Source organism: Rhizobium sp. BK619, assembly GCF_014195245.1.
In the GTDB taxonomy this organism is placed as follows: Bacteria; Pseudomonadota; Alphaproteobacteria; order Rhizobiales; family Rhizobiaceae; genus Rhizobium; species Rhizobium acidisoli.
In genome coordinates this window covers 113,408-171,078 of the sequence record NZ_JACIBH010000009.1, presented here as the reverse complement: position 1 = coordinate 171,078, position 57,671 = coordinate 113,408, and the positions used below count along the sequence as shown (strand labels likewise).

The 57,671-nt window shown below is 61.5% G+C and carries 45 protein-coding genes (2 of these 45 running past the window's edge); 19 read left to right on the top strand and 26 right to left on the bottom strand.

Going from position 1 to position 57,671, the window contains the following annotated elements; translation table 11 throughout:
* On the bottom strand, nt 1-166 hold the 5' end (the start) of the coding sequence (locus FHX14_RS18520) for a mandelate racemase/muconate lactonizing enzyme family protein (protein ID WP_184378037.1). Its footprint begins 1,025 nt before the window's first position; 166 of the gene's 1,191 nt are visible here — the first part of the coding sequence; the start codon lies at nt 164-166; the stop codon falls past the left edge of the window.
* Nucleotides 167-175: 9 nt separating this feature from the next.
* Nucleotides 176-1,912, bottom strand: coding sequence for an L-arabinonate dehydratase (gene araD / locus FHX14_RS18515; protein ID WP_184378036.1), 1,737 nt, complete (start codon nt 1,910-1,912; stop codon nt 176-178).
* A gap of 143 nt (nt 1,913-2,055) precedes the next feature.
* Here araD and FHX14_RS18510 point away from each other — a divergent pair, with 143 nt between their 5' ends.
* Nucleotides 2,056-2,775 (top strand): GntR family transcriptional regulator, encoded by a 720-nt coding sequence (locus tag FHX14_RS18510; protein ID WP_003591308.1) that lies wholly within the window; start codon nt 2,056-2,058, stop codon nt 2,773-2,775.
* 29 nt (nt 2,776-2,804) lie between these two features.
* On the opposite strand, the gene FHX14_RS18505 is transcribed toward FHX14_RS18510, so the two are convergent.
* From FHX14_RS18505 to FHX14_RS18485, 5 genes are all read right to left on the bottom strand, one after another.
* Nucleotides 2,805-3,752, bottom strand: coding sequence for a 2-hydroxyacid dehydrogenase (locus FHX14_RS18505; protein WP_184378035.1), 948 nt, complete (start codon nt 3,750-3,752; stop codon nt 2,805-2,807).
* Complete coding sequence (locus FHX14_RS18500; RefSeq protein WP_184378034.1) at nt 3,749-5,383, bottom strand: ABC transporter ATP-binding protein; 1,635 nt, start codon at nt 5,381-5,383, stop codon at nt 3,749-3,751. Before FHX14_RS18500 ends, FHX14_RS18505 begins: the two co-directional genes overlap by 4 nt.
* Nucleotides 5,376-6,317: an ABC transporter permease gene (locus tag FHX14_RS18495; RefSeq protein ID WP_184378033.1), complete on the bottom strand. Its 942-nt coding sequence runs from the start codon at nt 6,315-6,317 to the stop codon at nt 5,376-5,378. Before FHX14_RS18495 ends, FHX14_RS18500 begins: the two co-directional genes overlap by 8 nt.
* Before the next feature lie 3 nt (nt 6,318-6,320).
* Nucleotides 6,321-7,235, bottom strand: coding sequence for an ABC transporter permease (locus FHX14_RS18490; RefSeq protein WP_003591301.1), 915 nt, complete (start codon nt 7,233-7,235; stop codon nt 6,321-6,323).
* A gap of 135 nt (nt 7,236-7,370) precedes the next feature.
* A complete protein-coding gene (locus FHX14_RS18485; RefSeq protein WP_184378032.1) occupies nt 7,371-8,246 on the bottom strand; it encodes a DMT family transporter in 876 nt (291 codons plus the stop codon).
* Nucleotides 8,247-8,697: 451 nt separating this feature from the next.
* Between FHX14_RS18485 and FHX14_RS18480 the strand changes: the two genes are divergently transcribed.
* Nucleotides 8,698-9,885, top strand: coding sequence for a hypothetical protein (locus tag FHX14_RS18480; RefSeq protein WP_184378031.1), 1,188 nt, complete (start codon nt 8,698-8,700; stop codon nt 9,883-9,885).
* Between the two features lie 87 nt (nt 9,886-9,972).
* On the opposite strand, the gene FHX14_RS18475 is transcribed toward FHX14_RS18480, so the two are convergent.
* The 3 genes from FHX14_RS18475 to treZ form a co-directional block, all read right to left on the bottom strand.
* The gene (locus FHX14_RS18475; RefSeq protein WP_003591297.1) at nt 9,973-10,134 is read right to left on the bottom strand and encodes a hypothetical protein; all 162 of its coding nucleotides are present in this window, start codon (nt 10,132-10,134) and stop codon (nt 9,973-9,975) included.
* 106 nt (nt 10,135-10,240) lie between these two features.
* Complete coding sequence (malQ, locus tag FHX14_RS18470) at nt 10,241-12,130, bottom strand: 4-alpha-glucanotransferase (RefSeq protein ID WP_184378162.1); 1,890 nt, start codon at nt 12,128-12,130, stop codon at nt 10,241-10,243.
* A 26-nt stretch (nt 12,131-12,156) separates the two neighbouring features.
* Nucleotides 12,157-13,914 (bottom strand): malto-oligosyltrehalose trehalohydrolase, encoded by a 1,758-nt coding sequence (gene treZ / locus FHX14_RS18465; protein ID WP_246713418.1) that lies wholly within the window; start codon nt 13,912-13,914, stop codon nt 12,157-12,159.
* A gap of 193 nt (nt 13,915-14,107) precedes the next feature.
* Between treZ and FHX14_RS18460 the strand changes: the two genes are divergently transcribed.
* Entirely contained in the window at nt 14,108-14,389 is a 282-nt protein-coding gene (locus tag FHX14_RS18460; RefSeq protein WP_184378029.1) for a type II toxin-antitoxin system ParD family antitoxin, read from the top strand.
* Nucleotides 14,390-14,493: 104 nt separating this feature from the next.
* Nucleotides 14,494-14,976, top strand: coding sequence for a hypothetical protein (locus FHX14_RS18455; RefSeq protein WP_184378028.1), 483 nt, complete (start codon nt 14,494-14,496; stop codon nt 14,974-14,976).
* 84 nt (nt 14,977-15,060) lie between these two features.
* Here FHX14_RS18455 and FHX14_RS18450 read toward each other — a convergent pair whose 3' ends face one another.
* Together FHX14_RS18450 and FHX14_RS18445 are read right to left on the bottom strand one after the other, a co-directional pair.
* Nucleotides 15,061-16,737, bottom strand: coding sequence for a response regulator (locus FHX14_RS18450; RefSeq protein WP_184378027.1), 1,677 nt, complete (start codon nt 16,735-16,737; stop codon nt 15,061-15,063).
* 10 nt (nt 16,738-16,747) lie between these two features.
* The gene (locus FHX14_RS18445; protein ID WP_184378026.1) at nt 16,748-23,047 is read right to left on the bottom strand and encodes a HAMP domain-containing protein; all 6,300 of its coding nucleotides are present in this window, start codon (nt 23,045-23,047) and stop codon (nt 16,748-16,750) included.
* A gap of 225 nt (nt 23,048-23,272) precedes the next feature.
* Between FHX14_RS18445 and FHX14_RS18440 the strand changes: the two genes are divergently transcribed.
* From FHX14_RS18440 to FHX14_RS18420, 5 genes are all read left to right on the top strand, one after another.
* Nucleotides 23,273-23,725 (top strand): hypothetical protein, encoded by a 453-nt coding sequence (locus tag FHX14_RS18440; RefSeq protein ID WP_246713413.1) that lies wholly within the window; start codon nt 23,273-23,275, stop codon nt 23,723-23,725.
* Between the two features lie 27 nt (nt 23,726-23,752).
* On the top strand, nt 23,753-24,034 hold the full coding sequence (locus tag FHX14_RS18435; RefSeq protein WP_183690434.1) for a hypothetical protein: 282 nt from the start codon (nt 23,753-23,755) through the stop codon (nt 24,032-24,034).
* Between the two features lie 170 nt (nt 24,035-24,204).
* Nucleotides 24,205-25,230, top strand: coding sequence for an ABC transporter substrate-binding protein (locus FHX14_RS18430; protein ID WP_184378024.1), 1,026 nt, complete (start codon nt 24,205-24,207; stop codon nt 25,228-25,230).
* The gene (locus FHX14_RS18425; RefSeq protein WP_184378023.1) at nt 25,227-26,267 is read left to right on the top strand and encodes an iron ABC transporter permease; all 1,041 of its coding nucleotides are present in this window, start codon (nt 25,227-25,229) and stop codon (nt 26,265-26,267) included. Before FHX14_RS18430 ends, FHX14_RS18425 begins: the two co-directional genes overlap by 4 nt.
* The gene (locus FHX14_RS18420; protein WP_184378022.1) at nt 26,264-27,025 is read left to right on the top strand and encodes an ABC transporter ATP-binding protein; all 762 of its coding nucleotides are present in this window, start codon (nt 26,264-26,266) and stop codon (nt 27,023-27,025) included. Before FHX14_RS18425 ends, FHX14_RS18420 begins: the two co-directional genes overlap by 4 nt.
* Nucleotides 27,026-27,152: 127 nt before the next feature.
* Here FHX14_RS18420 and FHX14_RS18415 read toward each other — a convergent pair whose 3' ends face one another.
* Nucleotides 27,153-27,620 (bottom strand): Lrp/AsnC family transcriptional regulator, encoded by a 468-nt coding sequence (locus FHX14_RS18415; protein WP_003591275.1) that lies wholly within the window; start codon nt 27,618-27,620, stop codon nt 27,153-27,155.
* A 150-nt stretch (nt 27,621-27,770) separates the two neighbouring features.
* Between FHX14_RS18415 and FHX14_RS18410 the strand changes: the two genes are divergently transcribed.
* Entirely contained in the window at nt 27,771-28,946 is a 1,176-nt protein-coding gene (locus FHX14_RS18410; RefSeq protein ID WP_184378021.1) for an amino acid aminotransferase, read from the top strand.
* A complete protein-coding gene (locus FHX14_RS18405; RefSeq protein WP_184378020.1) occupies nt 28,943-30,571 on the top strand; it encodes a thiamine pyrophosphate-dependent enzyme in 1,629 nt (542 codons plus the stop codon). Before FHX14_RS18410 ends, FHX14_RS18405 begins: the two co-directional genes overlap by 4 nt.
* Nucleotides 30,572-30,578: 7 nt before the next feature.
* Here the strand turns inward: FHX14_RS18405 and glgB are convergent, their stop codons facing one another.
* Genes glgB through FHX14_RS18390 form a run of 3 tightly spaced genes read right to left on the bottom strand, consistent with a single transcriptional unit; the run spans nt 30,579 to nt 39,295 of the window.
* A complete protein-coding gene (glgB, locus tag FHX14_RS18400; protein ID WP_184378019.1) occupies nt 30,579-32,789 on the bottom strand; it encodes a 1,4-alpha-glucan branching protein GlgB in 2,211 nt (736 codons plus the stop codon).
* Complete coding sequence (treS, locus tag FHX14_RS18395) at nt 32,786-36,067, bottom strand: maltose alpha-D-glucosyltransferase (RefSeq protein ID WP_184378018.1); 3,282 nt, start codon at nt 36,065-36,067, stop codon at nt 32,786-32,788. The genes glgB and treS overlap by 4 nt, the downstream gene beginning before the upstream one ends.
* Nucleotides 36,068-39,295 (bottom strand): alpha-1,4-glucan--maltose-1-phosphate maltosyltransferase, encoded by a 3,228-nt coding sequence (locus tag FHX14_RS18390; protein WP_184378017.1) that lies wholly within the window; start codon nt 39,293-39,295, stop codon nt 36,068-36,070.
* A 240-nt stretch (nt 39,296-39,535) separates the two neighbouring features.
* On the opposite strand from FHX14_RS18390, the gene FHX14_RS18385 reads away from it, so the two are divergent.
* The 5 genes from FHX14_RS18385 (at nt 39,536) to FHX14_RS18365 (ending at nt 42,437) form a co-directional block, all read left to right on the top strand.
* Nucleotides 39,536-39,898, top strand: coding sequence for a hypothetical protein (locus FHX14_RS18385; RefSeq protein WP_184378161.1), 363 nt, complete (start codon nt 39,536-39,538; stop codon nt 39,896-39,898).
* Nucleotides 39,899-39,975: 77 nt separating this feature from the next.
* Nucleotides 39,976-40,230, top strand: coding sequence for a hypothetical protein (locus FHX14_RS18380; RefSeq protein ID WP_054183924.1), 255 nt, complete (start codon nt 39,976-39,978; stop codon nt 40,228-40,230).
* Nucleotides 40,227-40,676, top strand: coding sequence for a type II toxin-antitoxin system PemK/MazF family toxin (locus tag FHX14_RS18375; protein ID WP_184378016.1), 450 nt, complete (start codon nt 40,227-40,229; stop codon nt 40,674-40,676). Before FHX14_RS18380 ends, FHX14_RS18375 begins: the two co-directional genes overlap by 4 nt.
* Before the next feature lie 81 nt (nt 40,677-40,757).
* Entirely contained in the window at nt 40,758-41,639 is an 882-nt protein-coding gene (locus FHX14_RS18370; RefSeq protein ID WP_184378015.1) for an MBL fold metallo-hydrolase, read from the top strand.
* A gap of 24 nt (nt 41,640-41,663) precedes the next feature.
* Nucleotides 41,664-42,437 carry an aminoglycoside phosphotransferase family protein gene (locus FHX14_RS18365; RefSeq protein ID WP_037074094.1) on the top strand — a complete coding sequence of 258 codons (774 nt, stop codon included), beginning with the start codon at nt 41,664-41,666 and terminating at the stop codon, nt 42,435-42,437.
* On the opposite strand, the gene FHX14_RS18360 is transcribed toward FHX14_RS18365, so the two are convergent.
* The 4 genes from FHX14_RS18360 to FHX14_RS18345 all read right to left on the bottom strand — a co-directional run bounded on the left by FHX14_RS18360 (nt 42,438) and on the right by FHX14_RS18345 (nt 45,257).
* Nucleotides 42,438-43,481, bottom strand: a complete 1,044-nt coding sequence (locus FHX14_RS18360) for a magnesium and cobalt transport protein CorA (protein WP_184378014.1) — start codon at nt 43,479-43,481, stop codon at nt 42,438-42,440.
* A 182-nt stretch (nt 43,482-43,663) separates the two neighbouring features.
* On the bottom strand, nt 43,664-44,170 hold the full coding sequence (locus FHX14_RS18355; protein WP_003591257.1) for a GNAT family N-acetyltransferase: 507 nt from the start codon (nt 44,168-44,170) through the stop codon (nt 43,664-43,666).
* A 6-nt stretch (nt 44,171-44,176) separates the two neighbouring features.
* The gene (locus FHX14_RS18350; protein WP_348649258.1) at nt 44,177-44,536 is read right to left on the bottom strand and encodes a DUF1778 domain-containing protein; all 360 of its coding nucleotides are present in this window, start codon (nt 44,534-44,536) and stop codon (nt 44,177-44,179) included.
* A gap of 10 nt (nt 44,537-44,546) precedes the next feature.
* The gene (locus tag FHX14_RS18345; RefSeq protein WP_184378013.1) at nt 44,547-45,257 is read right to left on the bottom strand and encodes a DUF4272 domain-containing protein; all 711 of its coding nucleotides are present in this window, start codon (nt 45,255-45,257) and stop codon (nt 44,547-44,549) included.
* Nucleotides 45,258-45,455: 198 nt separating this feature from the next.
* Between FHX14_RS18345 and FHX14_RS18340 the strand changes: the two genes are divergently transcribed.
* On the top strand, nt 45,456-47,339 hold the full coding sequence (locus FHX14_RS18340; RefSeq protein WP_184378012.1) for a HAMP domain-containing methyl-accepting chemotaxis protein: 1,884 nt from the start codon (nt 45,456-45,458) through the stop codon (nt 47,337-47,339).
* 70 nt (nt 47,340-47,409) lie between these two features.
* Here the strand turns inward: FHX14_RS18340 and FHX14_RS18335 are convergent, their stop codons facing one another.
* The 5 genes from FHX14_RS18335 to FHX14_RS18315 form a co-directional block, all read right to left on the bottom strand.
* Nucleotides 47,410-48,864 (bottom strand): NCS1 family nucleobase:cation symporter-1, encoded by a 1,455-nt coding sequence (locus tag FHX14_RS18335; RefSeq protein ID WP_184378011.1) that lies wholly within the window; start codon nt 48,862-48,864, stop codon nt 47,410-47,412.
* Between the two features lie 144 nt (nt 48,865-49,008).
* On the bottom strand, nt 49,009-50,151 hold the full coding sequence (locus FHX14_RS18330) for an alpha/beta fold hydrolase (protein ID WP_184378010.1): 1,143 nt from the start codon (nt 50,149-50,151) through the stop codon (nt 49,009-49,011).
* Nucleotides 50,152-50,222: 71 nt separating this feature from the next.
* Nucleotides 50,223-53,294 (bottom strand): efflux RND transporter permease subunit, encoded by a 3,072-nt coding sequence (locus FHX14_RS18325; RefSeq protein WP_184378009.1) that lies wholly within the window; start codon nt 53,292-53,294, stop codon nt 50,223-50,225.
* Nucleotides 53,291-54,379: an efflux RND transporter periplasmic adaptor subunit gene (locus FHX14_RS18320; RefSeq protein WP_184378008.1), complete on the bottom strand. Its 1,089-nt coding sequence runs from the start codon at nt 54,377-54,379 to the stop codon at nt 53,291-53,293. The genes FHX14_RS18325 and FHX14_RS18320 overlap by 4 nt, the downstream gene beginning before the upstream one ends.
* A complete protein-coding gene (locus FHX14_RS18315; protein WP_184378007.1) occupies nt 54,376-55,449 on the bottom strand; it encodes an efflux RND transporter periplasmic adaptor subunit in 1,074 nt (357 codons plus the stop codon). The genes FHX14_RS18320 and FHX14_RS18315 overlap by 4 nt, the downstream gene beginning before the upstream one ends.
* A gap of 110 nt (nt 55,450-55,559) precedes the next feature.
* Here FHX14_RS18315 and FHX14_RS18310 point away from each other — a divergent pair, with 110 nt between their 5' ends.
* Both FHX14_RS18310 and FHX14_RS18305 read left to right on the top strand, forming a co-directional pair.
* Complete coding sequence (locus tag FHX14_RS18310; protein ID WP_184378006.1) at nt 55,560-56,192, top strand: TetR/AcrR family transcriptional regulator; 633 nt, start codon at nt 55,560-55,562, stop codon at nt 56,190-56,192.
* Between the two features lie 178 nt (nt 56,193-56,370).
* On the top strand, nt 56,371-57,408 hold the full coding sequence (locus FHX14_RS18305; protein ID WP_184378005.1) for a LacI family DNA-binding transcriptional regulator: 1,038 nt from the start codon (nt 56,371-56,373) through the stop codon (nt 57,406-57,408).
* 45 nt (nt 57,409-57,453) lie between these two features.
* Here the strand turns inward: FHX14_RS18305 and FHX14_RS18300 are convergent, their stop codons facing one another.
* A protein-coding gene (locus FHX14_RS18300; RefSeq protein WP_003591238.1) for a helix-turn-helix domain-containing protein crosses the window boundary here: on the bottom strand, nt 57,454-57,671 show its 3' portion. Its footprint extends 802 nt past the window's final position; the window shows 218 of its 1,020 coding nt (coding positions 803-1,020); its start codon lies beyond the right edge, outside the window; its stop codon occupies nt 57,454-57,456.

Genomic DNA, 57,671 nt, shown 5'->3' with positions numbered 1-57,671 from the left:
GCTTCTGCCGGCCGGTCAAAACCTTGGCGTCGCTGATCGGCCGCGCCAACGGCAGATAAGCGAGCGACAGGGTGACCGATCGGATCGCGTCCAGCTTGGACGGGCCGGCGGCGAAGCCAGCCTTGGGCGGCTGTGCGGGGATCGTGCGGCGGTCGGGATCAAACATCGTGGTGCCTCAGTTGATAGCCGGTTCAGGCGTCTTGCCACCGAATTCCGTCGTCAGGAAGTCGAAGTCGCAGCCTTTGTCCGCCTGCTCGATATGCTTGGAGAACATAAAGCCGTAACCGCGCTCATAGTGCCTTGTCGGCGCCAACCAGGCGGCGCGGCGGGCTGCGATCTCCTCTTCCGAAACCAGCATATTGAGGCTGCGCGCCGGAATGTCGAGCTCGACCATATCGCCCGTTTTCAGCAATGCCAACGGCCCGCCGATGTAGGATTCCGGTGCGGCGTGCAGCACGCAGGCACCGAAACTGGTTCCGGACATGCGGGCATCGGAGATGCGCACCATGTCGCGCAGGCCGAGTTTCAACAGCGCCTTCGGCATCGGGATCATGCCCCATTCCGGCATGCCGGGCCCGCCCTGGGGGCCGGCATTGCGCAGCACCAGTACCGTGTCCGGCGTCAAGGGATAATCGGGATCGTCGATGATCTTCTTCATCTCCGCATAGCTGTCGGCGACCAGAGCCGGGCCGCAATGGCGGTGGAATTTCGGGTCGCAGGCCGCCGGCTTGATGACCGCGCCGTCGGGACACAGGTTTCCCTTGAGCACCGCCAGCGAGCCCTCATGATAGACCGGGTTCGACAGTGGCCGGATGACGTCGTCATTGTAGATCTTTACCTGGTCGAGGCCGTCCACCAGAGGTTTGCCCGTGACGGTGATCGCGGTTGGATCAAGCTTGTCGCCGAGCTGCTTCATCAGCGCCCGCAGGCCGCCGGCATAGAAGAAATCCTCCATCAGGTAGGTCGATCCGGAAGGCCGGATGTTGGCAAGAACCGGCGTCGTGCGACCGATGCGATCAAGGTCATCGAGCTCCAGCGGCACGCCGGCGCGCCGTGCCATGGCGATCAGGTGAATGATCGCATTGGTCGAGCAGCCGGTCGCCATGGCGACAGTGACGGCATTGTCGACGGCCGCCGGCGTTATGATCTGGTCGGGCGTCAGATCCTCCCACACCATATCGACGATGCGGCGGCCGCAGGCCGCCGACATGCGCTGGTGGTTGGCGTCGGCTGCCGGAATCGACGAAGCGCCCGGCAGCGTCAGTCCCATCGCCTCGGCGATCGCCGTCATGGTCGACGCCGTGCCCATGGTCATGCAATGGCCGTAGCTGCGGGCAATGCCGCCTTCGATGCCCTGCCATTCCTCCTTGGTAATCGTGCCGGCACGCCGCTCGTCCCAATATTTGAAACCGTCGGTCCCGGAGCCGAGCGTCTTGCCGGCATAGTTGCCGCGAAGCATCGGCCCCGCCGGCAGATAAACAAAGGGAATTCCCATGCTGACCGCACCCATGATAAGGCCGGGTGTCGTCTTGTCGCAGCCACCCATCAGAACGGCGCCGTCGACAGGATGGCTGCGCAACAGCTCCTCGGTCTCCATCGCTAGCATGTTGCGATAGAGCATGGTGGTCGGCTTGACGAAGTTTTCGGAAAGGGAAAGTGCAGGCAGTTCCATGGGAAACCCGCCCGACTGAAGAATTCCCCGCTTCACCCATTCCGCGCGTTCGCGGAAATGCATGTGGCACGGCTGGGCTTCCGACCAGGTGTTGATGACGGCGATGATCGGCTTTCCCTGCCAATCCTCCGGCGCATAGCCCATCTGCATGGTTCGCGACCGGTGACCGAACGAGCGCTGATCATCCGGCAGCATCCATCGGGCCGACCGCAATTGCTGGTAAGTTTTCCTCCCGGTCACGGCTTTCTCCCATCTTTTTGCGCACTCCACTGCGCAAGCTCTTCCAACTGATATTTTAGTTTCCCATATATATCAACGGCAACTTTGCATTCTTGTGCATTAGGTCGCGCAAAGCTATGAATGGAGTGAAAGGATTGCCTCACATGAATTCCCAGTTCGCTTCCACATTCGGCCTGACTGCCCCCGGTTTTCCAGCCGCGGCCGGCAGCACGGTCCAGCGCGTCTATGATGATCTCAGAAAGCGCATCATCACCATTCAGCTGCCCCCGGACACCACGCTGTCGCGCACTGAGCTTACCGAGACCTATGAAGTCAGCCAGACTCCCATTCGCGACGCGTTGCAGCTCCTCAAACAGGAAGGTCTGGTGCGGATTTATCCGCAGTCCCGCACTGTCGTGACCCGAATCGACGTCCTGCAGATTTACGAGGCGCATTTCCTTCGCGTCGCGCTGGAATCGGAAGTCTGCCGCCGCCTCGCGACCGATCCGGATCCGGATCCGAGCGTCATCACGCGTGCCCGCTCGATCATCAAAATGCAGTCGGCCGTCGCCGACGACATCGACCAGGTTGCTATCTTCCAGGAGCTCGACGAACTCTTTCACCAGACATTGTTCGCAGGCGCCAAGCGCAGCAGCCTGCATCAACTGGTTCGCGAGCGGTCCGGCCATCTCGAACGCATTCGCCGTCTGCATCTGCCCGAAAAGGGCAAGATCACGAGCATTCTCGAGGGTCATCACGCCATCATCGACGCGATTGCCGCTCGCGACGAACAGGGTGCCGTCGATGCGATCCGCGAGCATCTCAGCCGTACAGTCGCAAAGGTCGAAGACCTCAGGAAGGAGTTCCCGGACTACTTCGTCTGACCCCGCCGCTCCGCGGCTTTCGGCCGGGCTCAATTGACCGGCGTCAGCAGCGGCCTGCCTGTAAAAAAGGCCGCAAGGTTGTCGACCGTCAATTGCGCCATCCTGTCGCGCGTTTCCTCGGTGCCGCTGGCATGATGCGGATAGAGCACAACATTATCGAGCGCTGCGAAGCGCGGATCGGGATTGGGTTCGTTCAGGTAGACATCGATGCCGGCCGAGGCGATCCGCTTTTCCTGCAAGGCTCGGATCAAGGCCGGCTCATCGACCACGGTGCCGCGGGCAATGTTGATGAAGCTGCCCGTCGGGCCGAGTGCGTTTAGCACCTCAGCCGAAATCAACCCTTCGGTCGATGCCCCGCCCGGCGTCGCCGCGATCAGAATATCGGCCCAGTTCGCCAGTTTTACCGGCTCGTCGAAATAGGCAAAATCGTTGCCGGCTTTTTTCGTCCGCCCGGAATAGCCGACCGTCAGCCCGACAGCTTCGCATCGCCTGGCAATCGCCATACCGATGCGACCGAGACCAACGATCCCGGCCCGCTTTCCCGACGTCGACGTCGTCAGCGGCATCATGCCCTTGCGCCCCCAGTCGCCGGAACGAACATAAAGGTCCCCTTCCGGCAGGCGCCGTCGCGCCGCCAGCATCAGGAGCAGCGCCGTGTCGGCAACGTCGTCGCACAGCACCTCGGATGTGTTGGTGAGTTTGATGCCGCGTCGCGTCATCGCCTCGACATCCATCTGATCGTAGCCCGCCGAGGAACAGGCGGCCAGCTTCAGTGCCGGCAATTTCGCAAGCAGCGCCTCATCGATCGTCACATGGCCGTTGCAGACCAGAGCCGTGCAGGTCGGGCCGGCTTTCTGAAGCAGAGCATCCCGCTCCTCGCCTTCTGCAAGATCCAGCCGGTGCAGCGTATAGGTTTCCTCCAGCACTGCCATCTGACGGGGTCGGAGCGGATAGGCGACGATGACATCGGGCTTCATGCGGGAACAAGTCCTTCCTGTGTGCGGCGTGTGGCCCGCCTTGTGGCCTGGATTTCCGGATCGGGATCGAGGCCGGCGGCAAGCAGCGCCTGGGTGTAGGGGTGGGAGGGCGCGTTGAAGATCTGGGCCACCGGCCCTTCCTCGACAATCTCGCCGGCCTTCATGACGATGACGCGATCGGCGAAATCGCGAACCACCGGCAAATCGTGCGCAATGAAAAGGTAGGACAGGTTGAATTCGCGGCGCAGGCCGTCGAGCAAGGCAATCACCTGCGCCTGGATCGACACGTCGAGCGCCGAAACCGCCTCGTCGCAGATGATCAGTTTCGGCTCCATCGCCAGCGCCCGGGCAATGGCGATGCGCTGGCGCTGGCCGCCGGAAAATTGATGCGGATACCGGTCCGCCATCTCCGGTTTCAGGCCGACCTTGACCAGCAATTCGGCCACCCTCTCCTTCCATCTCGCTTTCGGCAGGATATCCGGGTGAATGACCCAGGCCTCGGAAATCAGCCGGAACACGGTCATCCGCGGGTTGAGCGACTGCGTCGGGTCCTGAAAGACCATCTGCAAATCGCGACGCAGTCCGAATATTTCCTTCGGGGTCATCACCAGCAGATCGCTGCCGCGGTAGAGCACCTGCCCCTCCTGCGGATCGTCGAGACGAACGATCGCCCGGGCAAGGGTCGACTTGCCGGAACCGCTTTCGCCGACAACCGCAACGGTCTCGCCTGGCATGATGACGACGTCCACGCCTTTCAGGGCCTGGAATGCGCCAAAACTCTTCTTCAAGCCGATGGCGCGCAGCAGCGGTTCACCCTGCCGGTCACGCTCTTGCGCCATCGCGCCCTTCCCGGGTGCGGCGGCAATCAGCTTTTTCGTATAGGCGTTTTGCGGGTTGCGATAAACTTCTGCCGCATTGCCGGTTTCGACGACGCAGCCTGAATTCATCACCACGACGCGGTCGGCGATCTCGGCGACGACGCCGAGATCATGCGTGATCAGCAGCAGACCCATTCCGGTTTCCTGCTGCAATTCCTGCAGAAGTTCGAGCACCTGTGCCTGCACCGTAACGTCAAGCGCCGTGGTGGGTTCATCGGCAATCAGGATGTCGGGCTTGCAGGCGATCGCCATGGCGATCATCAGGCGCTGCCGCTGCCCGCCGGAGAACTGGAACGGATATTTTCGCATTGCCGCCTGCGGATCGGTGATGCCCACCCGCTCCATGAGTTCGAGCGCCCGGGCCCGGGCCTGCTCCGCGGACTGACCGTGCGTGGTCATCATCTCGGTGATTTGCCAGCCGACCGTGTAGACCGGGTTGAGATGGGCCAGCGGGTCCTGAAAGATCATGGCGATCCGGGCGCCGTTGATCGAACGCCGCTCCTCAGGCGTCATTGTCAGCATGTCGCGCCCATTCAGGAGAATGGTGCCGCTGGTGATCCTGCCGGGCGGCATGTCGATCAGGTTCATGATCGCCGAGGCGGAGACAGACTTGCCAGAACCGCTTTCGCCGAGGATTGCCAGCGTCTCGCCGCGATCGAGATGCCAGTTCACGTCCTGCACCGCCTTGACGGTGCCGCTGAGCGTGTGGAACTCGACCGAGAGGTTACGAACGTCCAGAAGATGTTCAGCCATTTTTCTTACCTCTCATTTCCCGGCCTCTCATTTCAAGCCGCCAGCGTTGCGTCGGATCGAGCGCGATGCGCAGCCAGTTCGACAGAAGATTGAGCGACAGCGTCGTCAGGATGATTGCAAGGCCGGGCCAGAAGGATAGCCACCAGGCATTGGTGAGATAGGGCCGCCCTTGAGCAACCATGAGACCCCAGGTGATCTCAGGCGCCTGAATGCCGATCCCCAGGAACGACAGCGAGGATTCCGCCAGCATGACGAATGCGAAATCAAGCGTCGCGATGGTCACCAGCGTTGGAAAGATGACCGGCAGGATGTGTTGGAAGACGATGCGCCGGTCCGATGCCCCCATGACCTTCGCCGCCTGCACGAACATCCGCTCGCGCACCTCCAGCACTTCGGCGCGAGCGGTGCGCAGATAGATGGGTATCCGGGTAATCGCCAGGACGAGGACGATATTGGTGACCGAGGGTTCGAGCATATAGAGCACGATCACTGCCAAAAGCAGCGACGGAAAGGACATGATGACGTCGCCGAGGCGCATGATCCATTGAGCGGCGGACGAGCGGCTGTAACCAGCCACCAGACCGAGCGCCGTGCCGACGACAGAGGATGCAAGCACCGCCGCCGCGGCAACCAGCATGGTATTTTGCGCCGCCACGACGACGCGGGCCAGAAGCGGCCTGCCCAGCGCATCGGCGCCAAGGACGTAAAGCCATCCGCGGGTGATATCGAAGGGCGGCGCGTTTCGGCCCCGCAGGTTCTGCTTGGTGGCGATGCCCTCCAGCAGAAACGGGCCGAACAGCGCACAGAGAAGAACGATCAGCAGGAATAGAGCGGCAAAGAAAGCCAGCTTGTCCGCCCACAGCATGGTCAGCCAGCGCCCGATCGGGCCGCTCGGTTTTTTCTCGATGAGGATTTGTGTGTCGGTCATCGCCATCGCTCAATACCGGATGCGCGGATCGAGCAGCGCATAGGCAATGTCGATCAACAGGTTCATGATGAAGATCGCCAATGCCGAGACCATGATGACGGCCAACACGACGGCGAAATCGCGAAGCAGGATCGAATCGATCATCAGCTTGCCGATTCCCGGAAAACCGAACACCGTCTCGACGACGACGGCACCGTTCAAGATGGCGGCGGCCTGGTCGCCGATGACGGTGATCACCGGCAGCATGGCGTTGCGCAATCCGTGAACGAAGATGATCGAGTTGGAACGGACGCCCTTGGCGCGCGCCGTCTTCACGTAGGCGGAAGACAGAACGCTGATCATCGAGCCGCGCACCACCTGCAGGATCAGGCCGAAGGGCCGGATGAACAACACGCTGACCGGCAGGACCCAGTGCCAGAAGGTTCCCGTTCCGGATGTCGGCAGGACATGCAGTTTGACGGCGAAAATGACGATCGCCACGATGGCAAGCCAGAAATCCGGGGCCGCAGCACCGATCAGCGAGAAGAAGGTGGCAAAACGATCGAAGACACCGCCGACGCGAAACGCCGCGAGCGAACCAATGACGATCGCAGCAACCGTGACCAGCGTCATGGTGATGACAGCCAGCCAGAAGGTCCAGACGAAGGCCTCCAGCACGACGTCCATGGCAGGACGAGCCTGCCGCAGCGACTGACCGAAGTTGCCCTGCGCGAGATCCGCGACATAACGGCCGAACTGGATGATCAACGGGTCGTTGAACCCGTTCATTTCGCGGAATTGCTGGCGCATTTCCGTGGTCGCATCAATCGGCAGGTAGAGATCGGTCGGATCGCCGGTTAGCCGGGACAGGAAGAACACGATGACGATAAGCACCACGAGCGATACGCCGCTGGCGATCGCGCGTTTGCCGATGAAACTCTTCATGCCACTCCTCCCGAGTGAAACCCATAGGACCGTTCGCCTGGTCCTCGCGTGTCCGCCGTCATGTTCCCCGTCGACAAGCGTGAACTGAAATATTAGTGCATCTAGAATTTTTGTGAACCCCCTTTCTCAAATTCGTCAGCTCTTATCGACCGGCGGCTTCCGTCTCCACGCCATACCGCCCGTGCCGATGATGGTTGCGCCAATGATGACTGCCGCGCCGATCCACGTCTGGGGCGCAGGAATTTCCGAGAAAAACAAAAAGGCCATCAGCGCCACCACCGGCAGCCGGAGAAAGTCGAGCGGCGCCAGAACGCTTGCAGCCGCCATGCCGAAGGCGCGGGTGATCAGCGTCATGTTAAATGCCCCGAGTGCCCCTTGCATGGCGAGCAGCCCGAGTTGGCTCCAACTCGGCATCGACCAAACCGGCAGCATGACGATCAGGCCAAGCGGCACCGTCGTGATCAGGTTCCATGCAACCAGCCGGTCCGCGCTGTCCCTCAACGCCATTCGCCGCAGCATCAACTGGCTGGCCGCCGTCAAGACCGCTCCCGCCAGCGCAAAAAGCAGCCATTGGTCGAAACCGGACGCCCCAGGGCGAATGATGATCATGACGCCGATAAAGCCTGCCACGATGCCGGCGACGCTGGAAACGCCGACACGCTCCTTGAGCACCAGCCACGCACCGAGTACGAGAAACATCGGCATGGTGAAATTGATCGCTGTGGCATCGGCCAGTGGCGCATGCGCAAAGGCGATGAACAAAGCAACCAGCGAGGCAAGCTTCAGGCCCGCACGCACGACATGCAGGACCCGGTAGGGAGAGGCTCTCAGACCAACGCGAGACACGATCCACGGCGAGACGGCGAGGAGCCCGAAAAACGACCGGAAAAAACCGATCATCAATGGATGCACATCGCCGGCCAGCGAGCGCACGATGATTGCGTCGAGACTGTTCAAAAAGGCGGCCGCCACCATCATGCAGACGGCAAGGCCTGTGTGACCGGGCTGCATTCCACTTCTCCTGATCGATGAGTGCAGCCCAAGCCATATCGGTCGTTCGATACCGCAAGCGCGCTGACCAGCATCTGCAACCACGGTCCTATCGCGATCCGCCAGCGGCCGTCCACACTAAAATACAAATATATTAGTTTTAAAAATGCGGACTGAGCGGCTTCAGGTGGCAGCGGAATTTCAGGGTTGCAAGAATCGAGGGAATACACTCTACGTCTGAGAATGAGCCGCAAAACGACCCATGCTGGAGAAAATCACGCCGACCATCCGCTAGGGAAGGCCAGCTATATCTCCTCGGCCCGACAGCTCCGGCGGTGCCTGACCTCCTCACCACCGAATTAGCGGCCAGATGTAACCGCGACATCCCTCCCAGCTCTCGGGCCTTCAGAGCAGGCGGATAGGTCCGGGAATTTCACAACCCGACGTCTACTTACTCCATAAGGATATTTTCATGAAGCATATGCGCAATCTCCGCCTAATGATGGCAAGCACTGCCTTCCTGGCCCTCGCCGGCCCCTCCTTCGCGCTTGACGGCGCTGATATGATGAAAAAGCTCAATGCCGCTACCAGTGCCGGCGGCACGGTCATCACCTTCGAAAAGGCTGAAGTCGATGGCGATACGGTAACCGCGACGGGTATCCAGGTGGGATCTGCGAGCCTGCCCGGCGATACTTTGAAGATCGGCGAGCTGACCTTCGAGGGCGTCGAGGAAACCGAAGGCGGCGGCTATCACGCCAAAACCGTCTCTTTCCCGGATATCGACATGAGCCAGGAAGAAGGCCGCTTTTCCGCAAAGGACATCGAGATCGCCGGCCTGACGATTCCGGCCAATGCCACGGGCGAGACGCTAAACGACATCCTCCTTTATGAAACGGTCAGCACCGGGCCGATCGCTCTCAACGTCAAGGGCAAGGACGTGTTTGCCATCGAGGGCATCGAGTCGAACCTCGAGCGCCAGGATGGCGGCTTTACTTATGACGCCAATGTCGCCGGCCTTAGAGCCGACCTGTCGCAGGTCGAGGATGCGAGCGCGAAGGACGCGATCGAGAAACTCGGGCTGGCCACGATCGACGGCACGGTGACGATGACGGGCAGCTGGGAAGTCGATAGCGGCAAGATCGCTGTCGACGAATACGCTTTCGACTTCAAGAATATCGGCCGGCTGAATATCGCCGTCGACTTCTCCGGCTACACGCTGGCCTTCGTCAAGTCGCTGCAGGAGGCGGTGAAGACCGCCGAGGCCAATCCGAACAAGGAAGAGGCCAACCAGGCCGTCGGCCTTGCGATGTTGGCACTGATGCAGCAGCTGACGTTCAACAGCGCCTCGATCCGTTTCGACGATGCCTCGATCACCAAGAAGGCACTCGACTATGCCGGCGCCCAGCAGGGCGTCACAGGCGACCAGCTGACGCAATCGCTGAAAGGTCTTGTGCCGATCATGATGGCGCAGCTCAACCTGCCGGAGCTGCAGAACCAGGTAGCGGCTGCCGTCAACACCTATCTCGACGGGCCGAAGAACCTGACGGTCAGCGCAGCACCGGAAAAGCCCGTTCCATTTCCGATGATCATCGGCGCGGCCATGGGCGCGCCGAACACCATTCCGTCGGTCCTTGGCGTCAAGGTCACGGCGAACGACTAAGCTGACGCTCCAGCAGCTGGAGGCGGGTTCGGACCTGCCTCCAGCTCCGTTTCCCCAGCCGGGGTTCGGCGATTTCCTGGAATTGCTCTACAGCTCGTCGCTGCGACGCCTCACGGCGTGCTTCAGCGCGATCATGTGTCTTCGCCGCTCCAGCATATAATCGGCATAGCCGACGCAGAAAAACAGCAACGTCGGGCCGGCGTAGATGATGATCAGGGCCAATGCGATAAGGATGAATGCGGTCGTCATGATCTTGTTTCCATCATATTGGTCGTGCCGCATTTAAAGCGGCGACAGCGGATAGGCCCTCATCTCGGCTTTCCCTGTCCTTATTTGATGAAAATTCGCCGGCTTCCTATTCGTTCCGTCCCCGATCGATTTCCATTCGCGCCGCGGAGGCGAAGCGCGGCCTTTCCTCCCGCATCGCCGCCGTTACGCGCTTGAGCAGCGGGACCGACAGCAGATCCTCCAGCGAAACCGAAAGCTTCGGCTTCCAGTTCGGATAGCTGTCGCTGGTGCCCGGAATATTGGTCGGCGCTTTCTCGTCGGTGAGATCGGCAAGCCGCACCGATGTCAGAAGCGATGGAGTGCGCGCAATGAAACGATAGGCGCTCACCGTCAGATCTTGCAACGCTTCCTGGCTTGCCCGCGCCGCCATGAGCCGGGGCGGCACGTCGAGGCCAGCGGCGTTGAAGACCGCTTTCAGATATCTCCGCTCGCGCTTGCGGTGTTTGAGATGTTCTTCGGTGAGATCGGGCGGCACGATACCATGTTCACAGCGATCCTGAATGTCGGCGCCGCGCCACCAGCCGGCAAGCGTCTGGTGGTCATGCGTCGAAATGCAGGCGAGCGCGAGGACCGGATAGGCATTGGCGGGCTTGAAGCCCTTCTCATCCTGTTCATAGGAAAGGATCCGGTAGGAGAGAATGCCGGCAGTAGCCAGATCCTCTTGCAAGCCTTCGGGAATCATTCCGAGGGACTCCCCGATGACAAGGCATCGATGTCCGGCGGAAACCTCGGCGAGGATCTGCAGCAGCCGGTCCTCGGGATAGCGGACATAGGCGCCGCTGTCCGGTCTGCTGCCTAGCGGAACCAGGAAAAGGCGGCGGATCGCCGGGGCGTGGTCGATGCGAATGGCGCCCGCGTAGCGCATGGCGGTGCCGACCATGCGCCGGTAAGGCGACATCTTCCCTCCGGCAATTTCGGACGGAAGGTATCCGGCAAGGTGCCAGTCCTGCCCGTCGACGGCGAATGGATCGGGAGGACTGCCAATCGTTGCCTGCGAGACATAGATATCCGGCTCGCTCCACGTCGCCGAGCCGTCGACCGCCTCCCCGACGGCAAGATCGAGATAGAGCCCTATCCTGAGGCCGGCCTTGCGGGCCCGATCCGCCGCCTGCATCAGCTGGCGGTGGGCGAGCCATTGCAGCCACATGTGGAAGCGAACGTCATCTGCATGCTCGCGTTCGAAATCGCCGACAGCGGCGCTGTCGAAGCGCTGGAACTCGGCCGGCCAATGTTGCCAGCCGGCACCCGCCCCGCGCTCGACCATGGAAGAGGAGAGGCATTCGAACAGCGCATGCAGCCGCAGGCTGTCGCCGCCTTGCGCGACAAATGCGTCGAAATCGGCCTCGTCATCAACACGGCGTTGTCGCCGCGCCGACCAGAGATCACGAAGGGCTCCAAGTTTGGTCCGGGCGACCCCGATGTAATCGACGAGATCGGATTGGCGAAGGCGCTCCAATTCCTGTTCGAGTTCGGGATTGCCGGTAAACCCCGGCACCTCATCGACCGCAATATAGAGCGGGTTGAGATGCTGGCGGCTTGACGGTTCATAGGGGCTGCAGCGGTCGGGATCGGCGAGGAACGGCGCGTGAAGCGGATTGAGGCCGATGAAATCCGCCTCCAGCGATCCCGCCAGATCGGCCAAATCGGCCAGATCCTGGAAGTCTCCTATGCCCCAGTTGCGTGCCGAACGGAGCTCGTAAAGCTGCAGGCTCATGCCCCAGACGCGTGTGTCGGACAGGAAATCCGGCAGAAACGACACCGGGATCTTCCTGCCATCCGGCTTCGCCTTCCGCCGTAGCGCGCCGGGCTCTTGGTCCGTCGTCAGTTCAATATTCAATGCCGAGAGTATTTTGCGCTTAGTCACGGCCGAAATCGCCACTTCCCGGTTCTCCGGGCTGGGCCTGGTCGGGCTGATGCCGTGGCGGCGGGCGAGTTTGTCGAGCTCTGCGGATTTCATCATTCGACCCTTTCCTCCCAGCGTCGTCACGCCTGGCTCAGGCTCCAGATCACTGCCCAGGGCGCCAGATCGCCGCCGTCGCGTCCGCCGAGATGGAATATCGTCTCATCGTCCTGCTGTTGTGAATCGAGCGCCGCCGCCTCGTCGCCGAGGTTGGCGCGCAGATGAAGATGCCGGCCTTCCGCAAGAGTCCAATCCACTGCGATCGCATTTCCCGTCGAGCGGTGGACGGCGCTTCCCGCCGTCACACCTTTCAGCAAAGGAACGATCTTCCGGTGCCGGACATCGAGCAACGTTCTGTAGAAATCGAGGATCTCGGAGGAAGCGCGTTTCGACCAATCCAGTTTGGCCGCAGCAAAGGTCGATGGCGCCGTCGGGTCGAGAAGGTCTTCGGCGTCGAAGCCCGGCAAACGCGAAAGCTCCTCGCGACGGCCTTTCCTGACCTTCTCATTCAACTCCTCGTCGAAATCGCAGAAAAACGGGAAAGGCTCTACAGCGCCCCACTCCTCGCCCATGAACAGCATCGGGATCTCCGGCGCCAACAGGTAGATTGATATGATGGCTTTGACGGCGTCGGCCGGGCTCGACGCCATGACCCGGTCGCCCAGCGCCCGATTGCCGATCTGATCATGGTTCTGGATGAAGGAGATGAAAGCCGTCGGCGGCAGGTGACCGCTCGGCCTGCCGCGGCTTGCCCCCCGATAGGGCATCGGCTCGCCCTGGAACACGAAGCCTTCCGCCAGCGCCCGGCCGAGCTTGCCGGCGTCGCCGGCGTAATCGGCATAATAGCCGAAGGTTTCACCGGTGGCAGTGATATGCAGCACATGGTGGACGTCGTCGTTCCACTGGGCGGTGAACAGCTTCGCTTCGCCTTTTTCGTCTCGCTTCAGCAGATCGCTGTCATTCTCCTCGTTTTCGACGATCAGATGAACGTGCCGGTGGCCGGCCGCCGCCCTGACGCGGCGGGCAAGTTCGTGAAGCAGATGCTCGTCGCTGTCGTCCTTGATCGCGTGAACGGCATCGAAGCGGAAGCCGTCGAGCCTGAATTCGGTGATCCAGTAGATGGCGTTCTCAATGACAAATTCCCGGATCATCTGCGATCCGTCGCCGTCATAGTTGATGCCGTGGCCCCAGGGCGTCTTGTGATGGTCGGTAAAGAGCGGCGCATAGGAAGGGATATAATTCCCGTCAGGCCCGAAGTGGTTGTAGACCACATCGAGGAACACCGAGATGCCACGCTGATGCGCCGCATCGACCAGCGCCATGAAATCTTCCGGCCGGCCATAACTGCTGTCCGGAGCATAGGGTAACACGCCGTCATAACCCCAGCTGTAACGGCCGGGGAATTCGCTGACCGGCATGATCTGCAACGCCGTGACACCCAGTTCCCGCAGATGATCGAGCCGCTCGATCGCCGCCGTGAAAGTCCCCTCCGGCGTGAAGCAGCCGATATGCATCTCGTAGACGACCATCTCCTCCCATGGCCGGCCGGTCCAGTCACTCGTCTTCCAGCGATAGGACAGGTCGACCACTTCGCTCGGACCGTGCACATCCTGTGGCTGGAACCGCGACGCAGGATCGGGAATTTCAAGACCGTCCGGCAGAACGAAGCGATAGCGCGTGCCGGCATGGGCATTCGGAACCGTGCATCGATGCCAGCCATCTCCCACCGCCTGCATCGGCCGCGGATCGGCGCCTTCGATTTTCAACGACACGCTTTCATGCAGGGGTGCCCAGAGCCGAAACAGCATACCGTCTTCAGTGAATGCGGGACCGAACGTCATATTGGTCAAAGGAAAGCCTTCGTGAAGAGCATGGGATTTGAGTAACTTTTGCAGGAGCAAAAAGTTTCGTCCGCACGCGGACGCCATAATGGGCGCCTGAGCAAATACTGGAAAGAGTAGGACTCCATCCCATCGCGAGCAGGATTTTATCCTACTGCGTGCTATAATTATCCTGCAAAAGAGGAGTCAGCCGATGCGCTCGACGCAACAGATGAGCATCACACTCCCGGTGGAAATGGCGAAGCGCGTCAAGCAACGGGTGTCCGACGGGGATTACGCCTCGGAAAGCGAAGTCATACGCGAGGGCCTGCGAGCTTTGCAGGAACGCGAGAATGCTGTCGAGCATTGGCTGCGAACGGAAGTTGTGGCCACCTATGATGCCCACAAGGCCGACCCCACCAAGGCCAAGCCTCTCGAAGATGTCTGGAAACGGCTCAAAGCACGCATGGACGAAATCGATCGGGAAGAAAATTGATGAAGCGTTGCCGTTCAAAGGGCAAACAGTGGCATGGTGAAAGCTTCGGGCACTAAATTTGAAGGCAGCGTTTATGTTGCACAGCGATCAGCCGTGATGCGAAGATGAAGACGATGGTCCACACTTTCAGCTTTGCCTCGATGTTGCTTGTACTCGGGCTGTATACGCCTCATCTGCCAGAGAGTTTTTCTATAAAATCGCTCGACTCCGTCGAAATTAAGTGCCCCGGCTTTGGAAAAACGTCATCTGACGCGGCACTTGTTGTGGAGTGCGACGGAAGCAAGCGGACGTTAAGGCTTACAAAGAGCTTAAACTTTGACGGCAGTTCTTACATTAGAAATCCAGACATTCATGCAAAGGAAATTTTGTCGGACGTCGGCAAGATTATAAACGAGGATTTGAGGATAGAACGTCGCCATGTGACATTTTGCGACCCTACGGTAGACACTCTCGGCAGATGCAAGACAGTTTACATTCTGAGTGGCTCGAGGGATTTTGATGAGGCGGCTTTGGCGATAAACCCCAGAGATAATAAAATAGATAGCTTTTCATACTTTCTCATCGTCTCCTGGAAGGCAGGAAAATAACAGGTGGAAATGATCCACTTTCACCCATTCGGGTTCAACCTCATCCCAAGATTTCGACCGCACCCCGCCGCTGCGTTTCGACCGTCACGCGACCGCGACTTTGCCTGAGAGTGCCTTGTCCATGGCCGCCTGAAGCTGTTCCTGGGTGAAGGGCTTGGTCATCCGGAGCATCCGTCCGAGGCCGTGGTCTTCGGAAAATTCGGCATAGCCGGAGGCGAGGATGATGGGCAGGCCCGGGAAGGCCGAGCGGAGGTGGCGCGCAAGCTCGGCGCCTGTCATGCCGGGCATCGCATGATCGGTGATGACGAGATCGCAATCTCGTCCGTCGGCGAGGAATTCCAGGGCCTGCGAGGCGGAAGACGCCTCGCGCGGCAGGTGTCCGAGATCCTCCAGCATCGCTACAGTTCCCGTCCGGACAAGCGCATCGTCGTCGACGACGAGAATGGCGAGCGGCCGTGACACCGGGTTTAAGGCTTCCGTTGCAGGAGGCTCGACGGCCGGCTGCGTCTTGACGAAGGCTTCGGCGACGGGCAGCCAAAGGGATACGGTGGTGCCCTTGTCCCTCGCGCTCGATATCTGGATCGAGCCGCCGGATTGCGCGGCTAGGCCATGCACCATCGACAGGCCGAGGCCGGTACCCTTGCCGACCCCTTTGGTGGTGAAAAACGGTTCAGCGGCGCGAGCGACGGTTGCCTCATCCATGCCCTCGCCATCGTCCGACACCGATATCCTGATGTAATTGCCGCCGGCGAGACCGGCCGGCCGAGCCTCTTCGGCCGCTGCCGCGGCAACCGTCACGGCGCCGCCGCTTTCGAGCGCATCGCGGGCATTGACGAAGAGGTTGAGCAGTGCCAGCTCCAGCTGGTTGCTATCCACCAGAAGCGGCGCCAGATCCGCCGGAATGCGCTTGTGGATTTCGATGCGCGGCCCCACCGCCTTGGCGAGAAGATCCTCGACGTTTTCGAACAGTCTGAGGAAATCGACCGCCTGCGGCTTGAGCTCCTGGCGGCGGGCGAAGGCAAGCAGTCGCTGGGTCAGCGCCGTGCCGCGCTCGGCCGCCTGGATCGCATTCGTCAGCAGACGTTCGCTGCGTTCATCCGCCGGAAGCCGCTTCTTCAGCAGCCCAAGGCTGCCGAGCACCGCCATCAAAAGATTGTTGAAGTCGTGCGCCACCCCACCCGTCAGGTGACCGATCGTGTCGAGCTTCTGCGCCTCGAACAGTTGCGCCAGCGCCTCCTCGCGCTCCCGCGTCCTTTGATCGATCCGGTGCTCCAACTCCTCGTTAAGCTGCCGCAGCTGAGCGGCCGAGGCCTCGAGTTCGGCGGTGCGCTGGCGAACCCGAGCCTCCAGTTCCGCATTCAGCCGTTCGAGTTCTCGCGTCTTCCTATAGAGATCGGCAAAGACCCTGACCTTGGCTCTCAGCACCTCGGGCACGATCGGGACGGAGACGTAGTCGACGGCGCCCACCGCATAGCCGCGCAGCCGGTCGGGTTCGGCCAGCATCACCGCGGAAACGAAGATGATCGGCGTGTTCTGATAGCGCGGATGCTGCCGGATCATGCCGACAAGCTCGAAGCCATCCTGTTCCGGCATGCAAACATCGACGAGGATCACGGCGATTTCGGTGCGCAGCAGGTGCTCGAAAGCTTCGCGCGCCGATTGCGCCTTGATGAGGTTTTCCTCGAGTTCTTCGAGAATGACCTCGTAGCTCAGTAGTTTCGCAGGCTGATCGTCGACGAGAAGGATGTTGACGGGGTTCATGATCGGATCCTCAGCGGTGCAGCCACATGCGAAGCGCCGACAGAAGCTGCTCGGTATTGACCGGCTTCGCCAGGTAATCGGATGCGCCCGCTTCCAGGCATTTCTCCCGGTCGCCCTTCATCGCCTTGGCCGTCAGCGCCAGGATCGGCAGCCGCCGGAACCGTGGCTCCGAACGGATGACCTGCATCGTCTCGTAGCCGTCCATTCCCGGCATCATGATATCCATCAGCACGATCGCCACCGAAGGCTCGTTGTAGATGACGTCGATGGCTTCGCTGCCGGTCGTGGCCGTCAGCACCCGCATTCCCCGGCGTTCCAGCACGCTGCTCAGCGCAAAGATATTGCGGGCATCGTCGTCGACGAGCAGCACGGTTTCGCCGACGAGATCCTCATCCGAGCTGTGCAGTTCCTGCAGGGTGGCCTGTTTTGCCGCCGGCAGGTCGGCGACGACCCGGTGCAGGAACAGAGCCGTCTCATCGAGAAGACGTTCCGGAGACTCGACGCCCTTCACGACGACGCTTCGGGCCATGCTGTGCAGCGTCGCATCTTCCTCTGGGGAAAGCTCTCGGCCGGTGAAGACGACCACCGGCACCTCACCGATCTCGGCGTCGTCGCGTATCTGCTCCAGGACGTCGAAGCCTGACATGTCAGGCAGCGAAAGGTCGAGCACCACGCAATCCGGCGGATCCTGCCTGAGGGCGGCAAGCGCTTCCGATCCGGAACCGACACTTGTGATGTCGATGTCGTCATGTCCGAGAAGCGCGGTGACGCTCAGCCGCTCGGCCTCGTTGTCTTCCACCAGCAGCAGATGCTTGCGGCGTGGTTGCGCGTAGGCCTTCAAACGCGACAGCGCCTTGCCGAGGCCCTCTGGCGTCGTCGGCTTGCTCATGAAGGCGAAGGCGCCACGGGTCAGCCCATGCTGGCGATCCTCGTCGAGGCTGATGATCTGCACCGGGATATGCCGCGTCTGCGGATTCTGCTTGAGCTGGCTCAGCACCGTCCAGCCGAGCATATCGGGCAGGAAGATGTCGAGCGAGATCGCCGCCGGCCGGTAGTCCTGCGCGAGTGACAGCGCATCGCTGCCACGCATCGCCACCAGAACCTTGAATCCGCTGTCACGGGCAAGATCGACCAGGACACGGGCATAATGCGCATCGTCCTCGACGATGAGAAGCACCGAATCGCCGGCCGCGATCTGGTGGCGATCGTCTGCCACATGTTCGATGGTCTTCTCGGCGCGGCGACTCGCCGCCGCCTCGGCGAACTCCACGACATTGGCCGATGGAAGGGACTTCGGCGCGACCGCGCCGGCACCGACATAAGTGAGCGGCAGATAGAGGACGAAAGTGCTGCCGACGCCCGGGGTGCTGCGCAGCTGGATCTCGCCGCCCAGGAGGTTTGCCAGTTCGCGGCTGATCGCCAGCCCGAGACCGGTGCCGCCATATTTGCGGCTCGTCGAGGCATCCGCCTGCTGGAACGCCTCGAAAATGATGCGCTGCTTTTCCGGCGGGATGCCGATGCCGGTGTCGACGACTTCGAAGGCGATGACCGAAGGCGCGTGCCGGAGCGACGGATGATCCGGCGACCAGCCGCTCGCTGCCAACGCGACGCGAAGCGTCACACCGCCTTGCGCGGTGAATTTGAAGGCGTTCGACAGCAGGTTCTTGAGGATCTGCTGCAGCCGCTTCGAATCCGTGATGATGCTCTTCGTGACATCACCGCCGATCTCGACCGCAAACGACAGGCTGCGGTTTTCCGCCTCGTGCCGGAATGGCCGGGCCATCACCTCGAGCAGGTTGCTGACGAAAATCTCCTCGGCATCGACCGAAACCGTTCCGGATTCGATCTTCGACAGGTCGAGGATATCGCTGATCAGGTTCAAGAGGTCGGTTCCGGCGCCGTGGATCGTCTTGGCAAATTCGACCTGTTTGCCCGACAGATTGCCGTCGGGGTTTTCGCCGAGCTGCTGGCCGAGAATGAGAATCGAATTCAAAGGCGTGCGCAGCTCGTGCGACATGTTGGCGAGGAATTCGGATTTATACTTCGATGTCAGGGCCAGCTCGGTGGCCTTTTCCTCCAGCGCGCGCCGGGCCTGCTCGATCTCCTGGTTCTTCGCCTCGACTTCGACGTTGCGTTCCTCGAGCTGCTGCGCCTTCTGGCCGAGCTGCTCGTTGGTCTGCTGCAACTCGCGCTGCTGCGTCTGCAGCTCGGCGGCGAGTTTCTGCGACTGCTTGAGCAGGCCTTCGGTCTGCATGGTCGCCTCGATCGAATTGAGGACGATACCGATCGACGTCGTCAGCTGGTCGAGGAAGGACAGCTGCAACTCGGTGAATTCGCCGGCGGAGGCCAGCTCGATTACCGCTTTCACCTGCCCCTCGAAATGCACCGGCAGCACGATCGCGCTTCGCGGCAGGGTCGTGAACACGCCGGAACTGATCGGAACGACATTCTCGGGAAGGTCGGTGACAAGGATTCGGCGGGCATCACTGGCGCACTGGCCGACAAGTCCCTGGCCGAAATCGAGCCGCGGCGGATGCGCCGCCTCGACCCCTTGCGCATAGACCGACAGAAGCGACAGGAACGGCTGTTCCTCATCGGCGTCGACCTGGTAGATCACCCCCTGATGCGCGCTGACGAGCGGCGCCAGCTCCGACAGCAGCAACTTGCCGACCAGCGTCAGATCGCGCTGGCCCTGCAGCATGTTGGTGAAGCGGGCCAGGTTGGTCTTCAGCCAGTCCTGTTCGGTGTTGCGCTCCGTCGTCAGGCGCAGGTTGTCGATCATCGTGTTGATATTGTCTTTGAGCTCGGCGACTTCGCCGCGCGCATCGACCTTGATCGAGCGCGTCAGGTCGCCCTTGGTGACGGCGGTCGCCACCTCGGCAATGGCGCGCACCTGCGTCGTCAGGTTGGCGGCAAGCAGGTTGACGTTGCCGGTGAGATCCTTCCATGTGCCGGCCGTGCCCGGAACATTCGCCTGGCCGCCGAGACGGCCTTCCACGCCCACCTCTCGAGCCACCGTCGTCACCTGATCGGCGAAGGTCGCAAGCGTATTGGTCATGTTGTTGATGGTTTCGGCGAGCGCCGCCACCTCGCCCTTGGAGGCGACGGTGAGGTTCTGCTTGAGGTCGCCGTTCGCCACCGCCGTCACCACCTTGACGATGCCGCGCACCTGTTCGGTCAGGTTGGCAGCCATGACGTTGACGGTGTCGGTCAGGTCCTTCCAGGTACCGGCCACTCCAGGCACCTGCGCCTGGCCGCCAAGCTTGCCTTCGGTGCCGACTTCGCGGGCGACGCGCGTCACTTCGCCGGCAAAGGCGTTGAGCTGGTCCACCATGGTGTTGATGGTGTTCTTCAGTTCGAGGATTTCCCCCTTCACGTCGACGGTGATCTTGCGTGAGAGGTCGCCGCGCGCCACGGCGGTCGTGACTTCGGCGATGTTTCGAACCTGGGTCGTGAGGTTGGCGGCGAGCAGGTTGACGTTGTCGGTCAGGTCCTTCCAGGTGCCGGCAACGCCGGGAACGACGGCCTGACCGCCAAGCCTGCCATCGGTGCCGACTTCGCGCGCCACGCGCGTCACTTCACCGGCGAAGGAGCGAAGCTGGTCGACCATGGTATTCAACGTATCCTTCAGCAGCAGGATTTCGCCGCGCACGTCGACGGTGATTTTGCGCGACAGGTCGCCATTGGCGATTGCGGTCGCCACCTCGGCGATGTTGCGCACCTGCGCCGTCAGATTGCCGGCCATCGAGTTGACACTGTCGGTCAGATCCTTCCAGGTGCCGGCGACGCCGGAAACCTGCGCCTGGCCGCCGAGCTTGCCTTCGGTGCCGACTTCGCGGGCGACACGCGTCACCTCACCGGCAAAGGCGTTGAGCTGGTCCACCATCGTATTGATGGTGTTCTTCAGTTCGAGGATTTCCCCCTTCACGTCGACGGTGATCTTGCGCGACAGGTCGCCGCGCGCCACGGCGGTCGTCACTTCGGCGATGTTGCGCACCTGGCCCGTCAGGTTGGAAGCCATGGAATTGACGTTCTCGGTCAGATCCTTCCAGGTGCCGGCGACACCCGGCACCTGCGCCTGACCGCCGAGCTTGCCTTCGGTTCCGACTTCGCGCGCGACGCGCGTCACTTCGGAGGCGAAGCGGTTCAGCTGGTCGACCATGGTGTTCAGCGTTTCCTTGAGTTCAAGGATTTCCCCCGAGACCGAAACGGTGATCTTCTTCGACAGGTCGCCATTGGCAATCGCGGTCGAGACCTCGGCGATGTTGCGCACCTGCGCCGTCAGATTGCCCGCCATCGAATTGACGCTGTCGGTCAGATCCTTCCAGGTGCCGGCGACGCCGAGCACGTTGGCCTGGCCACCGAGCCGGCCTTCTGTGCCGACCTCGCGCGCCACACGCGTCACCTCGCCGGCAAAGCCGTTCAGCTGATCGACCATCGTGTTGATGGTCTCCTTCAGCTCGAGGATCTCGCCCGACACGGTGACGGTGATCTTCTTCGACAGGTCTCCCTGGGCGACGGCGGTGGCGACTTCGGCGATGTTGCGCACCTGCCCCGTCAGGTTGGAAGCCATGGAATTGACGCTATCGGTCAGATCCTTCCAGGTGCCGGCGACGCCGCGCACATTGGCCTGGCCGCCGAGCCGGCCCTCGGTTCCGACTTCGCGGGCGACACGGGTGACTTCCGAAGCGAAGGCGTTCAACTGGTCGACCATCGTGTTGATGGTTTCCTTCAGTTCCAGGATTTCGCCTTTCACGTCGACGGTGATCTTCTTCGACAAGTCGCCATTGGCAATGGCGGTCGAGACTTCGGCGATGTTGCGCACCTGTGCCGTCAGGTTTCCGCCCATCGAGTTGACGTTCTCGGTCAGATCCTTCCAGGTGCCGGCGACGCCGCGCACATTGGCCTGGCCGCCGAGCCGGCCCTCGGTGCCGACTTCGCGGGCGACGCGGGTGACTTCCGATGCAAAGGCATTCAGCTGATCGACCATCGTGTTGATAGTCTCCTTCAGCTCGAGGATTTCCCCCGATACCGTCACCGTGATCTTCTTCGACAGGTCGCCATTGGCGATGGCGGTCGACACCTCGGCGATGTTGCGCACCTGCGCGGTGAGGTTCGAGGCCATGGAATTGACGTTGTCGGTCAAGTCCTTCCAGGTGCCGGCGACACCCGGCACCTGCGCCTGACCGCCGAGCCGCCCTTCGGTGCCGACTTCACGCGCCACGCGCGTCACCTCGCCGGCAAAGCCGTTGAGCTGGTCGACCATCGTGTTGATGGTTTCCTTCAGTTCCAGGATTTCGCCCGAGACGTCCACGGTGATCTTGCGCGACAGGTCACCGCGCGCGACCGCCGTCGTCACCTGGGCAATGTTGCGCACCTGGGCCGTCAGATTGCCGCACATGGCGTTGACGGAGTCGGTCAGGTCCTTCCAAGTGCCGGCGACACCCGGCACCAGCGCCTGGCCGCCGAGCTTGCCTTCGGTGCCGACCTCTCGGGCAACACGCGTCACTTCTGAAGCGAAGGAGCGCAGCTGGTCGACCATGGTATTGATGGCCTCCTTGAGCTGCAGGATTTCGCCGCGCACGTCGACGGTGATCTTCTTGGAAAGGTCGCCGTTGGCAACCGCGATCGTCACTTCGGCGATGTTGCGGACCTGCGCGGTCAAGTTCGACGCCATCGAGTTGACGCTTTCGGTCAAGTCCTTCCAGACGCCGGTCACTGCAGGCACCTGCGCCTGTCCGCCGAGTTTTCCGTCCGTGCCGACCTCGCGGGCAACGCGCGTCACCTCGGAGGTGAAGACGCTCAGCTGTTTGATCATCGTGTTGACGATATCGGCCGATCGCAGGAACTCGCCCTTGAGAGCCCGTCCGTCGACGTCGAGCGGCACTGTCTGCAGCAGATCACCCTTGGCGACTGCGGTGATCGTGCGGGTGACGGCCGTCGTCGGCCACAGGAGATCGTCGATCAGGCCGTTGATCGATCCCTCCATCTCCGACCAGGACCCGTCGGACAGGCCGAAGCGTACCCGCGTGCTCGTGCGCCCATCCCGGCCGACGACCTGGCCGACATGTTCCAGCTGCTGGGCCATGCGCTGATTGCCGGCGATAATGTCGTTGAGGGCATCGGCGATCTTGCCGGTGACGCCGGTCAGATCCGATCGCATCCGCACGGAAAAGTCACCGCGCCGGACCGCAACAAGGACCTCCAGAAGCGCGCTGGCGTCATCGAATGCCATGGTTTTGTGGTCATGGCCATTGAGGCTGTCTGCCGCGACGCTGTCGCGCGCGCGTTCACTGGTTTGGTTGCTCACGAAAATCCCCCTCTTCGACGACTGGTAATTTAGTGCTCAACGCAGAAAATGGTATGGGGTGATCCCACACACAGCTTATCATCATTTGTCATTCAAAATGAACTTGCTAGCTGCATGAATCCACAGCGCCCATTTCAAACCCTCTCGAGGCGATCTGCGGTTTTTCGCGCAGACGGGAACAGTTCCGCGCCAGCCGTCGTTTCCGTCCTGATAATGGAGAGCGACATGTCGAACGTCTCAAGAACAGGCAAGGAAGAGATCAACAACGCAACCAGCCCGACCACCTTCGGAAGGTCGGCCGAGAGCCAGGCGCAAATGCAGGATGCGGCAGCGGAAGCCTCGCCCGAAACGGGCGGCGAGATGCTCAACATCTACCGGCTGGCACCGATCGCCGCTCCCGACGATCCGAGATGGGACAATGCCCCCGGCCACGGCATCGTCGTCGTGGCCGCCAGAACGCCGGGTGACGCCAGGATCGTCGCCGCCGCGCGCGAACTCGATTTCATGGAAGTGGATGCGGCTCCCGCCGAGGATGTGACGACCGCCAATGCCAGTGCCTTCCGCGACGACAAGCTCTATACTGTCATAGAGATCGACCGGAACAGACGCGATATCAAGCGCGGCATCGTCGAGGGCATGGTCTCGGTCGACACGATCCGCCCAGTCCAACCGGATTAGAGGCCACCCGTTTTTATTGGAGTTCTCATGAATACGGCCAATCTGCAGCTCAAAGGGCTGATCATGGCGATGACGTCGATCTGCGACGCAATCGTCGACAAGGACGTGCTCACGCGCGGGGAAATCAACGCCGCGCTGTCGAAAGCTCAAAGAGCAATCGAGGAGGACGACGATCATGAGCTGTCGGGCGCCAACCGCGCCGCGATCCTGTTTCCCATCCGGGTGTTGCAACTCGCCGGTGAGGCCGCCGGGAAAGGCGAACAGCCGACATTTTCGGATTATGCGAAGCTCGTGGGAAAACTGAGCTGACGTCTGAGGTTTTACCAAACGCCGCGGCGATTGGATGGATCCGGCACGTTGCCCGGCAACTTGTCGAGTCGTGTCGACTTTTCCAGATAAGTTGATTTATTTGGTCTTGTTTTCCGGTCGTTTCTGAGGCTATACCCCGGCCGCATACACTCACGCACCGGGATTTCTACGTGACCAGCCTCAAATCGCTTCTGGCCGCCTGCGGCCTTTCCGCCCTGATCGGTCTTGCCGCAACGCCGTCTCTGGCCGGTTCGACGACCTACCCGCTGACGCTGGAAAACTGCGGCGTTGAGGTGACCTTCAAGAAGGCGCCCGAGCGGGCGATCGGCCTCGGCCAGAACAGCGCGGAAATCCTGCTGCTGCTCGGCCTTCAGGACAAGATGGTCGGCACCGCCTTCTGGCCGAGTAAGGTGCTGCCGCAGTTGGCCGAAGCCAATGCCAAGGTCAAGCTTCTGACCGTGGAGATGCCGACCTTCGAGTCGATGCTCGCCGAAAATCCCGACTTCGTGGCGGTGGCGTTGCCAAGCCTGGTCGGCCCGAACAGCAAAATCGCCAAGCGCGAGGATTTCGACAAGGTCGGCGTCGCCACCTATCTTTCGCCGAGCACCTGCCTCAGCACCAAGGACGTCAAGGACCAATACGGCAGCCGCGCCGAATTGTGGAACATGGATCTTCTCTACAAGGAGATCGATGAGCTTTCTGAGATCTTCGACGTCGCCGATCGCGGCCAGGCGCTGATCGCCGATTTCAAGGCGCGTGAAGCCAAGCTTCGCGGGAGCGTTGCCAAGGACGGCAAGAACCTCTCCTACGTCTTCTGGTTCTCCAGCCCCAGCCCGTCGGCCGATGCCTATGTCGGCGGCAAGAACAGCGCCTCCGGCTTCATCGCCGACCTGCTCGGCGGCCACAATGCGATATCGGCGGAAGCAGAATGGCCGACCGTCGGCTGGGAAGGCGTCATCGCCGCGAACCCCGACGTCATCGTCGTCGCCAGCCTCGACCGTAACCGCTGGGAACTCGACAAGCCCGAGGCCAAGATCAACTTCCTGAACACCGATCCGGCCGTCAGCCAGACCCCGGCCGTGAAGAACAAGGCGCTCGTCGTCATGGACGGCCAGGCGATGAACCCGACCATTCGGACGATCTACGGCGCCGAACAGGTGGCCGAGCAGTTGAAGGCCCTCGGTCTGCTGAAGTGACCGACGCCGGCCGTCTGCTCCGGCAGTTGGGAGCGGTCGCCGCGCTGCTCCTGGCTTCCTTCTGTCTCATCGCTGTCGCCATCGGCGTCAGCGTCGGGATCGGCGACCTGCCGATTCCGCTGGCGACCACGTTTTCGGCCGTTACCAACCGGCTCGGCTGGACCGCGGTCGAGCTCAACCGGATCCACGAAACGGTGATCTGGGATTATCGCCTGAGCCGGGCGCTGGTCGCCGCCTTTTGCGGCGCGGGCCTGGCGCTGTCGGGCGCCATCATGCAGTCGCTGCTGCGCAATCCGCTTGCCGAACCCTATGTGCTCGGCATCTCCGCCGGTGCCTCCACCGGCGCCGTGGCGATCGTCATTCTGGGGCTCGGCGCGGGTGCGGTGTCGCTGTCATCAGGAGCCTTTGCCGGCGCCTTCGCCGCCTTCTTCTTCGTGGCGCTGCTCTCGAACGGCACCCGCGGCGGCGCGGACCGCACCATCCTTGCCGGCGTGGCTGCCTCGCAGCTCTTCAATGCCTCGACCTCCTATATCGTCACCACCTCGGCCAATGCGCAGCAGGCCCGCGACGTGATGTTCTGGCTGCTCGGCAGTTTCAGCGGCGTGCGCTGGCCGGAATTCGCGCTGGTCTCGGTTGTCGTCGGCCTCGGCCTTGCCGCCTGTCTGTTTTATGCCCGCGTGCTCGACGCCTTCGCTTTCGGCGACGAGGCGGCCTCCTCGCTCGGTGTCAATGTCGGCCGCGCCCGCATGGTGCTCTTCGCGCTGACTGCTATGATGACGGCGACGATCGTCAGCATGGTCGGCTCGATCGGCTTTGTCGGCCTCGTCGTGCCGCATGTCGCGCGCTTCGTCGTCGGGCCGTTGCATATCCGCCTGCTGCCGGCCTGCGCCATCGCTGGAGCGATCTTCATGGTGCTCGCCGACATTGCCGCGCGCGCCCTCATTCCCAACCAGATCCTGCCGATCGGCGTCGTCACGGCGCTGGTCGGCGTTCCCTTCTTCTCGATCATCCTCTACCGGTTCCAGCGCGCGTCATGAGCATCAAGGCCGACAACCTCACCTGGAAAATTGGCAAAAAAACCATTCTGGACGGCGTTTCCATGGAGGCGCGGCCGGGCCGGATGCTCGGCCTGCTTGGTCCGAACGGCTCCGGCAAGACTTCGCTGCTGCGGCTTCTCGCCGGGCTGAAGCGGCCGCATTCCGGCCGGGTTACGCTCGACCGAAGCGATATCAGCTCGATTAGCCGCCGCTCGATCGCCCGGCGCATCGCCTTCGTCGAGCAGCATGCGACGACCAATGCCAATCTGAAGGTTATCGATGTGGTCAAGCTCGGCCGCTTTCCGCATCGCTCGATGTTCTCCGGCTGGACGAGCGCCGACGAAGAGGCGGTCGAAGCGGCACTCACCCGCGCCGGCATGGCGGAGAAGCGCGACGATCGCTGGCAGAACCTGTCGGGCGGCGAAAAGCAGCGCACCCATATTGCCAGGGCGCTCGCCCAGTCACCTAGGGAATTGATCCTCGACGAACCCACCAACCATCTCGACATCCAGCACCAGATCGGCCTGATGCGGCTCGTCTCCGGCCTGCCGATCACCAGCATCGTCGCCCTGCACGATCTCAACCATGCCGCCATGTTCTGCGATGAGCTTGTTATCATGCAGCAGGGCAGGATCGTCGCCTCGGGCGCGCCTGAAGACGTGCTGAGCGAGAACCTTCTGCGCGACGTCTTTTCCGTCGAGGCCCGCATCGAGGCCTCGCCCCATCATTCGCGCCCGCATATCCACTACCTCAGATGAGAATGGCTAGAACAGGATTCAGATTTTAGGCCGGATCGGCCTAAAATCTGAATCTGTTCTAAATTAAAAAGTCAGAGCATGATGTCGCGCGAAAACCGCTCACACTTTTCGGCATCATGCTCCGTTCTCACGTCACGATCTGCAGCGGCAAAGCGGTCGTCTTTTTCAGCGTCTTGAGGACGATGCTTGACTTGACCGAGGCCAGATTGTCGGTGACCCGGATCATTCTTTCGAGAAATTGGCTGAGATGGTCGAGGTCGCGCGCCATCACCTTCATCAGAAAATCGGCATCCCCCGTCTGCGAATAACACTCCAGGATCTCCGGCGCGGTTTCGATGAAACGATGGAGCCGCTCGTTTCCGCCTTCCGTATGCGCACGCAAGCTGACGAGGGTATGAGCGACGACGGCAAAGCCCAGTTTTGCAGGATTGAGGATAGCAACGACGCTCTGGATGTACTGCTCATTGCGCAGCCTTTCCAAACGGCGGGCGCATTGGGTCGCGGAGAGATTGACCTTCTGCGACAGCTCACCCTGCGTCACTTCACTGTTTTGCTGGAGAGCGGCGAGCAATTTGATATCGAACTGGTCAAGCATGACTCACCCGAAAGAAGGAGAATTTCGGCATATTATAGCCAGATTACGCAGAATGTCTGCATCCAGATATCGCATTAGGCAGATAATCGCATAAAATCGCCGCGGAACTTCCGTTAATCTCCAGCCATTGGATAAAACGGAGGTGGACTTGTGTTTGAGAAACTGAACAACCGACCAGCCGACAGCCTGCTTGCCCTCATCAAGGCCTTTCAGGCCGACGAGCGCAACGGAAAGATCGACCTCGGCGTCGGCGTCTATCGCGACGCCATGGGCCGCACACCGGTGATGCGAGCCGTGAAGGCAGCGGAGCAGTTTCTTCTCGATACCCAGGACAGCAAGAAATATCTCGGCCCGGAAGGCGATCTGCAATTCGTCCGCCTGCTACAGCCCATTATTTTCGGCAAATCGCCGAAGTTCGATCACCGCCTTGTCGGCATTCAGACACCTGGCGGCAGCGGCGCGCTGCGTCTCGGCGCCGAGCTCATCCAGACGGCAAATCCGTCGGCGAAGGTTCTGTTGGGGACCCCGAGCTGGCCGAACCACGCGCCGATCTTTGCCTCGGCGCGCCTGGCTGTAAAGGACTACGCCTTCGTCGATCTGACGTCGCAACAGGTCAAATTCGAAAGCGTCGTCGACGCCCTGTCTTCCGCTGCGGAAGGCGATGTCGTCCTCCTTCACGGTTGCTGCCACAATCCGACCGGTATCGATTTCACCATGGAGCAGTGGCTAGAGATTACTGAACTCCTCGTTGCGCACAAATTGGTGCCGTTCATCGATCTTGCCTATCAGGGGCTTGGCGACGGTCTCGAACAGGACGCTGCACCGACCCGCATGATCCTCGACGCGGTCGACGAGGCGCTGATCGCCTATTCCTGCGACAAGAATTTCGGTCTCTATCGCGAGCGCGTCGGTGCGCTTTACGCCATGACCCGCAGTGCCGACGACATCGGCAAGGCCGAAAGCAATATGGCCGCACTTGCCCGTGTGAACTGGTCGATGCCGCCCGATCATGGCGCCGCGATCGTCAGAACCATTCTCGAAAGCCCCGAAATGTCGGCAATGTGGCGTACCGAACTCGAGGAGATGTGCGAGCGTGTCAACGGCAACCGCGCGGCGATCGCCGCCGCTGCGCCGGATCTCGCCTTCATCAGCCGGCAGCGCGGCTTGTTCTCCAATCTCTCCATGTCGAAAGAAACGGCTGCGGCGCTGCGCGCCAAACACGGCATCTACATGGCCGATTCCGGCCGTATGAACCTTGCGGGCATGCAGCCGGCCGATGCCGGCGCAATCGTGACCGCACTTCGCGCTGAAGGCTGCTTGAGATGAGCAAGAAGGAAACGACCGGCCAGGCGATGACCCGTTCGCTCGTCGCCCATGGGATCGACACGGTGTTCGGCATCCCGGGCGCCCACATGTACGATTTCAACGATGCCCTCTACGGCGCCCGTGACCAGGTTCGGTTCATTCACACAAGGCACGAACAGGGCGCCGGATATATGGCCTATGGCTATGCCAAATCCACCGGCCGGATCGGCGCCTATACCGTGGTCCCCGGCCCGGGTGTTCTCAATTCCGGGGCAGCGCTTTGCACCGCTTACGGCGCCAACGCGCCGGTGCTTTGCATCACCGGCAACATCATGTCCCACCTGATTGGCCAGGGCAGAGGGCAGTTGCACGAACTGCCCGATCAACTCGCGACAATGCGCGGGCTTACCAAGACGGCGGAACGCATCAATCATCCGTCCGAGGCCGGCCCTGTCATGGCCGAGGTTGTTAACAAAATGCTCTCCGGCCGCCAGGGGCCGGGAGCGGTCGAAGCCCCATGGGACGTGTTTGGTCAATCCGGCCCCGAAGTCGATCTTCCCTTAGGCAAGAGAGCCCCTCACCCGGCCGTCAACGCCGATCAGATCGCTGCCGCAGCAGCGCTGATAGCGGGCGCCAGCAATCCGATGATCATGGTCGGCGGCGGTGCGGTGGATGCCGGCGCCGAGATCGCCGCCCTTGCGGAACTGCTGCAATCGCCCGTCACCTCCCATCGTTCCGGCAAGGGCAACGTCGCCGACGACCACCCGAACTATCTGAACTTCGTCGCCGCCTATGAATATTGGAAGAAGACCGACGTTCTGATCGGCATCGGCAGCCGGCTCGAACTGCAGTTCATGCGTTGGAAATGGCTTCCGAAGGATCTCAAGATCATCCGCATCGATATCGATCCGACCGAAATGGTCCGCCTCAAGCCCCGTGTCGGCATCGTCGCCGATGCCAAGGCGGGAACGCAGGCTCTGATCGATGCATTGGCAGGCGCCCGACGCGATGATCGCACCCGCGAATTCGCCGACCTCAACAAAGACGCCAGATCCCGGTTCTCGGAAGTACAGCCGCAGCTTGCCTATCTCGATGCCATTCGTCAGGCTCTGCCGACAGACGGCTTCTTCGTCGAGGAAGTCAGCCAGATAGGCTTTACCGCCCGTTTTGCCTTCCCCGTCTACGGCCCGCGTCAGTACGTGACATGCGGTTATCAGGACAATCTGGGTTTTGGCTTCAACACCGCCTTGGGCGTGAAAGTCGCCAATCCCGATAAAGCGGTTGTTTCCGTTTCCGGCGATGGCGGCTTCATGTTCGGCGTTCAGGAGCTTGCCACCGCCGTCCAGCACAAGATCGCTGTCGTCGCTATCGTCTTCAACAATTCGGCCTATGGCAATGTTCTGCGCGATCAGAAGCAGGCGTATCAGGGCCGCTATCTCGGCTCGGATCTCACCAATCCGGATTTTGTCGCGCTTGCCGAGAGCTTCGGTATCCGCGCATTCAAGGTGACAAGCCCCGGCGAACTCAAAGCAATGATCGAGAAGGCCCTCTCTCTCGACGAACCCGTGCTCATCGAGGTCCCGATCGAAAAGGGATCCGAGGCAAGTCCCTGGCCTTTCATTCATCCAGCGCCGCACGCCGAATGAACCCCTATCAAGGCGGCGGGCTTTTGAGAAAGACCGTCGCCAGCGGCGGCAGCGTCAGCGACAGGGAAACCGGCCTGCCGTGGGCGGGGATGGGTTCGCTCGACAGCGCGCCGTTGACGAGGCCGGAGCCGCCATATTCGCGCGCATCCGTGGTGATCCGCTCGATCCACACGCCGTCATCAGGCACGCCGATCCTATAGCCGTAGCGCGGCACCGGCGTGAAATTTGATACGACAAGGACGGAGGAAGAGCGATCCTTGGCATAACGGAGCATACCGAGGACGGAATTGGCGGCGTCGTCGGCGGCCGCCCATTCGAAGCCCTGGGGATGAAAATCGCCGAACTGCAATGCCGGCTCGTCCCCGTAGAGGCTGTTCAGATCCTTGACCAGCCGCTGAATGCCGACATGCTGAGGCCGGTCCAGTACGTCCCAGCTCACCTGCGCATCGTGGTTCCATTCGCCCGGCTGGGCGATTTCGCTCCCCATGAACAACAGCTTCTTGCCGGGATGGCCCCACATGAAAGCGAGGTAGCTGCGCAGATTGGCAAATTTCTGCCATTCGTCGCCCGGCATCTTCGTCAGCAGCGAGCCCTTGCCGTAGACCACCTCGTCATGGGAAATCGGCAGCATGAACCGCTCGGAATAGGCGTAGATCATGCCGAAGGTCATCGTGCCATGATGATGGCTCCGATAGACCGGATCCTTCTCGATGTAGCTTAGGCTGTCATGCATCCAGCCCATGTTCCATTTGATGTCGAAGCCCAGCCCGCCTTCTTCCGGCGGCTTCGTCACACCCGGCCAGGCCGTCGATTCCTCGGCGATGGTCATTGCATGCGGGCAGCGCTCGTGGACGATGCTGTTCAGATGCTTGAAGAACTCAACCGCTTCGAGATTTTCGCGACCGCCATATTGGTTGGGAATCCACTCGCCTTCATTGCGGCTGTAATCGCGGTAGAGCATCGAGGCCACGGCATCGACGCGCAAGCCGTCGACATGATAGCGCTCCAGCCATTCGAGCGCGCTGGCGATCAGGAAGCCTTTCACCTCGTTGCGGCCGAGATTGTAGATCAGCGTATTCCAGTCGCGGTGAAAGCCCTCGCGCGGGTCCTCGTGTTCATACAGCGCGCTGCCGTCGAAACGGGCAAGACCCCAGACATCCGTGGGGAAGTGAGCCGGCACCCAGTCGAGGATGACGCCGAGCCCGGCGCCATGGCAGCGGTCGACGAAATAGGCGAAATCCTCGGGCGTTCCGTACCGCCCGGTCGGGGCAAACAGGCCGAGCGGCTGATAGCCCCAGGACCCGCCGAACGGGTGCTCCATGATCGGCAGCAGCTCGATATGGGTAAACCCCATGTCGCTGGCATAGGGAACAAGCCGCTGGCTGAGCTCGACCCAGTCGAGATATCTGTTGCCGTCCCGCCCGTCGCGCAGCCAGGAGCCGGCGTGCACCTCGTAAACTGAGATCGCGCCCTCCAGTCTCGCTTGCCGAGACCGGCCCTTCATCCAGCCGTCATCGGTCCATCGAAACGGCGTCGACGATGCGACGATGGAGGCGGTGGAGGGGGCGGCCTCGCTCGCCCTCGCCACCGGATCGGCCTTTTGCGGCAGGCATGTCCCCTCAGCATCGATGATCTCGAACTTGTATCTTTCGCCGGGGGCGAGCCTCGGAATGAACAGCTCCCAAACGCCCGCCGATTGCCTCAGCCGCATCGGATTTCGCCGCCCGTCCCAGGCATTGAAGTCGCCGACGACCGAGACGCGGCGTGCATTTGGCGCCCATACGGCGAAACGGACGCCTGATATGCCGTCGATCGACATCGCCACCGCGCCAAGCGTGCGGCTCAGACTGTAATGCGTGCCCTCCGATACCAAATGCAGGTCGAGCTCACCGAGCAGCAGGCCGAAACTATAGGGATCCTCGGTGATCTGCACCGCATCCGGCCATGTGATCTTCAGCCGGTATCCGCTCCGCAAACCGGTTGCCGCCGCAAACAGGCCGGCGGGATGGGCGATGCTGAAGGGCGTCACCACCCGTCCGCTCGCAGCCTCGATGAGATCGACCGCCTCCGCCCCGGGCAGGTAGACCCGCACGATCGTCATCCCGCCGCTTTCATGGGGGCCGAGGATCGAAAAAGGATCGCCGTGGCGCCCCTCGATCAGAGCCCAGAGGGCATCGTGCCCGATGCCGGCGAGAAGTTCTGAGCGCTCAACATTCATGCCGGAACTCCCGCCAGACGCGAGACGATTTCGGTGAGGCCGGCAAGCGGGATCGGAAGCCATTTCGGCCGGTTGCGGGCTTCATAGGCGATCTCATAGGCGGCCTTTTCGAGAAGAAAGGCATCGAGGACCCTCCGTCGTTGATCGGGTGGCATATCAAGCGCCTTCGATGCCGAAACCGCCTGCGAATAGGCGTCGAGAAACGCTTCTTCCGCCTGGCGCCCGAAGCGGGCGATGGCCTCGCGCCGGACTTCGTTCTCGTGTTCGATGACGGCGTCGTTATCAAGCTGGGCGGTGGCGACGAGATAACTCAGTGACCTCAAAAGCCCGGCGACATCGCGCAGCGGATTGGTCTTGGCGCGGCGCTCGGCCAGGTTTTTCGCCGGCTCGCCCTCGAAATCGATGATGACGGCATCGCCCTCGCTGACGAGGATCTGACCAAGGTGAAAATCGCCATGCGTGCGCGTCATCAGCGTATGGCGTGTGGCCTCAGTCAGCGTCGCGGCAAGCTCGACGAGTTCGGAACGGCGCTTGAGCAACGGAGCAGCGAGCAGATCGATCGCCGGATCGGCATTCTCCTCCCGTTCGGCAAGTTTCGACATGGCATAGGCGACTTCGCCGGCAACCGCCTTCTTCATCGCCTCGACTTCGCTGTCGCCGGCGATCACAGGGCTGAAGGCTTCGTCCGCAGTCTCCCCGGCGAGCACGACATGCAGTTCTCCGAGCCGCATGCCGACCATCGCGACGAAGCTGATCAGCGGCTGGAAGACGTCGTCGCCCGGCTGGACGGCCGGGTCGTTCAGCACGAGTTCGTCTGCCCCGCGGCGCAGGTTGTTCAGCATCCAGTTCCAGGCATCGCCCTGATTGCGGATCGCGCCTTGGACGATGATCAATGTCGAGCGGCGTCCACTGGAATCCGTGTGCGCGACCTCGCCGAGCAAGGGCGCCGTGTGATCGTAGCCGGCACGGGTGAGATAGCGCGTCATCTCGACCTCCGGATGAATGCCGGGAAAGATGTGCCTGATCAGCTTGATCATCGCGATATCGCCGACGATCAGCGAACTGTTGGATTGCTCGGCCGAGAGCCAATGGACCGGAAGGTCGTCGGTGACGGCAAGACGGTCGAGCCGCTCCGTGCCGAGAAATTCAAGCGTGCCGGTGCGCCCGGTGGTACGCGAGCGGTCGCCAAGCCCGCGCAGGATGCCGCGCGCCATCGCCTCCACGGCAAATCCGTCCGTCAGGAAGCCGACGCGCCGGCCCTGGCGGACCCGCCCGAGTGCAAGCTGCTGGGTCAGCACCGATGGCTGCGCATCGTCCCAGGCCACCGCCAGCGGCAGCTGGTAGGATTCGCTATGATTTGGCAGCACGGCCTCCAGTTCGCCGAGAACGATCCCGTCGGCAAAGGGGATCGGCGTTGCGGAAATCAGACGCGCCGCCTGCAGCGGCTGGTCCTTCGCCCCGAACCACCGCCGCTTCGCCAGATAGGCCGGCAGAATTTCATTGCTGAGAACGCGTGCAAGCTTGGGTTCATCGACAAGATCGAGCAGGCCGCGGCGGGTGACCATCGTCACCAGATCGGGAAGCTGCTCCGGCGGCGCGGTGCGCCATGCCGGCGGATCGGCATCGGCCTCCAGCTGGAACCAGAAAAATCCGTAGGGCGGCAGTGTCAGCAGATAGGTCAGCTGGCCGATCGGTGGAAAGGGCGACATGCCGGTCAATTCGATCGGCACGCGGCCCTCAAAGGCTGAGAGGTCGAGTTCGACTGCCTGGGGCAGCCGGGAGAGATTTGCGACACACATCAGGGTCTCGCCTTCATACTCCCTGAGATAGGCGAGGATCTTGCGGTTCTCCGGCGCGAGGAACCGCAACGAACCGCGGCCGAAGGCCGGATGCCGCCCGCGCAGCGCCAGCATCTTGCGCGTCCAGTTGAGCAGCGAATGCGCGTCCGTGCTCTGCGCCTCGACATTGACGGCCTCGAAACCGTAGAGCGGGTCGGCGACCGGCGGCAGGACGAGACGCGCCGGGTCTACTCTGGAGAAGCCGCCATTGCGGTCGGGAGACCATTGCATCGGCGTCCTCACCCCATCCCGGTCGCCGAGATAGATATTGTCGCCCATGCCGATCTCGTCGCCGTAATAGATGACCGGCGTTCCCGGCATCGAGAGCAGCAGCGCATTCATCAGCTCGATGCGCCGGCGGTCGCGCTCCATCAGCGGCGCCAGGCGCCGCCTGATGCCGAGATTGATGCGGGCGCGCTTGTCGGATGCGTAGGTTTCCCAGAGATAATCGCGCTCGGCGTCCGTCACCATTTCGAGCGTCAGTTCGTCGTGGTTGCGCAGGAAGATCGCCCATTGGCAATTCTCCGGGATCTCCGGCGTCTGGCGCAGGATATCGGTGATCGGAAACCGATCCTCCTTGGCGATCGCCATGTACATGCGCGGCATCAACGGGAAGTGGAAGGCCATGTGGCATTCGTCGCCGTCGCCGAAATATTCGCGCGTATCCTCCGGCCATTGATTGGCCTCGGCCAGCAACATCACGCCGGGATGGGTGGCATCGAGGGCTGCACGGATGCGCTTGAGGATCGCATGGGTCTCGGGCAGGTTCTCGTTGATCGTCCCCTCGCGCTCGACAAGGTAAGGGATCGCGTCGAGACGGAAGCCGTCGATGCCGGTTTCCAGCCAGAAGCGCATCACCTTCAGCAGTTCCTCCATGACCAGGGGACTGTCAAAGTTGAGGTCAGGCTGGTGCGAATAAAAGCGATGCCAGTAATAGGCGCCCGCCACGGCATCCCATGTCCAGTTGGACTTTTCCGTATCGATGAAAATGATGCGCGTTTCCGGGAATTTCTGATCGGTATCCGACCAGACGTAAAAATCGCGCTCCGGGGATCCGGCCGGTGCCTGACGGGCGCGCTGGAACCAGGGATGCTGATCGGAGGTGTGGTTGATGACGAGCTCGATGATGACGCGGATATTACGCTGGTGTGCGGCGTCGACGAAGGCGCGAAAATCCTCCAAGGTGCCGTAATCGGGGCTGACATTGCCGTAGTCGGCGATGTCGTAGCCGTCGTCGCGGCGGGGCGAGGGAAAGAAAGGCAGCAGCCAGATTGCATTGACGCCGAGCGCTGCGATGTGATCGAGCTTGGCGTGCAGGCCGGCAAAGTCGCCGACGCCGTCGCCATTGGCGTCGTAGAACGACTTGATGTGCAGTTGGTAGATGATCGCATCCTTGTACCAGAGGGGCTGCTCAATGCCATCGGGGTTCATCGTGTCCATTCATGCCTCCGCTGCTCGAACGCGCCAGATCGCAAAGGGCAGGATCTCAGGGTTCAGGCTGACGCTCTGCCGTTTGCCGGTCCATTTGAAACGATGCCCACCGACCAGATCCTCGGCATCCAGCGCACCGCCGTCGCCGAGCGACCAGTGCCAGAGCGGCAGTTCGACATCGCTTTGCTGAAAATTGTGAGGGTCGAGGCTGATTGCGATCAGCAGGACATTGTCGCGGGCCTTGCTTGCCTTCTCGAAGAACAGGATATTGTCATTCCAGGCATTCAAGAGCGTCAGCCCGAGATGCGAATGCAGCGCGGTGTTCTCGTTCCTGATACGGTTGAGCATCCTGATTTCGCCGACGATATTGCCCGGCCGGTCGTAGTCCCAGACGCGGATTTCGTATTTCTCGCTGTCGGCATATTCCTTGCGCTTGGCATCGGGTCGCCCCTCGCAAAGCTCGAAACCATTATAGACGCCCCACAGGCCCGAAAGCGTGGCGGCGAGAGCGGCGCGGATCAGGAAGGCCGGGCGCGGTGCGTTCTGCAGAAAATCCGGATTGATGTCATGGGTGTTGACGAAGAAGTGCGGACGGAAGAATTCCTTCGCCTCCGTCTGCGTCAGCTCGCGCATATATTGCTCGAGCTCCCATTTGGCATTGCGCCAGGTGAAATAGGTGTAGGACTGGGAGAAGCCGATCTTCGCCAGCCGGTACATGACCTTCGGCTTGGTGAAGGCTTCCGACAGGAAGACCACATCGGGATGACGCGCCCTAATATCGCCGATCAGCCATTCCCAGAATGGGAAAGGCTTGGTGTGCGGATTGTCGACGCGAAACAGCTTGACGCCCTGGTCGACCCATAGCTGGACGACATCCCTCAGCTCCACCCATAACGAGGGCAGCGCGTCCTTCGTGTAGAAATCGACGTTGACGATGTCCTCGTATTTCTTCGGCGGGTTTTCGGCATATTTAATCGTGCCGTCCGGGCGCCAGTCGAACCAGCCGGGATGTTCCTTCAGCCAGGGGTGATCCGGCGACGCCTGGATTGCAAGGTCGAGAGCGATCTCCAGCCCGTGCCGGCCCGCCTCCTCGACCAGCCGTCCGAAATCCTCGAAATCGCCGAGCTCGGGATGGATGGCATCGTGGCCGCCCTCCTCGGAACCGATCGCATAGGGGCTGCCGGGATCGCCAGGAGCGGCCTTCAGGCTGTTGTTGCGCCCCTTCCGGTTGGTCGAGCCGATCGGGTGAATGGGCGGGAAGTAGAGGACGTCGAAGCCCATGCCGCGGATATCGGCCAGCCTCGGGATGACGTCGTCGAAGGTGCCGTGGCGGTTGGGATCGCCGCTCTGCGAGCGCGGGAAGATCTGGTACCAGCTGGCAAAGGCCGCTTCCTTGCGTTCGGCATCGACGGCGCTTGCCGTGGAGCGGAGCCGGAACGGTCGTCTGTCAGCTTTGTTCATCAGCTCGGATGTCTGGGGATCGAGGAGGATCGCCGTCCGCTCGGCATCCGAGGCGGTTTCGAGACTGTCGCTCAGGGCCTGCAGTTTGGGGCCGAGCGCTGCAGGCGCCCCGGCCTGCGCGGCGCGGACGAGGTTCAATCCCTCCTGCAGCTCGAGCTTCAGGTCGAGCCGGGCGTCGTTCTTCTTGGTCAGCTCGTAGCGGAAGATCGCGAACGGATTTTTCCACGCCTCGACGGCGAACTCGTAGCGGCCGGTGCGCTCCAGAAGGAACTCGCCGCGCCAGCGGTCGTTTTCGACCAGATGCATCTCCGTCTCGTTCCAGTCCGCCATGGCATCGAGCGGCCGCCAGAGCAGGACGGCGGCGATCGGGTCGTGGCCGTCGGCGAATATGTCAGCCTCGACAGTGATGATGTCGCCAACCACCCGTTTGACCGGGAAACGTCCGTCATCGACGCGCGGCATGATGTTTTCGATGGCAAGCCGCGGCGACGCCGTCGCCTGCGCGATCTCCAGGGCGGGTCTAGAGGTAATCGGCATCGGCGCCTTGCCTTGGATGACCAGCGCCTCCCCTGCCCGCAGGCGCAGAACCCCAGCGTCGGCTGCGACGGGCAGAAATCCGGAGGCCGCTTCACGAAGTGCCGTCACCGGCGCGGGCGCGCTTTTCCGAAGGTCTCTGTTCAGCAGAATGAAGCGCACATTGTCGGCGCTGCGCAGATCCTGCACCTCGGATTGCAGGAGCGCCGAGACCGGCCCATTGGCGTTGCGGATCAAGCGCAGCGATGCGGCTGGCGCATGGTCGATCTTGCCGATTTCGGTGTTCGCACGCCGGATTTCGGACGAAAGATCGAAAGCCAGGTCGTGACGCAGTCCCTTAAGACCCGCCCTGTTCCCATGCGTCGGATCGAGCGGCGTGACTGCGCCATATTCAAAGCCCATCGGAACCATCAGGCCACCGCCGAGCGAAGCGGCAAGGCGCAGGGCTCTTACGGCGCGCCGTTCGAGGATCTCGCGGCTCTCGGTTCCGTGCGCGATACGCCGTGCGAATGGCGGTTCCGGAAACGCGACCTGCCAGCCGAGCGGCTGCTGCACACGATGCTCGTCGATGAACCATCTCTCGTCGAAATCCCACCAGGCCATCGACGAAAAACAGCCGTTGAAACCTGCCCCCTTGATCCCGTCCCTCACGGCAAAATCGGTGCCGGGCGTCCAGGCGAGGAATTGCGACTCGGTCTTTTCGCGCACCGCCGCAATCAGTGATTTGAAAAGCGCCGGCGTCGCCCGATCGATCCCGAGCACCCGATAGCCGGCGAGGCCGGCGTCGGACAGCCGCTGCAGCCGTTCCGTCCATTCCGCCAACAGCTGCGATTGTCGTTCCGCCCCCATCGCCGTCATCGGCTCCAGCGGGTCCAGTGGCGAGCGTCTCGGATCGACGGGGCGAAAGCCCGCCTCGGCATCTCTCGCCCTGCCGTCGAGCATCAGGTCCATCATCACGGCGACGCCGCTCTTTCGGCCAGCCTCCGCCAGTCGCGCCACCCCATCCCCGACATCGCTTCCGAGCGACAGTTCAGGATCGAGACGGTCGAAGTCCCGGGAGGCAAAGACGCTGCGCTCCCCGCCGCGGTCGAAGAGGGGTGCCGTCAGCACATGATCGAAACCGATATCCGCCGCATGGTCGAAAACCTCGCGCCATGCGTCGATGCCTTGGAGAAGGAGCGGATTGACATAATAGATCCGGGGCGGGGTGCTCAACACACCCCCGTTTGCACGAAATAACATCGGCCGCCGCCTCGAGTTGCTTTTCAGGCAAACTTCCTTTGGCGGTTGTTGTTCCACCGGCAAGGCCAATTCGCGGCTGTACGAACTCATCCGTCGCATCGGCGGCGGATCGAGGGGACGCATTTCGTTCGAGCATCCAAGCCCTTCCAGGAGACGAAGAAACCTTGAGAATTCCAACCGCATCCGGGTAGTCTTCCGTCATCTACAGAGATGAGTCAGTTGGCTGTTGAAAGCGCATCCATGCTTCGATCAATACTCGTCGCCGCAACCCTGCCGGCTTGCATCCTGTGCCTCACCGCCTGGAGCATCGAGACCGATCGTTCGACAGAGTACAAGCAAGGCCTGTTTGAAATTCGCCAGGAGGCCCGGCGCTTCATTGCGCAGGAGAACGTCAGCGAGCACGAGCAGTGGAACGTGCTGGAACCCAACGCGAAGGTGCTGGTTCCCCGATGCGCGGTCCCGCTTCAGGCGCAGTGGACGCCGAAGAGCCTCGGCCGCTCAAAACCCAGCGTGATGGTCGTGTGCCCAGCCGCGGTGCCGAATGCCGTGATGAAACGATGGGATGTGCCGGTGCCGGTGCGGCAGAAACTAACATCGAACTGAGCATTTCCGTCGATCCGCCGGCACATTGACAAATTGTGTAATTTACGTATTTTACACATTTTAGCGGAGAGGAGAAAATGGCCCAAATATTGAGAGTGCCGGCGACCACATTCTCTCGCAGCTTCGCACGATATCAGGACGAAGCGCTGAGCGAAAAGATTATCGAAGTCACAAGCCATGGGCGGGTCATTGGCGGATATCTTTCCGCAAGCGAGCTTGAACACTATAAGAGCCTGAAGCGCAGGGAACGTGAAGTTCTCATCGTCGGAGAGTTGGACGAGGACACGATTTCGGACATTGAAAACGCTCAATACGGCGTTGCGCCGAAGTGAAGTTTCCCGAACCCGCACCAGGCCTGGTGATCAGATATTCGTTTCTTTGGAAAGAGGACTACGACAAAGGAAAATATGAAGCGTCGAAGGACAGGCCTTGTGCGGTCGTTCTTGCAGCAAAGGTGAAAGACACAACGGCAATTCAAGTCGTTGTTGTACCCATCACGCACTCGCAACCCGACCAGACCGATCGCTCGGCATCGCTTGAAATACCTGCCGCAATCGCAAAATCACTTGGCCTTGATGGTGGGCGGCATTGGCTGCGACTAACTCAGCTGAACCGCTTTATCTGGCCTGGTTATGATCTGCGCGTACGGCCCGATGACCCTGGCCGCGTCGATTACGGCTTCATCCCCGAGGCGTTCTTCAACCAGATCAAAGCTGCGATCATTGCGGAAAACAACCGAAGGAGGCTCTCCTTTACACCGCGGGACGAGCAGCCTTGAAGTGCTTCCTGTGCTTCACTCCCGAGCAAGATTTCGACTATCTCGACGAAAGCAGTCCGACGGCAACAGAGGCGACCAGACGTGAACGCATCGGTAGAATTGTGCGCCTATCCCGAACTTGACGATCGGATCGTGATCGTTCGGGCGGGGGATGAAGTTGATGCCGTGTTTGTCCGGACCGACAGATTCAACGTTCTGATCGATACGCTTGGAACGCCCGAGCTATGCCGGATGGCGCTGGATCTGCTTGAGGGGAAGACTGCAGCTCGCCCGCTGATCGTCATCAATTCGCATATGGATTGGGATCACTTCTGGGGAAATGCAGCTATCGTGGGCCGCGCTCCGATTATCGCGCATGCCGCAGCACTCGATCGCTTGCGTGAACCCTCCGCGCAACAGGTTCTGAAAGACAAGGCCAGCCAGGAATCGCGGTTTCGCAATGTCGAGCTCATCGGCCCAGATATCACCTTCTCCGGCCCGATGGTTCTCAACGGCGGCGATCTGACGCTCGAACTCATCCATACGCCCGGGCACACGCCCGACCATATCGCCGTCTGGATTCCCGAGCTTCGCATCTGCCTGGCTGTCGATGCGGTGGAATATCCTATCCCCGAAGTCTGGAGCAAAAGCGCCGGAGACCTTCGCCTGATCCGTTCATCGCTGGAGCGGATCCGTGATCTCGACGCGAGGCTGGTCATCCCCGCGCATGGCCAGACATCGTCGCCTTCGACGGTGAAGGCGAACCTTGCCTATTTCGAAGCCCTGGCCGAGCGTGTCGACGGGTTGAGCGAAAGCCAGTTGGCGAATGGGCAGCTCAGCCGCTCAAGCGGCTTCCAGCTCGAAGACTTCATCGCCATCCCCGACGGGATGCCTGCGGATACGGTGACGTTCTACCGGAACTGCCACGAGACGAACCTTGGCGCCACCGTTCAGGCCCAGATGGAAAAACGGAAATCCGCGTAGATGGATCTGACGGGGGAGAATGACATGAAACCGTTGGAAGGTGGGCGAACCGGGCAGATCTGGCGCGACGGCGATACCGTCGTCAGGCCATCAGGCGCTTGGACGCCGACGATACATCGGTTTTTGCGCCATCTGAGGAGCAGAGGCTTCCTGGCGGCACCGGAGCCGATCGACATCACAGGAGAAAACCAGGAGATCGTCAGCTTCGTCGCCGGGCGCGTCTGCGAAGACTTGGGTGACCCGTTTGTCGGATCCGAGCGCATGCTGCTTTCGGCGGCCAGGCTTCTGCGCGATTTTCACACGGCATCGCAAGGTTTTCTGGAGAGGGATGACGAGACCCATACGTGGATGCTGCCGCCACAGGAACCGCGCGAAATCGTCTGCCACGGAGATTACGCGCCTTACAACGTCGCCACGACAGAGCATGAGGCTGTCGGGATCATCGATTTCGACACCGCGCATCCCGCACCGCGACTCTGGGATCTGGCCTATGCAGTCTATCGCTGGGCGCCCCTATCCGATCCCTCCCATCCTGGCGTGATGCCAGGCCTCAACGAACAGCTGCGGCGAGCGGAAATCTTCTGTACGGCCTATGGCACAACGGCAGAAGACCGGCGTCAGCTCCCGGCGATGATCTGCAGGCGGCTCCAGGCGCTTGTCAATTTCATGCAGGCAAGGGCTTCGGCCGGAGACGAGACCTTCGTGGAACACGTGGCCGCAGGGGACGCTCAGCTGTATCTAAGCGATATCGACTATGTGCAGAGACATCGAGGCCGACTGCTGAACGCGCTCCAGTAGTTAGAGCCACTTCCGCCGACGGAAAAAACCGAACAGGCCGAGGCACAGGACGCCGATGACACCGAGCACGACGAAATAGCCATACTGGGTTTTCAGTTCCGGCATGTCGCTGAAGTTCATCCCGTAAATGCCGGCGATCGCGGTGGGAACGGCGAGAATTGCCGCCCAGGCGGCGAGCTTGCGGGCAATCGCCGTCTGCTCGGTCTGGCCGATCATCACGCTGGCCTCGAAGGCGAAAGCCAACACCTCGCGCAAAGCGTCGATATCTTCCTGAACCCGGCGCACGTGATCGGTCACATCGCGAAAAAGCGACTGCAGCGTCGGATCCATGCCGGGAAGATCGATGTGCTCATATCGCCGACAGACGTCGACCAGCGGCACAACGGCATTGCGCAGCCGCAAGAGCTTGCGCCGCAGCAGATAAAGCCGCTCGATATCGGACTTCCCCAGCTGTTCGCGCAGCACCAGATCCTCGAGCTTCTCGACCTCTTCCTGCACGACCTCGATGACCGGCATGTAGTTGTCGACGATGAAATCGAGGATGGAATAGAGAATGTAATTTTCACCGTGAGCGAGCGCCGTCGGTGTCGCCTCGCACCGTTGCCGCACCGACAGGTAAGACGACGAGTCACCGTGGCGAACCGAGACGACATAACCGCGGCCGACGAACAAATGCGTTTCGCCGAAGATGATTTCGTCATTCTTCATATGGGCGGTCCGGGCGACGATGAACATCGCGTCCCCATAAATCTCCAGCTTCGGGCGCTGGTGGGGCTGTGCCGCGTCCTCGATCGCCAAGGCGTGGAGATTGAATTCGGCCTGGACCTGATGCAGCAGCACTTCATCCGGCTCGTGCAGGCCGATCCAGACGATGGCATTCTCCCGACTGCGCCATTCGCCGGCTTCTTCTATCCTGATGTCGCGAATGCGCTGCCCATGCTGATACACGGCGGCTGCCACGACGCCAGGCCGTTCATAGGGCAGCGATGCCGAATCGCCGCCAGCCTGCGCGGAAATTTCGTCCAGATCCTTCAGCCGTTCCAAATCCTGCCGTCCTCCCACTTCCGCACGGATCAAGCATCCGGCACCAACGCCCGGCCAGGCGTCGCGTCGATCATAATGCTATTTCGTAAAACATGCATCTGTCTCAGCGTGGGGTCTGCAGAGGCTGCCTCTGCCCAGCAAAACCGCAGAACGCGCGGCCGAAGGCTATCGTCTCCCCCTACTTATCCGCCACGACCTGATAGCCATGCTCGGATATCCTCCAAGGAGCGAATGAGGATCGAAGAATTATCACGCGACGGTATGAAACCCCAACTCTGCCAAAACTGTTCGGCCTCTTCATCGATCGCTCGGACGATGATGGCGCGTCCGCCGACGATATCCGCTCCCGCGACGCAGCGAAGAAAGGCGTCCTTCACGAGTGCCGATCCTATGCCTTTGCCCTTGTAGCGGCTATCCACGGCCAATTGCCCAATCAAGAGACAGGGAATTGGATCCGGCGGGCGACCGGTTCTAATTCTGCGAGGCACGGCATTGGGCTCGATGACGGTCGGGCCGAGGCCGTAATAGCCGACCACCTTGTCGTCGTCACAAACAACAAAAGTGCGGGTAAATTGACGCTGCTGGTTCGACGCTGCAAAGTTCTGCAGCCAGAAATCCAAAGGCGGGTTGCCGCAAGTGAACCCCTCTAGTCTATGACGTCCCTCGAGAAGTTCGACATTCGACAGCACTACCGGTCAGTTCTCCCACGGCGCCTTGCGCTGCAAGCGCTCTGCGACCTTCGGCGGAGGCGCGGAGGGAGCAGCCTCGATTGCCGCAACGAAGGCATCGAAGGCATCGGGAGAGAGGCGGATGACACTTTCATTCAGGATCGCAGTCTGCGCCTCATGTACAGCGGCACGGCGCATAAACTCCGTGCGGGAAAGGCCGGTGAGCGCGGCTCCGCGGTCAATGATTGCCAGATCATCGTCGCGAAAACGCATCGATACCGGTATTTCCTTGCGGGGAGCAGGGTTAGCCATGGTTTCCTCATGAAGTGTCAGGCAAGAACAATAACAAATGTAACGCAGAACGCAATACGAAGGAATGACCGACACCTCTAACCGATCATGTGTCCGTAGAAATATCGTCCCAATCCTGATCCGTGTAGCCGATCAGCCAATTGAGGGCGTAGTGCCATTCGTAGACGACGCCCTTGTCCAATCCGCCCGGTGGCTCTTCGCCCTTCAGCCTTGCGTTCACGGCCGCCCAATCATAGCGGTAGATCAGGTCGGCGGCGTCGAGCAGCTCTTTCTGCGGGCGCAGTTTGGCACGGCGCATCAGCCCGTCCGTTCCCAATTCGCGAAGTGTTTTCGCGATGAACGGGACATCGCAAATATGGTCGGGACGTTCGAGCTGCGGCGAAATCCCGAGCGCCCACAACATCACGTGCACGCCTTCGTAACGCCAGGCGAAGTTTGCGCGATCCTGATCGGAGGGATTGGGATCGTCCAGAAAGGCCTGCTCTTTCGGAGTGAAAAAACTTGCTGCGTCGAACTGCCGGATGAGAGCCTGACCCATGGCATGGTCGCCGGTCTCGCCTTTCACGGCAACGATCGCAAGCGCGATCGTGCGCTGCACGACCGCCTCGGTATTTCGGCGGGTGCTCTCGCTCTCGGGCTCGACGGTAGGCAGATGATCGATCGTCGGCACGCCTTCCGATTGAAGCTGAGCGATCGACCGGGCTTTGCGCGCCCCTGTCTCATCGGCGGGTTGCGAGACGGCTGCCTGAACCGGAAGGATCAATGCAAGAAGGGCAGAAAACAGGCGCTTCATCATGTATGGCTCCTCTCATCTCTTTGACGCATCGATAAACATTTCCAGCGCTATCGGGATATGTTTTGCGCAAAAGCGACGTCGGTTTCCGGAAGGGTGGTAAACGGCATTTTACATATTGAGCAAATCGTTAAATTTTTCTCGGTACAAAAGTCCCTAGCCAAGCCGGTATAGGCCGGACCGTTCGATCGAGGACTTTCTATGCGTCGTCCAAACATTAAAACGAGTTTGCTGTTGATTTTCAGCGGTGTAGCTCTTCTTTTCGGTCTTGTAGCCTATCTCGCGGTCGACGGTCTTCGCAAGACGAACGGCTCGACCGAGGAAATTGCCACCGACTGGCTGCCAAGCGTGCAGGCGTCGCAGGCAATCAATCTCGCCATGACGAATTTGCGCCTCACTTACCGCGATCACATCATCGCGCAGTCGGAGGCGGAAAAGAAAACACGCGAGGAGGCCATCAAGGTTGCCGAGGATGCGATACGCAAATCGGTCGACGCCTATCTTCCGCTGGCGTCGTCCGATCACGAGCGCGACCTGATCAAGACGATCAAGGAGAGCGTTGAAGGTTACATCTCAAGCAGCTCGCAACTCCTCGCCCTTTCCCGCGCCAACAAGACCGAGGAAGCCGGGCAATATCTTGGCGGAGGAATGCGCTCCTATTCCGACAAGCTTAAGGAAGCCACGGCGGCCCTGGTCGAATTGAACGTCACCGGCAGCAAGAAGGCCGCCGACCTCAGCACGGAGACCTTCGCCTCCATAGAATTCTACCTGGTTGCAACGATCGCTGTCGCCGGGTTGCTCGTTCTCGGTGCTGTCGCTTTCGTGCTGAAGGCAATCGCCAACCCGATTACCGGCATCACCGCCTCGATGCGGCGGCTGGCAGAGGGAGACACAAGTTCACAGATTCCATTTGCCGACCGCGCCGACGAAATCGGATCCATGGCAGGGGCGGTGGAGATCTTCCGCCAGGCCGCCATCGCGAACAAGCGGATGGCGACGGAAGCCGAGGAAAACCGCGTCCGGGCGGAGGCTGACCGCGTTGACACCCAGAAGCTGGCGGAAGCCGACGCATCCGAGCGGTTGCGCATCGCCACCTCGGGCCTTGCCGCAGGCTTGAAGCGGCTGGCTGCAGGCGACCTCGCCTTCCAACTCGACGAGGCTTTCGCGCCCGACTTCGAGGCACTGCGCCACGACTTCAACCAGTCCGTCACCCAGCTAGGCGCGACGCTCCGGGCGATCTCCGACAGCATCGGCACGATCGACGAAGGAACCCGGGAGATTTCTTCCGGTGCGAGCGATCTGTCGAAGCGCACGGAGCAGCAGGCGGCCTCGCTCGAAGAGACGGCAGCCGCACTGGAAGAGATCACCGCAAACGTTGCGAACTCCAGCAAGCGGACCGAGGAGACACGCACAGTGGCCACCGAGGCAAACCGCAGCGCCGGCATCTCCGCGGAAGTCGTTTCCCACGCCGAAGAGGCGATGGAACGCATCGAGACCTCGTCGCAGCAGATTTCCAACATCATCAGCGTCATCGACGAAATCGCGTTCCAGACCAACCTTCTCGCGCTCAATGCCGGCGTGGAAGCCGCCCGTGCCGGCGAGGCCGGCAAGGGCTTTGCCGTCGTCGCCCAGGAAGTGCGCGAACTCGCTCAGCGCTCGGCAAGTGCAGCCAAAGAAATCAAGGGCTTGATCCAGAACTCTTCGAAGGAAGTTGAAAGCGGCGTCAAGCTCGTCCGCGATACCGGCCAGGCTCTGAAGACCATCGGCGGCTTCATCACCCAGATCAATCACCATATGGACTCGATCGCCACTTCTGCGAAAGAGCAGTCCATCGGACTCAGCGAAGTCAATGTCGCGGTTAATCGGATGGACCAGACGACGCAGCAGAACGCGACCATGGTGCAGGAGTCGACGGCGGCATCCGATTCACTCGCGCAGCAAGCCCAGACACTTCGCGAGCTTATCGCCCAGTTCAGGCTCGACGATACGACGTCCAACCAGTCGTCAGCCCTTCGCTCAACGGCAAGAACGATGGCGCAGCCTACAGCCCGCGCCGCGATCCATGCGGTTGCCGCTCGCCGCTAGGACGGATGCGCCCTAACCATTTGGACAGACCAGATATGAAAGCGCCCGGCAATGCCGGGCGCCTCTCATTTTATCGTGCGGCGAAGGCCGGATTGCGCCGGGCGCCCATTCTCAGCACGAAATAGATCGCCCCGCCGATCCCGACGCCGAAGAACCAGCCATAGGTGCCCCACCAATCCGGCAGAATGCTGGTGAAGGTCGGCAGGATCGAGGAGAACAGCGCGCCGACCGCAAATGCGATGAAGGCATTGCCGTGCCAGCCGTTCTGGAAGCGGAACTCACCATTCTCATGGTAGAGCGCCTCGACGTTCAGCTGGCTCTTCCGGATGAGATAGTAGTCCACCATCATGATGCCGAAGATCGGCCCCATCGTCGACCCGATGAAGTTGACGAAATGCGCCGCACCCGTCTCCCAGGGAGCAAACGGATAAAGCACGAGGGCGATCAATGCGGCGATATACCCGCCGCGTTTGAAGTTGATTTGGCGCGGGAAGACATTGGCGAAGTCGAAGGCCGGCGAGACGAAGTTCGCCACGACGTTGATGCCGAGCGTGGCGATCGCGAATGTCAGTGCCGCAAGCAACGCCAGGAACCAGCTTTCGAATTTCGCCGATATCATTTCGGGATGCAGCAGAACCTCGCCATATACGGTGAAGGCCGCCGTGGTGGTGACGCCTGCGACGAGGCAGAACGCCAGAAGATTGATCGGCAGACCCCAGAGATTGCCCTTGCGCAGCGCCTTTTCGCTTGTCGCATAACGCGAGAAATCGCAGAAATTCAGATAGAGCGCTGCGAAATAGGTGATCCAGGTGGCGGCCACCGCGGCAAGTGCTGCAAACGAGCCGGGCTCGCCCGGCACGCCGGCATCCTTGGTCTTCTCGATCAGCACATCACGCGGGATCTCTGAACCGAAGGAGAAGGTGCCGGATTTGACGACCAGATAGACGGCCAGGATCAGCATCATGATCCAGACGGCCGGACCTGCCCAATCCTGAAACTTGCGAACCGTTTCCATGCCCCGCTGGATGATCAGCAGCTGCAGCGCCCAGACGATGACGTAGCAGATGAGTTCGAGGGTGGAATGGCCAAGCATATGGCTGTTCTGGTGGAAGGCGAGCAGGCTCTCGTTGCGGATCAGCAGAGCGACGATCGCACCCGATGCGGCGGCGGTCTGCGCGCCGTACCAGAAGCAGGCGACCACCGCCCGGACTAGGGCCGGAACGTTGGCGCCGAACGTGCCGAAGGAGGCGCGCGCCAGAACCGGAAAGGGTACGCCGGTGCGCACGCCCGCATTGCCGACCATGCTCATCAGAAGGAAGATGACCAGGGAGCCGATGCCGATGGCGATGACGAAATTCACGAAGCTGCCGCACAGCAGGAACAGGCTAGCCGCCAGGTAATAGCCCCACAGGCTGTGGACGTCGGATGTCCAGACGTTAAAGATACTGAATGCACCCCATTTGCGCTCCGCGGCGGGTGCAAGATCCTCGTTATATAACGAGGGAGACGGATTTCGAATGCTCATGAATGCCCTCCCATATCCCCTGAGGCCGACTCGACCCCGGACGGAAGTTTGCGCCTCATTTAGGCATCTGACAATTTAATAGTCATATTGTACACAATGTCGGCGGTCGGCTGTACAGATCCCTGCTGAGCCGCCCTCGCGATGTCACTGCGCGCCGACGACCCGTCCAGCCAGCCGAAACGGGCTTGCGACTGCAGCGCCGGCCGCATCGAAGACATAGGCGCCGACGTCGCCGGCGGTCGAACGCCTGCCGGTTTCGAAGGAGGCAAGCTGCGCACCGAACTTGGCGAGTGATGCATAACGATCATGCCCGAGCCCGTCGGACGCCTGTATCGACGTGATGTCGATGACCCGGAGCCTCTCCTTCACGGCCGCCTCCTCGATAACGGGATCGTTGATATCGAGGCGCCCGACGCGCGGCCGCTCTCCTGCGATGAAGCTCGAGGCCACGAGCGCCCGATCGTCCTTCGAGACCAGGAGAGAGATGGGGGTCGGCATTCGCCCGATATCCCTCAGCTGAGATCGGAAGACATCGACGTCGATGTCGGGAGCGGCGAGGATCACCGCCAGTTTGCCGACGACATCGTCGCGATGCTGCAGCTTGAGTTGGCGGACCGTTTCCATGACCAAGAACCCGCCCATGCTGTGTCCGAACAGGACGATGCGTTTCACCTTGCCGGAGGCCGAAAGCGAGGTGACGAGCGAATCGAGCGCGCTGCGGGAGGCGAGCGCGGCATCCCGGTCGGCGACATATCCGGCAACGGCTGCAGCCGAAGGCCAGGAAAACAGGATCGGGGCGCCCGGCATTTTCGCATCCGCGGCGATCTGCGCCGTGCGATAGAGCGCTTCCTGGTAGCTGTAGTTGTAACCATGCACGAAGATGCCGATGGTACCGTCCGGCTGCACCGACCGCAACGCCTCCTCGACGAAGGCGTCCTTTGCAAGCTGCTTGCGGCCGATGACGGCAAATTGCCGTTCGGGATCCAGTGTCGAGGTCGGGTATGCGATGGTGGTACCCTTTCTGTCCGGAGGGACAGAAAATGCATATTGCTCATAGGTGAGGTTGTCGGCCCATGCGCTCCCAAACCCGCCCCGCACGGTGTCGGCGGTCCTGTTCGTCGCAGTCAGCACGCCCACCTCGGTCTCATCTGCACGAGCCTGCAAATGCACCGGCTTCAAGACATCGGGCGACGGCCTCGAGACGCAGCCCGTGAGTGTCGCCAGACCGAGCGCGACCAGCACGGCCGGCGCTATTTTCGCAAGCCCGTTCAAACGTCGTTGCTCCATCGAGCGATCCCTTTGCAGGTCAAGGCGTGCAGCGGCCGCTTCGGGCCGCTGCGATAGCTGACGAACCTCGTTCATGCCTCTGCCGGGACATCGGCCTTGACGGCTTCATCTCTCGGGATCCTGAACCAGGCGACGTAGAGCGCCGGCAGGAACAGCAGGGTGAGCGCGGTTCCCACAACGATACCGCCCATCATGGCATAGGCCATCGGCCCCCAGAAGATCTCGCGCGAGATCGGGATCAGCGCGAGGGTGGCCGCCGCAGCGGTCAGCATGATCGGCCGCATGCGGTGCTCGGTCGCCTCGATGACCGCCTGCCAGGCCGCGACCCCTTCGGCGCGCAGATGCTCGATCTGCACGACCAGGATGACCGAGTTGCGGATCAGGATGCCGATCAGCGCCAGCACGCCGAGGATCGCCACGAAGCCCATAGGGGCATTGCTCAGCAGGAGCGCGGCCACCACGCCGATCAGCGCCGTCGGGGCGACCGCGAAGACCAGGAAGAGGCGGCTGAAGCTCTGCAGCTGGATCATCAGGATCGTCGCCATGATGAACAGCATCAGCGGAGCCACCGCCGCGATCGGCCCCTGGGCCTCGGCACTGGATTCGACCGCCCCGCCCACTTCCACCTTGTATCCCACAGGCAGGTTCTTCTGGAACGCCTCAACCTTCGGCTTCAGCTGGTCGACGATCGTCGCCGGCTGCGTCGAACCGATGACCGCCGCCTTGAGGGTGATGGTCGGTTGTCGGTCACGACGCCAGATCGTCGGTTGCTCGAGTTCGTAACGGAAATTCGCGACCGCCGAGAGCGGCACGACCTTGCCGTTGGAGGTCGAGAGCTGCAGATTCTCAAGCGTCTGGATGGAGTCGCGCTCGGAGGCCCTGGCGCGGCCGATGACGTTGACCAGATAGATGTCGTCGCGGATCTGTGTGGCGGTCGAGCCTTCGACGATGCCGTTGAGGGCAGTGGCGATATCCTCGGAGGAGACGCCGAGCTGGCGCGCCTTGTCCTGTAGCACGTCGACCTTGACCACGCGGGAGGGCTCGTTCCAGTCCAGCACCATGTTCGACAGCAGCGGATGCGTGCCGACGACGCCGGCGAATTGCTGCGAGACATCCCGGACCTTCTGAATATCGGGGCCGCTGATCCGGTACTGGACCGGTTTTCCCACAGGCGGGCCGATATCGAGAAGCTTTACGAAAGCGTCGGTGCCCGGGAAGGTTTTCGTCAGATAGTCCTGCAGTTCCGCCCGCACCTTATCGCGCACGTCGAGGCCCGTGGTGACGATCACCGTCTGTCCGAACGAAACGTCGGGCGTCTGCACGTCGAAGGAAAGGATAAAGCGCGGGGCGCCCTGGCCGACATAGGTCGTCCAGTGGTCGATATCCTTGTTACCGGCCAGCATCTCCTTCTCGAACCTCGCCATCTGCCTGTTGGTCTCGGCAATCGAACTGTTGTGCGGCAGGTTCCAGTCGATGATCAGCTCGGGCCTGTCGGAATTGGGGAAGAACTGCTGCTGCACCAGTCCCATGCCGCCGATCGAGAGACCGAAGACGCCGACCGTCAGGATGATGGTGATCCAGCGCCAGCGCATCGCCAGCCCGAGGAGCCAGGAGAAGACGGCGGCAAAGCGGCCCTTCTTCTCATGGTGCGATTTCATGGTCTTCGGCAGGATGGTGACGCCGAGAAGCGGCGTGAACAGCACCGCCACGATCCAGGAAACGACCAGCGAAACCGCGATGACCACGAAAAGCGTGTAGGTGAATTCGCCGGCGGCGCTGTTGTTGAGACCGACGGGAATGAAGCCGGCGACGGTGACGAGCGTTCCCGTCAGCATCGGAAAGGCGGTGGACGTATAGACGTAGGTTGCCGCCTTCCTCAGATCGTCGCCCGCCTCCAAACGGGCCACCATCATCTCGACGGCGATCATGGCGTCGTCGACGAGCAGCCCGAGTGCGATGATGAGCGCGCCGAGCGAGATGCGCTGCAGCGAAATGCCGGAATATTCCATCACCACGAAGGTGATCGCCAGCACGAGAGGTATGGAGATCGCCACCACCATGCCGGCGCGAAGGCCGAGGCTGATGAAGCTGATGACGAGCACGATGACGATCGCTTCGAAGAGCGCGCGGGTAAACCCGGAAACCGCTTCATCGACGACATGCGGCTGGTCGGAAACACGGTGGACGTCCACACCGATCGGAAGATCGGCGACGACGCGTTTCATCTGCGCATCGAGCGCCTCGCCGAACTGCAGCAGGTTGGCGCCCTGCTTCATGCCGATCGCAAGCCCGATCGCCGGCTGGCCGTCGAACCGGAACAGCGCCGAGGGCGGGTCGACATAGCCGCGCTTGATCGTAGCGACATCGGTCAGCGGGAAGAAGCGGTCGTTGATGCGAAGGTTGATCGATCGCAGGCTTTCCTCGGAGGTGAACTGTCCGCTCACCCGCAAGGCAATTCGCTCCGGCCCGGCATAGACGAAACCGGACTGCGTCACGGCATTCTGCGCCTGCAGGGTCTGGATGACCGACTGCTGATCGATGCCGAGGGCTGCGATCTGGCGGGTGGAGAATTCGAGATAGATCGCCTCGTCCTGCGCACCGACCACGTCGACCTTGCCGACATTCGGCACGGTCAGAACCTCGGAGCGCGCGTCTTCCACCAGATCGCGAAGCTGGCGCTGGGTCAGCCCGTCACTGGTGAAGGCGTAGATGTTTCCGAACACGTCGCCAAAGCGATCGTTGAAGAAGGGACCGACGACGCCGGTCGGGAAATCGCCCTTGATGTCAGCGATCATGTTGCGGATGCGCAGCCAGGTCGGCGCGACATCCCTTGCCTTGGTGGTCGGCAGCAGTTCGACGAAGACGGTGGTCTGGCCGGCAACGGTTTCGCTCTTGGTATAATCGAGCGATTCCAGTTCCTGGAGCTTCTTCTCGATCCGGTCGGTCACCTGCCGCGTCACCTCATCGGCCGAAGCGCCGGGCCACTGCGCGGTGATCACCATCGTTTTGATCGTGAAGTTCGGGTCTTCCTCGCGGCCGAGATTCAGGTAGGAGAAGGCGCCGGCGAGAATGAAGACGATCATGAAGTACCAGACGAGCGAACGGTGTTCGAGCGCCCAGTCGGAGAGATTGAAGGACTTCACTGGCTGATCTCCTGGTCGATCCTGATGGCCTGGCCATCTTCAAGTTTATGCACGCCGGCCACGACCACCCTGTCTCCGGGGGCAAGCCCTTCGGTGACGCGGATAGTGCCGCCATCGACGACATCGCCGTCGATCTTCACGCGGCGGCGCGAGACTTTCTTGCCCGGCACGTCGACGATCCAGACGCTCGGGCCGTCGGTGGCGGCAAGGATTGCCGAAGACGGCAGCACGATCTCAGGATCGGCGGCGATGGTGGCCGAGGCTGTGATGACGGAGCCAAGCCGGAAGGCCTCAGGCGGATCGCTGAGCGCGATCTTGGTCCGGCTCGTCCGCGTCGCCGTCTCCGCCTCCGGCGCAATCTCCCGCACAACGCCGGATGTGCGGATCGTCGGATCTAGCTGCAGCGTTACCTCGAAGGGCGCGCCGATCTTCAGTTTCTGGGCGGCGCCCTGCGGCACGTCGACCACCGCGTCGCGCTTGTCCGGCCGCGCAATGGTGACGACGGTCTGGCCGGCCGAGACGACCTGCCCGACCTCGGCCGAGGTCGCCGTCACCACCCCGTCGAATTCCGCCCGAAGTTGGGCATAGCCGAGCTGCTCCTTGGCCTTGTCGAGATTGGCCTGCGCCTTGGCGACGGCAGCCGCGGCCGTGCGTCTCGCCTGCTCGGCCTCCTCAAGCGCGGCCTCGGTGCCGGAGCGCGACTCCAGTAGCGCGCGCTGGCGCTGCTCAGTGGTCACCGCGTTTCTCAACTGCGCGTCGCTATTCTCAACGTCGGACTGGGCGTTGCGCACGGCAAGCTCCAGCGCCAGCGGATCGATGGCCGCCACGACGTCATCCTTCTTGACGACATCGCCGACATTGACGTTGCGGGCGATCATCCGTCCGAGAATCCGGAAGCCGAGTTCAGTCTCGATCGTCGGCTCGATCGTGCCGGTCAGGCTGAGGCTCGATGCGGGCGTCTGCTTGACGGTGATCGACAGCACCGGACGAGGCGCCTCCTCCCCACTCTTTTCTTCCTTCGGCGCGCAAGAGGAAATGAGGGCCGTGCCCACCATCAGTGCGACGATCTTGAGACGAATACTCACTTGGAAGCTTCCTTGACATAAGACACGATTTCACCGGGCCTGAGGAACTTGGTTCCGTCGGTCACCACGGTGTCGCCTGCCGAGACACCCGATTTGACGATGAAGCTGCCGGTCTCGTAACCGGCAACATCAACCGCCCTCGCCGAAACCGCCGACGATGCGGGGTCGACGATCCAGACGGCCGGCTTGCCGTCCTTGGAGGTCATTGCCGACCAGGGCAGCTGGATGACGTCCTGCGCGACGTAATTGAAGCGTCCGACGACAGGAGCACCCAGCGGAATGGGAGCGTCGCTCGAGAGCGCAACCTTGACCTTGATCGTGCCGGTGGAAGAATCGATCGTCGGCGAAATCTCGCGAACCCTGGCGGTGATCTTCTGCGAAGGGTCCGACAGGAGAGTCACGGTGCCGTCGCCCTCAATCGGGCGCAGAAAGGCGCTTTCGACCACTTCGAAGACGGCGTCCCGGTCGCCGTCATGGGCAAGGGTGAAGACGACCTGGGCCGCCTGCGCCACCTGCCCGACCTCGGCGTTGCGGGCGGTGATCACCCCATCGGCGTCCGCCTTCAGCTCGGTGTAAGAGAGGGTATCCTGAGCGGTTTCCAATAGCGCCTGTGCCGATTTCGCCGATGCCTGCGCCGTCAAAAGCGCTTCCTGCGCCTGATCGAGTGCAGCACGCGTCGTCACTTGCGTTCGAAACAGGCTCTGTTGCCGGTCGAATGCGAGCTGTGCCTGGGTTTGCTGCGCTTGCGCCGACTGAAGATTGGCGGCCGCCACGTCCAGGTCGGCTTTCTGCTCTTCCGGATCGATGCGCGCCAGGACCTGCCCAGCCTTCACGGACTGCCCGACCTCCACCAGTCGCTCGACGATCTTGCCGCTGACACGGAAGGACAGGTCGGTCTGGATGCGGGCCCTGACTTCTCCGGTGAGCGCGCCGCCCTGGGCCAGCGGCTCGGACTTGGCCACGACGACGCCGACCTGCCGCGGGACGGGTTCGGTCGGCCCGCTCGAATCGCTGCATGATCCGAGACCGATGGCGCATACGATCGCGGAAGCGATCAGAGTGGTTCTCATAGTTGACCTCTTGCTCTCAACGGCAGCTGCTATATAATTGACTGACGAATTAGTCAATGAAACTTTGCGTCGCAGGGACGAGGCGCACGCAACAATGGGGGAGGCAGGAAATGGCAGCTCAGAAGAAGCTCACACGCGCGGAACAGAAGGCGCTGCGGCCCATCCAAATTCTGGATGCCGCCTTCGAGGAATTCGTCAAATGCGGCTTTTCCGGAACACGCGTCGAAGATATCGCCGACAGGGTCGGCGTCACCAAAGGCACGGTCTACGTCTACTTCGAAACCAAGGAAAAGCTTTTCGAAGCCATGATCAACCACTTCTCCGTGCCCTTTGAGGAACTGGTCGCAATCGCCGATCGGCTGAGCGGCAGCGCTACGGACAGGCTGATTTCCATTCTCCGTCTCTTCTACGAGCAAATTCCCGAGGACCGCGCGACGCGGGAATTGACACGGCTGGTCATTTCGGAGGGGCAGCGTTTCCCCGACCTTATCGATCGTCACCACGATCAGTTCATTGCGCCTGTTATCGCCAATATCGACGCCCTCATCCTGGAGGGCGTGGCCTCGGGCGAGTTTCGTCCAATTCCGGTGGAATTCTCCGACATCGTGGTCGCGCCCATCCTGACGACGACGGTTCTGCGGCTGATCTTCGACGACCGCCGCGTGCCCACTCCCAATAAGGAGGCCTTCCTGCGGACCTATATCGACCTGCTGTTCAACGGCCTGCTCGCCAAGCCTCTGTGATCGGCAATAGCGCCGGGCACCCGCGATTCATCGCCCGTTTGCGGTAGCGTTGCGACCGGTTTTCACCGAAAGCGGAAAAATCGGCCACGCAGCACGTAGCTTTTCTGAAGTCTTTATGTGAAAACATTGAGTTAGCTTGTGCCTTTAAAAGCATGACCTCAATTTGCGACGGAATAAAGTGGAACGCAAAGTCAATCTCAAGGATGTCGCGCGCGACGCTGATGTATCGCTGAGCACAGCCTCGCACGCGCTGAACGGAACCGCGCCGCTGACGGTCGAAGTGCGCGAAAGGGTCCTGGATTCGGCCAAACGCTTGGGCTATCTCGACCGCCGCAGGAAGAAGGCGACGATCGCGGCACTGCGTGTCCTGCTTCTTGCCATTCCCGGCGATGCGGCGCCGGAGAGCGACCTCAATCTGGTGAGCTGGACTATCCTCAACGGTCTGAGGAAAGAATGCGAGCGTCGCGGCATCCGGATCGTGCCTTTCGTCAGCACCGGCCGGCGCATCGACGGCGCTGAGGTCAAACAGATCGCGCTTTCGGAACGCGCCGACGGCATCGTCGTCCTGAACGACGATCAGCCGGAGCTCATCCGCAGCCTCTCCTCCCCCGATATGCCCGTCGTCATCGTCAACGGCGAGGATCCGGCCATGCTGGTCGATACGGTGACACCGGAAAACCGCTTCGGGGCGCGGCTTGGCATCGAGCACCTGCTGGCACTCGGACATCGCCGCATCCTGCACCTGACCTGGAAGGGCCGCACGACGATCCAGCGCCGATATGACGGCTTTTCCGATGCCTATTTCGCCGCGCAGCTTCCCGTGCCCGAAGGCATGATCGTCGAGGCCGAAGGATACGAGCCTCGTCACGGTGAGGCTGCCATCAACGCGCTGCTCGATCGCGATCCGACGATGAACGGCGCCACCGCCGTTTTCTGCGCCGCCGATAATCTGGCGCTCGGCTGCCTGAAGGCATTGGCCGATCGCGACATACGCGTGCCCGAAGCGATCTCCGTGCTGGGCTTCGACGATATCGTCCCCGGCGAGTTCAGCCGCCCGCCTCTTTCAACGGTCAGCGTGCCCACCGACAAGCTCGGCGCTGCCGCCTTGGCGCTCATCGAACAAAGGCTGATCGCCAACGACCCGCAGCGGCCGGCCCATCGCCTGGAGCTCGGATGCCACCTCGTCCTGCGCGGCAGCATCGCGCCCCCGCGTTAAAACCTGTCGGAAAGCGGCAGAACCCCGAAAGGCTCGAAGCCCGAGCTAACGCAAGCGCTCTGCCCGTAGGCGCGTATCGCGCGGGCTTTCGCCGAAGGTGCTGCGATAGATGATGGAGAACCTGCCCGCATGTGCGAAGCCCCATATCGCGCAGATTTCGCGGACGGATCGCTGGTTCGTTGGATCCCGCAGTTGCTCACGGGCTGCCTGGAGCCGGATCGTACGCAGGTAACCAGCCGGCGAGGTTCCTCTGAAGGCCTTGA

Excerpts from the sequence above, each read along its gene's own strand:
- FHX14_RS18475 (WP_003591297.1), bottom strand. The coding sequence starts at position 10,134 with ATGACGACCGCATTCATCCTTATCGCATTGGCCCTGATCATCATCTAC.
- treS (WP_184378018.1), bottom strand. The coding sequence starts at position 36,067 with ATGGACACGATGAACCCCGATGGCATTGAGCAGCCCCTCTGGTACAAG.
- FHX14_RS18380 (WP_054183924.1), top strand. The coding sequence starts at position 39,976 with ATGGCCCAAATATTGAGAGTGCCGGCGACCACATTCTCTCGCAGCTTC.
- malQ (WP_184378162.1), bottom strand. The coding sequence starts at position 12,130 with ATGAAATCCGCAGAGCTCGACAAACTCGCCCGCCGCCACGGCATCAGC.
- FHX14_RS18500 (WP_184378034.1), bottom strand. The coding sequence starts at position 5,383 with ATGGCTGAACATCTTCTGGACGTTCGTAACCTCTCGGTCGAGTTCCAC.
- FHX14_RS18345 (WP_184378013.1), bottom strand. The coding sequence starts at position 45,257 with ATGATGAAGCGCCTGTTTTCTGCCCTTCTTGCATTGATCCTTCCGGTT.
- FHX14_RS18415 (WP_003591275.1), bottom strand. The coding sequence starts at position 27,620 with ATGCTTGACCAGTTCGATATCAAATTGCTCGCCGCTCTCCAGCAAAAC.
- FHX14_RS18340 (WP_184378012.1), top strand. The coding sequence starts at position 45,456 with ATGCGTCGTCCAAACATTAAAACGAGTTTGCTGTTGATTTTCAGCGGT.
- FHX14_RS18450 (WP_184378027.1), bottom strand. The coding sequence starts at position 16,737 with ATGAACCCCGTCAACATCCTTCTCGTCGACGATCAGCCTGCGAAACTA.
- FHX14_RS18365 (WP_037074094.1), top strand. The coding sequence starts at position 41,664 with ATGAAACCGTTGGAAGGTGGGCGAACCGGGCAGATCTGGCGCGACGGC.
- FHX14_RS18440 (WP_246713413.1), top strand. The coding sequence starts at position 23,273 with ATGTCGAACGTCTCAAGAACAGGCAAGGAAGAGATCAACAACGCAACC.
- FHX14_RS18420 (WP_184378022.1), top strand. The coding sequence starts at position 26,264 with ATGAGCATCAAGGCCGACAACCTCACCTGGAAAATTGGCAAAAAAACC.
- glgB (WP_184378019.1), bottom strand. The coding sequence starts at position 32,789 with ATGAATGTTGAGCGCTCAGAACTTCTCGCCGGCATCGGGCACGATGCC.
- FHX14_RS18385 (WP_184378161.1), top strand. The coding sequence starts at position 39,536 with ATGCTTCGATCAATACTCGTCGCCGCAACCCTGCCGGCTTGCATCCTG.
- treZ (WP_246713418.1), bottom strand. The coding sequence starts at position 13,914 with ATGACGTTCGGTCCCGCATTCACTGAAGACGGTATGCTGTTTCGGCTC.
- FHX14_RS18405 (WP_184378020.1), top strand. The coding sequence starts at position 28,943 with ATGAGCAAGAAGGAAACGACCGGCCAGGCGATGACCCGTTCGCTCGTC.
- FHX14_RS18490 (WP_003591301.1), bottom strand. The coding sequence starts at position 7,235 with ATGAAGAGTTTCATCGGCAAACGCGCGATCGCCAGCGGCGTATCGCTC.
- FHX14_RS18460 (WP_184378029.1), top strand. The coding sequence starts at position 14,108 with ATGCGCTCGACGCAACAGATGAGCATCACACTCCCGGTGGAAATGGCG.
- FHX14_RS18335 (WP_184378011.1), bottom strand. The coding sequence starts at position 48,864 with ATGAGCATTCGAAATCCGTCTCCCTCGTTATATAACGAGGATCTTGCA.
- FHX14_RS18495 (WP_184378033.1), bottom strand. The coding sequence starts at position 6,317 with ATGGCGATGACCGACACACAAATCCTCATCGAGAAAAAACCGAGCGGC.
- FHX14_RS18510 (WP_003591308.1), top strand. The coding sequence starts at position 2,056 with ATGAATTCCCAGTTCGCTTCCACATTCGGCCTGACTGCCCCCGGTTTT.
- FHX14_RS18310 (WP_184378006.1), top strand. The coding sequence starts at position 55,560 with ATGGCAGCTCAGAAGAAGCTCACACGCGCGGAACAGAAGGCGCTGCGG.
- FHX14_RS18455 (WP_184378028.1), top strand. The coding sequence starts at position 14,494 with ATGAAGACGATGGTCCACACTTTCAGCTTTGCCTCGATGTTGCTTGTA.
- FHX14_RS18485 (WP_184378032.1), bottom strand. The coding sequence starts at position 8,246 with ATGCAGCCCGGTCACACAGGCCTTGCCGTCTGCATGATGGTGGCGGCC.
- FHX14_RS18435 (WP_183690434.1), top strand. The coding sequence starts at position 23,753 with ATGAATACGGCCAATCTGCAGCTCAAAGGGCTGATCATGGCGATGACG.
- FHX14_RS18330 (WP_184378010.1), bottom strand. The coding sequence starts at position 50,151 with ATGGAGCAACGACGTTTGAACGGGCTTGCGAAAATAGCGCCGGCCGTG.
- FHX14_RS18505 (WP_184378035.1), bottom strand. The coding sequence starts at position 3,752 with ATGAAGCCCGATGTCATCGTCGCCTATCCGCTCCGACCCCGTCAGATG.
- FHX14_RS18315 (WP_184378007.1), bottom strand. The coding sequence starts at position 55,449 with ATGAGAACCACTCTGATCGCTTCCGCGATCGTATGCGCCATCGGTCTC.
- FHX14_RS18390 (WP_184378017.1), bottom strand. The coding sequence starts at position 39,295 with ATGTTATTTCGTGCAAACGGGGGTGTGTTGAGCACCCCGCCCCGGATC.
- FHX14_RS18480 (WP_184378031.1), top strand. The coding sequence starts at position 8,698 with ATGAAGCATATGCGCAATCTCCGCCTAATGATGGCAAGCACTGCCTTC.